The following is a 44474-nucleotide window of genomic DNA, read 5'->3' as shown; positions in this document are numbered from 1 at the left end:
CTCCTATTGGGGCTGCGCAGCAGCCCCAATAGGAGCGTCGCAGTATGCGAGGCAGCTCCGGGACTATGTTTTGGGGCTGCTTCGCAGCCCAACGCGGGGCAAGCCCGCTCGCCACAGGGTACTGGTTGCCCGTTCCGTCTCTTAACTGACCGGCATTGACCGGGTCAGGGTGGGTTTTGAAGCGACGAAGGCTAATTCTTCAAGTCAGACTCATGGATCGGCTGATCCCGATGGGTCGCGCGCTGATATTGCGCCGGCCAGGTCGCCTTGCGACCGCCCAGGTCGTCGTCGGCATGCAAGGGCCAATACGGATCGCGCAGCAGCTCACGGGCCAGGAAGATGATATCGGCCTGGCAGGTACGCAGGATGTGCTCGGCCTGCGCCGGCTCGGTGATCATGCCGACGGTGCCGGTGGCGATGCCCGCCTCCTTGCGCACGCGTTCGGCGAAACGCGTCTGATAGCCCGGCCCGGTGGGGATCTCGGCGTTGGCGGCGGTGCCGCCGGACGAGACGTCGATCAGATCCACCCCAAGGTCCTTCAGGCGGCGCGCCAATTCCACGGTTTCATCCGGGTTCCAGCCATCTTCGACCCAGTCGGTGGCCGATACCCGCACGAACAACGGCAGCTCCCGTGGCCACGCCTCGCGCACGGCCTCGGTCACTTGCAGCACCAGGCGAATGCGATTTTCGAACGAACCACCGTATGCGTCCTGGCGCTGATTGCTCAGCGGCGAGAGGAACTGATGCAACAGGTAGCCGTGCGCCGCGTGGATCTCCACTACCTTGAAGCCGGCCGTCAGGGCGCGTTTGGCCGCCGCGACGAAGTCGGCGATCACCTGCTGGATCTGGGCTTCATCCAACGGTTTGGGCTGGGTGTGCTGGGGGTCGAAAGCAATCGGCGACGGCGCGACCGGTGCCCAACCACCGTCTTCAGGCTTGACGCTGCCGTGCTTGCCGAGCCACGGGCGGTGAGTGCTGGCCTTGCGCCCGGCATGCGCCAGCTGGATTCCGGCCACCCCACCCTGGGCCGCAATAAAGCGCGTAATGCGTTGCAGCGGTTCGATCTGTTGGTCGTTCCACAGCCCCAGGTCCTGGGCAGTAATGCGACCAACGGCGCTCACCGCAGTGGCTTCGGTGAAGATCAGGCCAGCGCCGCCTACCGCACGGCTGCCGAGGTGCACTAAGTGCCAGTCATTGGCCAGGCCATCGGCGCTGGAGTACTGGCACATCGGCGATACGGCGATGCGGTTGGGCAAAGTCAATTGGCGCAGGGTGTAGGATTCGAGCAGTTGACTCATGGCGCACCTCTTCTGGGTTCTGTGGGCACTCTTCAAAGCGTGCTTAGAGCCTAGTCGACAACGCGCGATCGCACAGGGTTCAGCACAACACGGGCGCCGATGGCCGGCGCCCGTGCTGCGTGGGCTTACATCTCGACCTGGGTACCCAGCTCGATCACCCGGTTAACCGGCAGTTTGAAGAAGCGCAGGTTGCCGTTGGCGTTTTTCAACATAAACGCGAACAAGCCTTCGCGCCAGCGCGCCATGCCCTTGATGCGCGAGGCAATCACCGTTTCACGGCTGAGGAAATAGGTGGTACGCATCGGGCTGAAATCCAGTTCGTCCAGATGACACAGCTTCAGCGCCTGGGGTACGTCCGGCTCGTCGGTGAACCCGAAGTGCAGGATGACGCGGAAGAAGCCTTCGCCGTAGGCATCCACCTCGAAACGTCGGGTGGCCGGTACGCGTGGAATATCTTCGTAGACCACGGTCAACAGCACCACCTGCTCATGCAGCACCTGGTTGTGCAGCAGGTTGTGCAACAGCGCATGGGGCACCGCATCCGGGCGCGCCGTGAGGAACACCGCCGTACCCTGCACCCGATGGGGCGGTTGCACGCGGATGCTGCTGATAAAGATCGGCAGCGGCAGGCCGCCTTCGTCGAGGCGCTCCACCAGCAATTGCTTGCCGCGCTTCCAAGTGGTCATCAGCACGAACAGCACGATGCCCGCCAATACCGGGAACGCGCCGCCCTGGATGATCTTCGGCACGTTGGCGGCGAAGTACAGACCGTCGACCAACAGGCAGCAGACCAGCACCGGCACCGCCAGCACCGGCGGCCATTTCCACAGCAGCAGCATCACCGCCGACACCAGGATGGTGGTCATCAGCATGGTGCCGGTTACCGCCACGCCGTAGGCCGAGGCCAAGGCGTTGGACGATTCGAAACCCAGTACCAGCAGGATCACGCCGACCATCAACGACCAGTTCACCGCGCCGATATAGATCTGGCCCTGTTCGGCGCTGGAGGTGTGCTGGATATGCATGCGCGGGATGTAACCGAGTTGGATCGCCTGGCGCGTCAGGGAGAACGCACCGGAAATCACCGCCTGGGAGGCAATCACAGTGGCCAGGGTGGACAACACCACCAACGGGATCAGCGCCCAGCTCGGCGCCAGCAGATAAAACGGGTTGCGCGCGGCTTCGGGATCGCCCAGCAGCATCGCGCCCTGGCCGAAATAGTTGAGTACCAACGCCGGCAACACCAGCATGAACCACGCACGGGCAATCGGCTTGCGACCGAAGTGGCCCATGTCGGCATACAGCGCTTCGGCGCCGGTCAATGCCAGCACTACCGCGCCGAGGATCGCCACGCCGATGCCTGGATGGGCCTCGAAGAAACGCACGGCCCAGATCGGGTTCAGGGCATGGAGTACCTCAGGGTGCAGGGTGATGCCGTACACACCCAGGCCGCCCAGCACCAGAAACCAGGTCACCATCACCGGCCCGAACAGTTTGCCGATATGGTCGGTGCCGTGCTTCTGGATCAGGAACAGCGCCACCAACACCACCAGGGCAATCGGCACTACCCATTTTTCCAGGCCATCGAACGCCAGTTCCAGGCCTTCCACGGCCGACAATACGGAAATTGCCGGGGTGATCATGCTGTCACCGTAGAACAATGCCGCGCCGCACAGGCCACAGACCACCAGGAAACTGCGCAGCCGTCTGCGCTCCCCCGCCGCCCGCCGCGCCAGCGCGGTGAGGGCCATAATCCCGCCTTCGCCCTGGTTGTCGGCACGCAGTACAAACAGCATGTACTTGATCGACACCACCCAGATCAGCGACCAGAAGATCAGCGCCAGAATCCCCAGCACGCCATCGTGGTTGACCTGAACCCCATAACCGCCGTTGAACACCTCTTTAAGGGTATAGAGCGGGCTGGTTCCGATATCGCCATAAACCACCCCGACCGCTGCCACCAGCATGCCAATCGGTTTGGCGTTTGAATGCTCGGCACCTACTGCCTGACTACTTGCCTGACCCATCAACCACTCCTGCCCTTTGACCTGAGGTCTTATATGAACAACGCGTCTAAGCCGACGCTAGCATGCGCCGTTTTACTTCTCGTAACAGACGTTTTATTGACCCAAGGGTTTTACCCATGCGCAACGGCGCGAAGCATAGCGCAGCGCTCGTCGTATTTCCCTGCATAAAGCTGGTCAAGTGCGTTGCCCATCGCTAGAATTGCGCACTTTTTGATCAGAGGCGCGCCAAGCGCCCGTCCGCTGCCCTGCCCTTTGCGGCGGCGGCGTCATTCAATACCGAGGTTAGACATGTCCACCACTCCCGCAACGGCCAACCCCAAGGTCGGCTTTGTATCCCTGGGTTGCCCCAAGGCGCTGGTCGATTCCGAGCGCATCCTGACCCAACTGCGCATGGAAGGCTATGACGTGGTGTCCACTTATCAGGACGCGGATGTGGTGGTGGTCAACACCTGTGGCTTTATCGACTCGGCCAAGGCGGAGTCGCTGGAGGTGATCGGTGAAGCCATCAAGGAAAACGGCAAGGTCATCGTGACCGGCTGCATGGGCGTGGAAGAAGGCAATATCCGCAATGTGCACCCCAGCGTGCTCGCGGTGACCGGCCCGCAGCAGTACGAGCAAGTGGTCAACGCTGTGCACGACGTGGTGCCGCCACGCCAGGATCACAACCCGTTGATCGACCTGGTGCCGCCCCAAGGCATCAAGCTGACCCCGCGCCACTACGCGTACCTGAAGATCTCCGAAGGCTGTAACCATAGCTGCAGCTTCTGCATTATTCCGTCAATGCGCGGCAAGCTGGTGAGCCGTCCGGTGGGCGACGTGCTCGACGAGGCCCAGCGCCTGGTCAAGTCTGGCGTGAAGGAGCTGCTGGTGATCTCGCAGGACACCAGTGCCTACGGCGTCGATGTGAAATACCGCACCGGCTTCTGGAACGGCGCGCCGGTAAAAACCCGCATGACCGAACTCTGCGAGGCCCTCAGCAGCCTGGGCGTGTGGGTGCGCCTGCACTACGTCTACCCGTACCCGCATGTGGACGAGCTGATCCCACTGATGGCCGCCGGCAAGATCCTGCCGTACCTGGACATCCCGTTCCAGCACGCCAGCCCGAAAGTGCTCAAGGCCATGAAACGCCCGGCCTTTGAGGACAAAACCCTGGCGCGCATCAAGAACTGGCGCGAGATCTGCCCGGACTTGATCATCCGCTCCACCTTTATCGTCGGCTTTCCCGGCGAGACCGAAGAAGACTTCCAGTACCTGCTGGACTGGCTGACCGAGGCCCAACTGGACCGCGTCGGCTGCTTCCAGTACTCGCCGGTGGAAGGCGCCCCGGCCAACCTGCTGGACCTGGCCGTGGTGCCGGACGACGTCAAGCAGGACCGTTGGGAACGCTTCATGGCGCACCAACAGGCCATCAGCTCGGCGCGCCTGCAACTGCGTATCGGCAAGGAAATCGAAGTGCTCATCGACGAAGTCGACGAACAAGGCGCCGTGGGCCGTTGCTTCTTCGATGCGCCGGAGATCGACGGCAATGTGTTTATCGACGATGCCAGCGGTTTGAAGCCAGGCGACAAGGTCTGGTGCACCGTGACCGACGCCGACGAATACGACCTGTGGGCCGAAAAACGCGACTGATCGCTGGAAACTTGAAAAAGCCCTGCTTCTGGACAAGATGCGGGGCTTTTTTCGGTCTATTGTTTTGCCCATCGGCGCACACATCGGCAAGAGGCAACGGGCATGCGGCAGCATTCGGTCATTCATACACCTAACACCCGCGATTACCCGGAACTGGTCCGGGTGTGGGAAGCGTCGGTGCGCGCCACCCATGATTTCCTGCCCGACAGCTACATCGTATTACTCAAAGACCTGGTGCTGACCCGCTACCTGGATGCGGTGATGCTGGTCTGCACCAAGGACGCGCGCCAGCGCATCACTGGGTTTGCCGGGGTAGCGGCGGGAAAAGTCGAGATGCTGTTCATCGATCCGCAACACCGTGGCCAAGGCTTGGGCCGCCAGTTGCTGCGCTACGCGGTGGAGTGCATGAACGCCGACGAGCTGGAAGTCAACGAACAGAATCCCCAGGCCCTGGCCTTTTACCTCAAGCAAGGTTTCGAGGTGATCGGACGCACCGAGCATGACGGCCTTGGCCAGCCTTATCCGTTGCTGCGCATGCGCTTGCGCCAGCTGTCGCCGCAGGCGCGCCAGGGCTAAATGAAATGGGGCCGGGATTAACCGGCGCCAGGCAGGTACAATAGCCGCCCCCTTTTGTTACGGCCCTTGTCATGACTGACCCCATACGCCTCTCCAAACGCCTTATCGAACTGGTCGGTTGCTCCCGTCGGGAGGCTGAGCTGTTTATCGAAGGCGGCTGGGTCTCGGTGGACGGTGAAGTGATCGACGAACCGCAGTTCAAGGTCACCACCCAGAAAGTCGAACTCGACCCCGAGGCCAAGGCCACCGCGCCGGAACCGGTGACCATCCTGCTGCACGCCCCGGCCGGTGTGGATGCTGATACCGCGATGGCGATGATCAGCGCCGATACCCTGTCGGACGAACATCGTTTCGGCAAGCGTCCGCTCAAAGGCCACTTCCTGCGCCTGAGCGCCAGCGCCGACCTGCAGGCCAAGGCCAGCGGCCTGCTGGTGTTTACCCAGGACTGGAAGATTCTGCGCAAGTTGACCGCCGATGCCGCCAAGATCGAGCAGGAGTATGTCGTGGAGGTCGAAGGCGAGATGGTTGCCCACGGCCTTAACCGCCTGAACCACGGCCTGACCTACAAAGGCAAAGAGCTGCCAGCCGTAAAAGCCAGCTGGCAGAACGAAAATCGCCTGCGCTTTGCGCTGAAAAATCCGCAACCCGGCGTGATCGCGCTGTTCTGCGAGGCGGTCGGCCTGAAGGTCGTGGCTATTCGCCGCATCCGCATCGGCGGGGTGTCCATTGGCAAGGTTCCAGTGGGCCAATGGCGTTACCTGTCCGGCAAAGAGAAATTTTAAGCTGCTCCCCCTTTCGACAGCGCCCCGCCGGGCGTTGTCCACCGTTGAAAACCAGGATTGCCCACCATGATTCACAACGACGTACTGCGCAGCGTGCGCTACATGCTCGATATCAGCGACAACAAGATGGTCGAGATCACCAAGCTCGGCGGCATGGACATCACCAAGGATGACCTGCTGACTTACCTCAAGAAGGACGAAGAAGAAGGCTTCGTGTTCTGCCCGGACGAGGTCATGGCGCACTTTCTCGATGGCCTGGTGATCTTCAAGCGTGGCAAGGATGAAAGCCGTCCACCGCAGCCGATCGAGACGCCGGTCACCAACAACATCATTCTCAAGAAGCTGCGCGTGGCCTTCGAACTGAAGGAAGATGATATGCACGCCATTCTCAAGGCCGCCGAATTCCCGGTGTCCAAGCCGGAATTGAGCGCGCTGTTTCGCAAATTCGGCCACACCAACTATCGACCGTGCGGCGACCAGTTGCTGCGTAACTTCCTCAAGGGGCTGACGCTGCGGGTGCGTGCGTAAGCCATGAGTCACTTGGTCTCCCCCGTCGGTTTCGTGCGCTCCTGTTTCAAGGAGAAGTTCGCCATCCCGCGCCAACCGCAACTGGCGCCGGCCGCCCGCGGCGTGCTGGAGCTGGTGGCGCCGTTCGACCAGGGCGAGGCCGTTCAAGGCCTGGAGCAGGTCAGCCATGTGTGGCTGCTGTTTCTGTTCCATCAGGCGTTGGAAGACAAGCCGCGCCTGAAAGTGCGCCCGCCACGCCTGGGTGGCAATACGTCCATGGGGGTGTTCGCCACCCGTGCGACCCATCGGCCCAATGGCATCGGCCAGTCGGTGGTGAAACTGGACAGGGTCGAGCCGGGTCGGTTGTGGATCTCCGGGATCGATCTGCTCGACGGCACGCCGGTGCTGGACATCAAGCCTTACGTGCCTTACGCCGACATCATCGACACGGCCAGCAACCGCATCGCCAGCGGGGCGCCGGCGTTGATTCCCGTACAGTGGCTGAAGACTGCGCTGCAGCAAGCACAAGGCCATGCCCAGCGTCTCGGCGAGCCGTTGGTGGAATTGATTGATCAGTGTTTGGCGCAGGACCCCCGGCCCGCGTACCAGACGCCTGGTCCGGAGCGCGAGTACGGGGTGCGCTTCTGGGATGTGGATGTGCGCTGGCACTATCCCGAGGCTGGGGTGATTTGCGTATTAGAAGTGGTGACAGCAGGATAAACCGCAAACCAACTGTGGGTGGGGACAAGCCCCCTCCCACATTCAGGTCTTCTGTATTGTCCAGTCAGCACATGGTTTGGCTGTTTTATTTCTCGACGAATGCGCGTTCGATCAGGTAATCACCTGGCTCGCGCATGCGTGGCGAAACTTTCAGGCCGAAGCTGTTGAGCACTTCGCTGGTCTCGTCCAGCATGCTTGGGCTGCCGCACAGCATGGCGCGGTCGTCCTCGGGGTTGATCGGCGGCAAGCCGATGTCCCGAAACAGCTTGCCGCTGCGCATCAGGTCGGTCAGGCGGCCCTGGTTTTCAAAGGGCTCGCGGGTCACGGTGGGGTAGTAGATCAACTTCTCACGCACGGCCTCGCCGAAGAATTCGTTCTGCGGCAGGTGCTCGGTGATGAACTCGCGGTAGGCCACTTCGTTGACGTAGCGCACGCCGTGGCACAGGATCACTTTTTCAAAACGCTCGTAGGTTTCCGGATCCTGGATCACACTCATGAACGGCGCCAGGCCAGTGCCGGTGCTGAGCAGGTACAGGTGTTTTCCGGGCTTCAAGTCGTCCAGCACCAGGGTGCCTGTCGGTTTCTTGCTGATGAGGACCTCATCGCCTTCCTTCAGGTGCTGCAATTGGGAAGTCAGCGGGCCATCCGGCACCTTGATGCTGAAGAACTCCAAATGCTCTTCCCAGTTCGGACTGGCAATGGAGTAAGCACGCATGAGCGGGCGGCCGTTGGGTTGCTGCAGGCCGATCATCACGAACTGACCGTTCTCGAAGCGCAGGCCCGGATCGCGGGTGCACTTGAAGCTGAACAGAGTGTCGTTCCAGTGATGAACACTGAGGACACGCTCGTGGTTCATGTTGCTCATGTACGGGGGACTCCTGGAAATGGGTCTGCGCCAAATGTGAAATGCGCAATTGCAGCGCATTCTAATGGCGGCGACAATATCTGTTAACTGGATTATTAAGATAAGGGTTATCGGTTATATCGATATGCGATTTACTCTCCGTCAACTGCAAGTCTTCGTCGCCGTCGCCCAGCAGGAAAGCGTTTCGCGCGCTGCTGGCCTTCTGGCTTTATCCCAATCCGCCGCCAGCACGTCGATTACCGAACTGGAGCGTCAATCCAGCTGCCAATTGTTCGACCGCGCCGGTAAACGCTTGAGTCTCAATGCCCTGGGCCATCAGCTGTTGCCCCAGGCGGTCGCGCTGCTGGACCAGGCCAAGGAGATCGAAGACCTGCTCAACGGCAAGTCCGGCTTCGGCTCCCTGGCGGTCGGGGCCACCCTGACGATCGGCAATTACCTGGCGACGCTGCTGATCGGCAGCTTCATGCAGCAGCACCCCGAAAGCCAGGTGAAATTGCACGTGCAGAACACCGCACATATCGTGCATCAAGTGGCGCATTACGAAATTGATCTGGGTCTGATCGAAGGCGACTGCAGCCACCCGGATATCGAAGTACAGACCTGGGTAGAAGACGAGTTAGTGGTGTTTTGCGCCCCACAGCACCACCTGGCCAAACGTGGCGTGGCGAGCATGGACGAGTTGACCCATGAAGCGTGGATCCTGCGCGAACAAGGCTCAGGCACACGCCTGACGTTTGACCAAGCCATGCGCCATCACCGCAGCGCACTGAACATCCGCCTAGAACTGGAACACACCGAGGCGATCAAGCGTGCGGTGGAGTCGGGTCTGGGGATCGGCTGTATCTCAAGGCTGGCGCTGCGTGACGCGTTTCGTCGTGGCAGCCTGGTGCCGGTGGAAACCCCTGATCTGGATCTGGCACGGCAGTTTTATTTCATCTGGCACAAGCAGAAATACCAGACCTCGGCGATGCGCGAGTTCCTGGAACTCTGCCGCGCATTCACCGCCGGCGTGCAGCGCAGCGACGAAATCGTGCTGCCCAACATTGCCTGAGGCTTAGATCAGGATGACGGCCCACACCAGGGTAATCATGGTCAGGGCCACGAATTGCGCGGCGCTGCCCATGTCCTTGGCGTTTTTCGACAAAGGATGACGATCCAGGGAGATGCGATCGATGGCCGCTTCCACCGCCGAGTTGAGCAGCTCGACAATCAACGCCAGCAGGCATACGGCAATCAGCAACGCCCGCTCGACACGGCTGACATTGAGGAAAAAGCTCAGTGGGATGAGGATCACATTGAGCAACACCAACTGCCGGAATGCCGCCTCGCCGGTGAACGCTGCGCGCAGGCCATCCAGGGAATATCCCCCAGCATTGAAGATACGTTTGATACCGGTTTGACCCTTGAAAGGCGACATAGATGTAGGCAACTGAACCAAAGGAGTGGGGAAACTAGATCACGCAAAGTCAAAAAAGCGTGAATAGGTGAGATCTTAATGCTGCGAAATTGACTCAAGTTGTTGCAGGAGCAACGCCGCCTGGGTGCGGGTGCGCACGTTCAACTTGCGGAAAATGGCAGTGACGTGCGCCTTGATGGTTGCCTCCGAAACTTTCAACTCGTAGGCAATCTGCTTGTTCAACAAGCCCTCGCAGACCATGGTCAATACCCGGAACTGTTGGGGGGTCAAGCTGGCCAAGCCATCACGAGCGGCCTTGGCTTCGTCGGATACATTGATGTGTTCAAATGCTTGGGGCGGCCAGGACATATCGCCATCCAACACGGCACGCACCGCCTTCTGGATATCTTCCATGGCGCTGGACTTGGGAATGAACCCGCTGGCACCAAATTCCCTGGATCGCACCACCACATCGGCCTCTTCCTGCGCCGAGACCATCACCACCGGAATCTGCGGGTACTGGCCGCGTAGCAACACCAGCCCGGAGAAGCCATAGGCACCGGGCATGTTCAGGTCAAGCAACACCAGGTCCCAGTCGGTTTTATCGGTCAGGCAGCTTTCCAGCTCGGCAATGCTGGCCACTTCGACCAGCCGGACATCCGGCCCAAGGCCCAGCGTCACCGCTTGACGCAACGCACTGCGAAACAGCGGGTGGTCGTCGGCTATCAGGATTTCGTATGTGGCCATTGATTAAATGATCCTGTTTTTTATGGGAGCCCCAATGGGTTCAGGGTTCACCAATACACAAGGCGGCGACCAGGCAGCCATCGCCAGAGGGCGTGCTCGACGCAAAACGACGTCGAATCTCCATGCTGGCGCCTCAATCGGCGCACAGCATGCCCAGCGTAGCCTGGGGGGTCAAGCACTACGCCCGTGGGCATTTTAGCGGGGGAGCGGGTAAGGTGCCATCATGCAAACGTCGTCTGGCTAAAGCGCTGGGACATAGGGCGCAAGACGCGTGTGCACGACATCCGTCGGGTCCAGCGGCAGCTGGAACTTGGCGGCCAGGTAGTGGGCGCTGAATACGTCAAGGTAAGCGTCCAGCACCTCACTGGCGACCGCATCCTCGGCCAACTCCAGGCACAGCGCCGCCACTTCGGCGGTGCAGAAATGATCATCGCGCTTGGAGCGCCGCAGTTTGTAGCGCGACAGCTGCTCAGGCGCCAGGCTCAGCACCGGCAGATGTTCCAGATACGGGCTCTTGCGGAACATCTTGCGCGCTTCACTCCAGGTGCCGTCCAACAGGATGAACAACGGTCGTCTGCCCTCTTCCACCGTCACGGCACTGACGACCCGCTCCGGCGCCACGAACTCGCCGGGGAACACGACATAGGGCTGCCACTGTGGGTCGGCCAGCAGGAGCAGCAGCTCCGGATCCACTTCGATGCGCGACCAGGCGAACGCCGTGGTGTCCTTGATGACATCAGCGATCAGCCAGCCGGTGTTGCTGGGCTTCATCGGTTCGACATCGTGCATCAGCAGGCACATGGCGGACCTGGCGGCGACCTTGGGACGCCAGGCGCACAGGCAATATTGCGCAATCACGCGGCAGCCGGAACAGCGTTCAGCGCGCGAGCCACGATTAACGAAGGGTTTGATGGCGCGCGCCAGACGCTGAGCACGCAGGCGGGAGACGGCGTGGCTCATCGGATGCGCCGCATGAACGGGTAAATCGACACAGGGTCACTCAAAATGAGTTGAAGTGGCGGCAGTTTACCAGCGATACGCCTGGCTGTAGTGGCGACGCCTCACCTATAATCGCCCGCCACTGAACGCACAGCGCAGTGGCGGGTCTATGCACCTGTAACCGAATCAGGAGAATTTCATGCTGCGTTCCATGCTGCGTCTTGTCGCCCCATCCGTCGCGCTTGCGCTGGTCCTGCCCATCGGCGCCCAGGCGGCCTCGCTGCTGGAGGCTCAAATGAACAGGAAGCTGCAAAGTGTCGCTGTTGAAAGCAACAAAGGCCTGCCGCGGGAAATCGACGAAAAAACCCTCGAAGTGGCCTACACCGTTGAAGGTATGCAGTTAATTGACCACCTGAGCGTGATGCCTGACCGCGCCGAACAGATGCGCGCCAATCCCAAGGCTGTGTACTTTCAGTTGGGCCGCAGCGTTTGCACGAACGCGGGCTACCGCGAATTGATGGCCAAGGGCGCGGTGATGCGTTATGAAATCACCGAGAACAAGAGCAACCGTCCAGTGGCCTCGGTGAAGTTTGCGGAAGCGGACTGCCCGGCGCCATCCAAGAAGAAAAAGTAACCTGGCCTTATCCTCGCGCCGCGGTCCCGCGGCGCGCTCCCCCGCTTTGACATTGTTCCTCGCCCATCTGACCAACCAATAAGCGGTTGCCAGCCAAGGCTTTTTCGGCCCATGATCAAGCCATCCCAGCCCCCCTTGCACAACGGCGCTCACGCCGTCCTGTAACATTTCCCGGGCACAAGAGGGTTGCCCTCCCGCGGACTTGAAGTGCAAAGGTTTTTAAATCAAAAGGCCTATACAGAGCGCGCTTTGCCGACAGGCAAACAGGTGCAACGCCTATGGCATGCAGCGACACATGCAGTGTCGTGGCCTGCGGACGATCGATTGCCGTCGGTCCAACCTCTGTGAAGAAGGAGACGTTGAATGCCTTACCAACCGAATGACAGTTTGCTACGCCATTTTGAAGAACACGGGCCCCAGCTCGCACAGCAAGTCGACGCGCAGCTCGAGCAGATAGCCCCCAACAGCCCGAATACCCCTCTTTATCGCGACATGATTCTCACCGTGCTGCGCATGGCCCAGGACGACCGCGACCGCTGGAACGCCAAAATCACCCTGCAGGCCATCCGCGAATTGGATCATGCGTTCCGGGTTCTGGAACAGTTCAGGGGCCGACGCAAAGTCACGGTGTTCGGCTCAGCACGTACCCCCGTAGAAAGCCCGCTGTATGCCTTGGCTCGCGAGGTGGGCGCAGCTTTGGCGCGCTCTGACCTGATGGTGATCACCGGCGGTGGCGGCGGCATCATGGCGGCAGCACATGAGGGTGCCGGCCTGGAGCATAGCCTGGGGTTCAACATCACCCTGCCGTTTGAACAGCACGCCAACCCCACCATTGATGGCACGGAAAACCTGCTGTCATTCCACTTCTTCTTCACCCGCAAGCTGTTCTTCGTCAAGGAAGCCGATGCGCTGGTCTTGTGCCCTGGCGGCTTTGGCACCCTGGATGAAGCGCTGGAGGTGCTGACGCTGATCCAGACCGGCAAGAGCCCTCTGGTGCCGGTGGTGTTGCTGGACGCACCAGGTGGCGGGTTCTGGCAAGGCGCCTTGGACTTTATCCGCAATCAACTGGAGGCCAATCGCTACATTTTGCCGACCGACCTTAAGCTGGTCAGGCTGGTGTACAGCGCCGAAGAGGCTGTAGAGGAGATCAATCAGTTCTACGCCAACTTCCACTCCACGCGCTGGCTGAAACGCGAGTTCGTGATGCGCATGAACCATCCGCTCAGCGAGCGCGCCCTCACCCACTTGCAGACGGAATTTGCCAGCCTGCGTTTGAGCGGGGAGTTCCAGCAACTGGCATATACCGGGGAGGAACATGATGAGGCGAAGTTCAGCCACCTGACGCGATTGGTGTTCAACTTCAATGGACGGGATCAAGGTCGGTTGCGGGAGCTGGTGGACTACATCAACCTGCCGGAGAACTGGGCGCACGCCCAAGGCACGGCGCAGCAGCGGGTGGCACCGGAGCCGGCGTGAATCCATAAACGCTAAACGCAAAAAAGGCCCGCTATTTTCATAGCGGGCCTTTTTGGGTGTATCAGGGGATCGTATTGAGTGGCTATGGGTTACGTCACAGTTTGTCGGAACAAATCTCCGGCTCTCAGTCGTCCATCTCTCGACCGCTGAGCAAGCGGCTGATCATGTCCATCGGAAACCCGCGATAACTCAAAAAGCGTCCTTGTTTCGCACGTTCCCTGGCATCGATTGGCAAATGACCAGAGAACTTGCGGCGCCAGGTATCCTCCAGTTGCGACTGCCAATTGATACCGCACTCGCGCAACGCGAGGTCGATATCGCCACGCTGCAAACCGCGCTGGCTCAACTCCTCGCGAATTCGCGCGGGGCCGTAGCCGGAACGGGCTCTATAGGACACAAAGCTTTCAAGGTAACGGGATTCGGAAAGCAGACCCTCTTCCGTCAACCGGTCGAGGGCGGTTTCGATCATTTCGGGCTCCGCGCCGCGCTGACGCAGCTTACGCGTCAGCTCGACTCGACCATGCTCGCGGCGAGCGAGCAGGTCCATTGCAGTGCGCCGAACGGCGACGAGTGTATCCAGTACAACAGTCATCGCTGGCTTCAGATGTCGGTATCGGCTTCTTCCATCTCGTCAACCGGCTCACGGTTGGCGGCAGCTTTCACATCTGGTGCTGCGGTCAGCAGCTTGTCGCGAATCTGCTTCTCAAGCGTAGCGGCGATGTCCGGGTTATCCGCCAGGAACTTGGCCGAGTTGGCCTTGCCTTGACCAATCTTGCTGCCGTTGTAGGCGTACCAGGCACCGGATTTTTCAACGAAACCGTGCAACACGCCCAGGTCAATCATCTCGCCGTTCAGGTAAATGCCCTTGCCGTAGAGAATCTGGAATTCAGCCTGACGGAATGGTGGAGCCACCTTGTTCTTCACAACCTTGACGCGAGTTTCGCTCCCGACAACCTCGTCACCTTCCTTCACCGCGCCAGTACGACGGATATCCAGGCGGACCGATGCGTAGAACTTCAACGCGTTACCACCCGTGGTGGTTTCCGGGCTGCCGAACATTACGCCGATCTTCATACGGATCTGGTTGATGAAGATCACCAGGCAGTTCGCGTTCTTGATGTTACCGGTGATTTTACGCAGTGCCTGGGACATCAGTCGGGCTTGCAGACCCACGTGCATGTCGCCCATTTCGCCTTCGATTTCAGCCTTGGGCACCAGTGCCGCCACGGAGTCGACCACGATCACGTCGATGGCATTGGAGCGCACCAGCATGTCGGTGATTTCCAGGGCCTGCTCACCGGTGTCCGGCTGGGAAACCAGCAGGTCATCGACGTTGACGCCCAGCTTGCCGGCGTACTCAGGGTCCAGGGCGTGCTCGGCGTCGACGAATGCGCAGGTGGCGCCCATCTTCTGCGCCTGGGCGATCACCGACAGGGTCAGGGTGGTTTTACCGGAAGATTCAGGACCGTAGATCTCAACGATACGGCCTTTTGGCAGGCCGCCAATGCCGAGTGCGATATCCAGACCCAGAGAGCCAGTGGAAATAGCCGGGATCGCCTGACGGTCGTGATCGCCCATACGCATTACGGCACCCTTGCCGAATTGACGTTCGATCTGACCCAGGGCCGCAGCCAAGGCTTTCTTCTTGTTGTCGTCCATTAAAGTCCTCACGTAATCAATAAGGCCTGACGGCCAACACCTGTATAAGTAGACAGTATTGTTCCACAAAGATCGGAGATCGCCTACCCCTGATTTTCTATTTCTAGTGCAGCTCGTCGCAACAAGCCCTCCAGCGCAGCTTTTACCGTTTGTCGACGGACTTCGTCGCGGTTGCCGGAGAAGTGTTCGCGCTGTGCCGTGACCGCCTCCCCCACGCCGAACGCCAGCCACACCGTACCCACCGGTTTTTCCGGCGAACCACCATCCGGCCCTGCCACGCCGCTGACCGCCACGGCGAACCGCGCCAGACTTTTCTCCTGCGCGCCACGCACCATCGCCTCCACCACCTCCTGGCTGACAGCGCCCACCTTGTTGAACAAGCCCTCCGGTACATTCAACTGTCGAGTCTTCTGCCGGTTGGAATAGGTGACGTAACCTGCTTCGAACCACGCCGAACTGCCGGGAATCCGCGTGATAGCCTCGGCAATACCGCCACCGGTACAGGACTCGGCAGTGGTGACATGAGCATTGAGCACCTGGAGTCGGCGCCCCAGTTCAGCGGCAAGTTGAGTGATTTCGTTCACGGTCGTCTCCGGGAATGAGCGGGCGTTCGCCTACCCTACAGGAGCAATTCGCACACGCAAGCGACAGGCTGCATCAGGATGCTAACGCGCGACGGCGTGCACATACGCCTGACACGCACGCAAGGCAATCACGGCGTTATCGCCGTCATCGGTGATGGCGATAATTCGTTGAGCATGCGCCGGGTCAAGTCGGGCTCGAGGGGCTGCATGAACCACGCCGCCGGCGGGGGCGGGGGCTGGCACCGAGCTGCCGTTGGCGGGTTCGGTGGCGTCGAGAAGGACTGACAACCGCACATCAGCAGTGGCCAGGCGATCACGCAAAACCGCTTGATGACGTTGGGCATCGCTTAACTCCTGAGCATGCTGTCGGTCGCTGGCATTGAGCTGTTGCTCAAGAGCCAGGCGCCTGTCTTGTTCGGCCTGCTGCTGATGCAACGCCTGCCGGGTTTGTTGATCGAGCGCCTGCGCGTGCACGGCCGACAACCGCTCAAGCTGTGCGTCATATCGCCAGGCCTGAACCTGCCAGGTCAATCCCGCCGCCATCACCAGCAGCAGGAAATAACCGAGCAAGCGGTAGGACGCTAGGAAGCGCATAACACCGCCTTCGCCCTCGCCCATAGCTGCATACGATGATCCAGGCCATTGAGGCCGCCATTGATACGTCGAGTAATGGTGGTGAACTGGTCCTTGTCGGCCAACTCGTTCAGGCCGTTGCTCTGCCAGAACCAGGCGGCGGATTCACATGCCCATTGGGGTTGTTCCAGCAGTTGAGGCTGGGCCAATAACCGTTCGTCACCGAACAGCGCCCGACTGCACGCCAGGTAATTGCGACGCCCGGTGATCTGTATCAGCCCCCTGCCTCGGTACTGCTGGCCGTCGCCATCCGCTTCAGGGGTATTGCCCAGTCTGGCGGCAAGGGGTCCGATGTCATATTTGCTCAGGTAGCGATCACTACCCAGTTCGCGCAGGTACTGCAGTTCGCCGGATTCGTGACCGATCTGGGCGAGGAACGCAGCGATGCGCTGGGGGCTGGTAATCGAGTGCCGGGCCATCGCCGCATTTATGGCAGGCAAAAAAAGACCCGCTGTGAGGCGGGCCGTTGGCATGACGTGGACAAGCTGGGGAAGCGAAATCAGCATGGTTTCTACTCTGCAAAAAGGTCTAGATTGACAACCCACCCGCCACAATCGAACTGCGATACCCCGTCACCGGGTCGCCCACATGGGTAACCTGGATAATCGACCAGCGCCCTTGCATATACGAGGGCCAGCTTTCATCCAGGCGCAGCAACCCTTCAGCGGCGAGCAGCGGGTTGCCAGGGCACTCGATCTGCAGTTTCAAATTTTCCCGGCCCACGCGTCGCAGTTCGGCTTCGGCCACGGCACGGGCTTCGGCTTCGTTCTGGCAGCGTTGGCGCAGGTTTTTGAACGGCGCGATGCCCACCTCCACGACATGCTGCTTAGCCCCCACGGCATCCCACCAGGTCACGCGGCAGCCCATATATTTGGAGCGCGACTGCTCGTCGAGCTTGGCGGTGATGAATGCCCGGTCGCCGGGGCGGTTGTCTTGGGTCACGGATAGCGTCACCTCCGGCAGCAGCTGGCCCGAGAGCGAATGGACCTTGCCGGCTTCCGCCAGCACGTACAGTTCGTTGATCGGTTTGGTGACGGCGCTGTAGCGACTGGCCAGGCGCGTGATAAATGCCATGTCGCTTTCGTTGGATTGATCGATATGGGGGATCGGAATGCTTTCCAGTGCCGGCGCGACGCGGGGTGAATAGCCATGTCGACCGATGACCTGGCGAAACAGCGCGCCCAGGGTGGTGGGGCCGTAACTGGCGGAGCGGCGCTGTCGGTAATGGCTGGGGTCCACCGCGCTGAAAGGTGCGGCGGTAGCGACGATCAGCAGGCGCATCGGAAACAGCACTGGAGTGCGCTGCATGATGACAAACTGACCTTTTTCCACCAACCCTGACTCCTGATAGCCGACCCGCAGGCCGATCTTGCCGCTCAGGCTCGGCAACCCTTCCAGGCCCTCGATGTTAAGTGTCAGTTCGAGCCTGTCGGCTTTGATACCGGCGGCGTCGGTGTGGCTCCAGTGCATCAAGCGTTGATTGAGCAGCGCCGCATTGGCGCCGTAGAACTCGACGATCGGGGTGAATCCCTGTGCCATGCAGCCTCCTCAATCCCACGCTGAAACAGGTTGCGACACCGTCGGCCGCGCGGGCATCTCCGGCACCACCACCCACACGCCGGCCGGCAACACCGGGCCATGCTCGGCCAACTCGGGGTTCAAGCGCCAGAGGGTTTCTTCGGCTGCGTCGTCGCAGCGCCCCAACTCGCGGTAAAGCAACAGGTTGACCGAATCGCCGGCAATACTTCGCACTCTACGCATTGACGAATTCCTCCAATTCAAGGGTCCAGGCCAAGACCATGGCGGTGCCGTCATCGATCACGTTGCTTTGGGTTTCCACCAACGAATTGATACGCCACAAGCCCCAGTTACGGCCAATGCCATCGACCAGGGGCAATGGCGCCCGCGCATCCTGCAACGCGCGCAATTCGTCCAGGCGCTGCATGCCCACGGCGTACATCGCCATGCCGCTGAACGAGAGCTTTTCCAGTTGCTGGCCGTTCTGCCTTGACTGCGGCTTGCTGGCAATGATTTCCAGGTTGCTCCAGCCGCCGTAACTGCTATGGATGAGCGAGGCGTAGGCGAAGCCACGGGACAGGCCAAAAATAAAATCGCCCAGTACCATCTGTTGTCGCATCAATCACCTCCTGTATCGGTCAGTGCCGCGTTGCGTCGAATGCCCAGGGAATCGGTGACCATGGGCATGCATTGAAACTGCAGGGCTTGCATCACCTGGTTGACGACCTGCTGGGCCTCGGCGGGGTTGACGCCAGTGATCTGGATACTCGGTGAGATCGTGACCTGGACGTTATCGGTGCGAGCACTGTTGAGTTCCTTGCTCAGCGTATTCGGCGCGGGCAGGCGATCACTCGAGCCGAACAGTTTGTCACCGATCCAACTGCCCGCTTCGCTGCCCAGCAAGCCGCCAATGGCGCCGCCGACCGCGGTGCCGACTCCGGGAAAAATCAAGGTGCCGATCGCCGCGCCAGCGGAAGCCCCGGCCCAGGCGCCACCGGCGGTGCTGAGACCGGCGCCGACAGCCTTCGCGTCGCCATTGCGCACGCCCTGGACCACGTCAATGGCGGTGTCGACGTACTTCAGCGGCCCGAGACGGCGGGCGCCGGCGGACTCCAGCTTACTCATCACTCCGGTCAGCCCGGAGGCCGGTATTTTGGGCGCGTGAGTCACCCCAGGCACGGCTGAACGCTCGTGACTGGAGTTCTGCGTGTGCGGCTGGGCAGTTACGCGCGCGTCGGCAGGCAGAGACACGCCGCCGCGTTCCAGGGTTTCAATCAGCCCAGGGGCTCTGGCTGGGAGCGGTTGGCGCAGGTCGGCGTGGCTCGTTCGGCTATTGACCTGCGCGTCGCGCGGCTGCAGGCCCTGCACCGGGGCAACGGCATGGAAACCCGTGGACTGAGCCGGGAAAAACGGTTGCATCAGGCGCTCAGGCAAACCACGCAGCATCGACATCGCGCCGCGACCTTTCAGGGGTGCAAGCCTTGCGGCAGGCGACCGCGCCCCAGATGCCGGTTTCTTCTGAGGGCCCTGTTTCTTCGACGTGCTCTGCGCTTTGCGGTTTTTCTGGGACTTAGGCTTGGAGGTAGGCTTTTTCCCGGCGGACGGGGCTCTGCGACCAGGACGGCGGCTACTCACCGGGGCTTGGGTTGCGGTGGCGCAGCAGCATGGTTGGCTCTTTTTGAAGCCATCGCTTTTGAACAGTTTGCCAAGCCCGCCAGGCAGTTTGCCCAGCGTCAGATCGAGCACGTTGCCTGTCACCCGGCTTTTGATCGTGTCTCCCATGCCCGAGAAAAAGCCGGTAACCACCGGTGAAAACATCGGCAGAACCACGGCCTCCGCGGTTTTGACAGTGGTGGCGGCGGCTGGCGACTCGCCGGCCCAGGCGTTGGCTTTGTCGGTCACAGCGGTCTTGGTTCGCAGCCACACGTCTTCCCAGAGTACCGGTGCGGGTTTAAGCGTCGTGGAGAGGCGCTCCTCACTCTTTGCCGACGACTCCCGCAGTTGCGCTATTGTTTTTTCCTTGACGGCCGGCGCAGCGAACGATTGTTGAAAAGCGGCAACGGGATCGAGGGCCTTTACGTCGAGCAGCGTCATGGACTCACGGACCAGATGCTGGTCTTTCGATGTACTCGACTTAACTTCAGTCGTTGCCTTTTGTTCGGTCCCCTTGCCGATTTTAGACGCCTCACTGTCCACCGCCTTAAGCTGCGACAAGGAGGTTTGCAGCGCGTCCACACTGTCACGCAGTAACCCCAGGGCCAGCGAAAGACCGTTGAGTTGCACGCCGGCGTTGGTCAGCGCCAGACTCATCGAAAACAACGGCGCCGCCTCTGTGTGACTTCCAGACGCCAGAAGGCCTGGGTTAACACTGTCGGCACCCTGCGCGCCGTCTGCGTGGCGAAATACACCCTGGCCATCCTTGACCACGGCATACGCGAGCGAATACTTGTCCTGCATCCCGCTTACTCCTGTTTAACGCCAAGGCGAGTGATCGCAATGTCGTAGCGGCGCAATGCTTTTCCGGCGTCCCAGTCGAGGATCTCCGCCTCGTTGACCGAGTAGATCAGCGGCACCACGTCGAGGATTACCTCGATGTCGCGTTCCGAAAGAAGTCCGCCGGTTGATTTAAAAAATCGTCGATCCGCTCCTGCAGCTCGGTCCAGTCGGGCACGGTCAACCCCGCCAGGTCAGGGATCATCAACCCTGTGCAATGGGCGGTAATAAACTCGGCGCGCTCTTTATTGGTGGCGAGCTTTTTCATCACCTTGGTGGCGCGCAGAGCCGGCATCTCCAGAGGCAGTTCAGTCAGGGTTCGGCCGGCTGCCTCCAGGGGCAATAGCAGTTGCACGGGCTGGTCGTAAGGCGGCGCCTCGTGGGCATTCAGGAAAAACGACGCCGGGCGTGTCGACATATCGTGCACGTATTGAGCGATGCTTACGTAGTCCGGGCGTTTCAGCTGATCCAGCTCTTTTTCCGACAGGCCGGTGGCGAGTTTCGCCAGTTCAAAGAACTGGTCGTCCTCGTCGTCACCGGCCCGGGCCAGCGCATCTTTTTGCGCGGCGTAGTACAGCGGTTTGAGTTGCACCTGCTCGATCGTTGCACCGGTGTCGGCGGTGATCGGAGACAGCAGGTGATGCAGCGGTGGCATCCAGGCCATGAGGCAATTCCTTGTTCAAACAAGGGGCGAGCGTGCTCGCCCCAAGGGGTTTAAGGCATCAGCACGGCGCGGCGGGCATCGCCCAGAATATCGACACCGTTGAGCACGAATTTCTGGGTGCGCACGTCGATATCAATCACCGGGATGCCATTCTCCAGTCGGGTGTAGGTGCGGCAGGACAACTCCAGCGTGGTCAGGGCTTTGTCGCCCATTTTCAGCTTCGCTTCATCGAGTGATTTGAGCTTGCCGCCGACGGTGTGGTAAGTGAAATACGTTTTGCCGTCCTGGTCCTGGCCGGCCTCACGCACGTTCAGCAGGATGTCGTCGCCCATGCGCACGCCCAGGGCCAGCATGATTTCCGGGCCGGCGCCTTGCAGCACCAGCGTGGCGCCGAGCACCTTGCCGCTCTTGGCCATTTCCTCGGCAATAAAGCGGCCGCCGGACATGGATTCCATCTCGAACTCGATCTTCGGCGGGGTGAACTCTTCCACGGTCGCGGACAACGGCAGGCCTTGGAGGGTGGCCGCAATGGCCTGTCTGACTCGGTTGGTAAACATTAGAGAACGTCCTCCAGGAACTGCTCGATGATTTCATCGCGGGCGTTGAGTTGATAAATCATGTGTTCGTTTGGCGCGTAGCGGCCGTAGTCGATGACGATGAACCAGGTGCCGTTCTTGTACTTCTCGACGCTGTTCAACTCCGGGTGCAGGTACACGCTGCCGCCGGGAATGGTTTCGTCGACGACCAGGGTTTGCAGCCAATCGTTGATGCGCTTGACCTCCTGGTCCATGAAGGACTTGGTGAGGTTCTTGGCCATGGCTTTCTGGCCGGCCTTGACCAGCTTGCGGCTGATGGCATCTTCCAGGCCCACATAGCTGATGAACTTACCGGTGATGGAACGGTTACCCAGCAACGAAAAACCGCCAAGGATGGTGCGGGCGTAGTAGCTGATGCCATAGCGATTGAGCAGGTCGCCTTCGGTGGAGGTATCGAGGATGTTGTACTCGACGACGCGGGAAACGTCCTCGGCGAACGTCACCTGATTACCAGGGCTCTCCCACTGTTTGACCTTGGCCAACGCGGCGATAGCCAGGGACGACGGCGACAGGAACACGTTTTTCTTCGCCGCCTTGGAGTACACCGACGGCATGTTGTGCACCAGCAGGCAACGGTCGAAACCCAGGTCGGCACCGCCCAGTTCGCCGCTGTAGGTGACCTGGTCGGCAACACTGGCATCTTTGCCATCGAGCACGACACGTGCCTTGACGCGCTTGCCGAACGCGGCGAACTCGCCGGCCACGGCCTTGGTGCCGGTGAAGCCTGGAGCGCCGATGATGGTCAAGTCTTCGGGGACGCTGCTCAGGGCGGCCAGGCCCAGTTTGCGGCCGGTCACCGGCTCGTTGCCGCCGATCACGTTGTTGAGGGTGTCAGCGGGCGTCGCGCCCTCCTCCACAATCACCACGTAGACCGGCACCTTTACGACTTTGAGAATCTGGTAGACGGCGTGGAACAGCGTGCCCGACTCGGCCCCGGTGGGGTCCAGCAGCGCCTGGGTGGTGAAGCTATTGATACGAAACGGTGCGTTTTTCGGAATCGACGCATGGGCGTTCGGCGCGGTGCCGACCAGACCGATCACGTTGTCACCCAGGCCACCCATGGCCTCGGGGGATTCGGTGGCATTCACGGTGATGCCGTTGTGCTCGAAGTTAAGAACCTCAGCCATGGTTATTCAGCCTTCTTGGGGGTGGAGTTGAGGACGCTGGTCAGTTCCAGACGGCCGGCGGTGCGCAGGGCGGATGCTTCGACGTCCAACAGTTCGAGCTCCTCGCCGACGGTGGACCAATGGCCCTTGCCGGTGGGGAATGGGATGAGGACGGTGTAGGTTTGGCGGTCAGACATGAGTGGAATTCTCCGGGTGTAGAACGCCAAAGCCCCTGCGGGGAGGGGCTTTGGGGAGGCGAAAAAAAACCGCTTTCGCGGTTGTCGGCTATTTCAGGAAATCGGGTTTGGTTGGCCAGAGTACTGTGTCTGGATCTTCTCCCTGATCTGGAATATCACGCAAACTTTGGCGATATTCAGCAAATATTGCTTTATGACTGTCGAGCATCGGGTAGTCAGGCATTGCTGCATAATCGCTAGCTGCCAAGTCTTGATCCCTTGCTTTACGAATCATTTCCCATTTGATAATTGGATGGAGTTCCGAAGGTATAAATAGTGGTTTCATTTGCTCTCCTCAGCCTAACGCCAACATCGTGCCCCAGTCACCTGGATTAGTTACAACGCCCGTGCATGCTCCTGCCAGCATTACTTCAATAACCCCAGTCGGGGAGTTCCGCATCGGGTGCAGATGATAATAAGTTCCAAACAACTCCGTAGGTGAAATAATACTGGAACACCAACGCCACTTGCCTTTTTCAACTCCAGCACTCCACGCTCCAGATACATTACCTTCCAAAAGACGCACGAAGGCACCTATAGTCAGATAAGAGTTCTGTGGTACTGCACCAGAGCCATTCGCAAGCGCCATATCGACGGTATAAGGGAACGCAAGCCAAGGACTAACCCCAGACACCGACCACTTCATTTGCCAAAGATGTACAAGCGTGCGCCAATAGTCGCTAGCCCTGATATCAAAGTGTGGATATTGTTCACGCACATCTGCCTGCACTTGAAGCAGAAAATCCACATCAGTTTGCGGGCGTCCAGCCGCTTGAGACGCCGTGGTGATCGTTCGTAGCTTAGTGGGCGTCACTTCAGCATGAATACCCCAGTTTTCAATCAGTGTTCCGTCGGCATTGGGAGACAAATTGAAATTTTTGGTAGCCGCTAACCTAGGCAGTCTATTTTTTAGATCCGCCAATTGAACCTCATAAACTAGGCGGGCATCAGCTATCGCCTTGTCAATATCTCCGACTTTACCGGTAATTACGTTAGTTAAATTGTTTGCCGCGCTCACGACGGCAGCGAGTTGCTGCTCAGTACTCAATTGAATGCTCCTTAACGCTTTAAAAGCGCCATCTAGATAGTAGTTTAAAACGCTCTATTTTTTTTCGACGGCCATCAATCGCAATAGAACCCCTACACCTCGTGCCATGTTGTCTATGCTCGCGGCCGATAAGGCCGCAATCTCATCAGTCAATAGCACGTTCAAATTGTCACTCCCCACCACAATCGTCACGCTATCCCCCGGCAACGGCGAAACATCCAGCGTAAACTTCTGCAGTACCCGAGCCGCCGCCGCTTTGTACGTCAGCAACTTCCCGGCGACGGAATACACCGCCAACAACGTCCCACTGGCGAGATAAAAACCAAACTCGCCAATTTCATATTCACCGTCGCCGTCAAACAGCGCGGCCATCCTGAGTTGGTGGTTGCCCAGGTCTTCATAATCCACGATGGCGACCCGCTGGCGTTCGTCGCGCAAGGCCAGTTCGCTGCCGTCCGGGTTGTAGCGCCCGGTGCCGGCGCCAATGTGGGTTATTTCACCTTTCAAACCCTGGTTCTTTGCCTGCAGCACTTCATCCAATCCCTTGGAGGTGAAGCGCACCAGGCGCGTAATGTCATCTGTCATGGCTGCGCCCTGAGGTCGTAGTCGTTAATGGTGTAGTGCCGGGCGACGCCTGCACTGTTTAGCCCAGCAACCAGCGCCAATTCAGGCAATGCGCCGCTGAGCGAGAACTCCCCGTCGCTTAAGGGGGCCTCGAGGACTTGCGCAAACGCAAGCTGACCTGCGGTTTCATGCACGATGGTGATCGTCGCCTGGTCCCGCTCGCTCTTGGCAGCGTTGATACGCCGGATCAACCGGTTATGGTCGCCACTGGACCAGCTGCGCCCAATAATGGCCTGCACGTCGAACGTATAGGGCACACCCAAAGGCCGCTGCTGGTACCAAGCGCTGATGTTGGGAGTAAAACCCAGTGACTCCACCGCATGGCTCAACGCCTTGGGTGTGCCCGCCTGACGCTGAATCTGCCAGGACAGGCCCACGGTCAGGCGCTTCTCTGTTTCGGTAGCGTGTGCATCCCATTCGCTGACACCGCGGTCGGCCGCCAGGTAGGGAAGAAACTCGACGGGCGTCAGCAGCGGGTTCATTAAGGCGGGAAACGGCGGTATAACGCGGTCGAGCAATGTGCCGAAGCCTACGTCCAACGCCTTCTCCAACGGTGAGCTATTGGCCGGCAACAGGCTCGCGGTGATGTCACTCATAGCGTGCGTACCTCCACCTCGACACCGGTGCAGTAAGGGGCCTGGAAGGCCGTGGTGACGATAGGCTCCAGGGGTTCGAGAATCTGCAATTGCGCCGCGCCGGCGCTGTGAATGGCGTAGTCGATCCAGCTGGGGTCGACGCGTCCTTCAAGGCGATGGCAGGATTCCGCATAGGTTTGCAGCAGACGTTGCGCCGCGACCTGGGTCAAGCCGGAGTCCGGACCGGCGTTGATCCTGGCCACTACGCGGATCTTGTAGGGAAGGATCTGCGCACTCTGCACGCTGACCAGGTCGGTTTCCGGCCGCACATCCGGCCGTGCGAAATGTCGTCGTACACCGTCAAGCAAATCGGCGGAAGCAGTGCCATCACCCTCTCGGGACAGCACGGTGACCATCACTTCGCCTGGGGCGGTGCGTCGTCCATTGCCGTCCTTGACCTGGGCTGCATAGCCGTCCGGATCAAAGGTGTAGCTGACCGTGACCAGCCCTGGTGTAGCGCTTTGCACCTTCACCGACGGCCGCTCGCCCAGGGTGAAGACCTCGCGGCGGTACTGCATCCGCGAACCCGCCGCCGGCGCATGGGGCGCCAGGTAATAGCGCAGGCGGGCATCGTCGTCACTTTCCAGGGTCGGCGGCACGGGCGGGAATGCCGCCGGGTCGCCGGGGTCTAGCACCTGGCGCTCCAGCCCCATGTCGGCCAGGCGTGCATCCAGGTTGCTGCCGTTGGCCCACCAGGCCAGCATCTGCTTGATGCGGGCGTTGTATTTGCGTTCATGGGTTTGCAGGCGCACGCAGAACGCTTCCAGGGCCAGGGTCAGCAGTTCGCTTTCATTGTCCAGGCTCACCTTGAGCTTGGCCGCGCTCCGCGGCGCGCGGCTGGCAACGTAGTCGATGACGAACGCTTTGAACTCCGCCAGCAAGGGTTCGAACGCATCCACGGCGATAAGGGCCGGCTCCGCCAGTTGGTTCTGGCCTGGGATCAACATACTCATGTCACGACCTCGAAGGTTTGTTGACGGTTTTTCCAGGTGCCGGCAAAGCGCAGCAACAGGCCGGCGCCTTGCCGCGTGGCGACGATGACGTCGGGTTGAAAGTCGGCGATGCCGTTCTGGGTGTTGTAGAACGCCTGTGCCGCGTGGCTCTGGGCGAGGATCAGCAGGTCGTCGCCCAAGTTCCGGCCGAGCAACTGCGGGATCAGCGAGCCGTACAACGGACGTTTCTGGCGACTGCCCACGGGGGTAGTCAGCGCTCGGGTGGCACGCTGCACAAACTGCAGCCAGTCATCGACGGCTGCCCCGGTATTCCTATCGATTCCGATCATGGCAAATCCTTATGCGCTGCTGATCACACGGCCCTGGTGATCCACCACCGGGCCGCTTAAATGCACGCCGCCGGCATCCACTCGCAGGCCGGCAGCGCCGAGTTGCAGAGTGATGCTGTCGGCCATCATCACCAGGTTGGCGGCGCCGACGTTTACGATCACTTGTTCACGAGAGCCTGTGACGGTGGTGGGACCATTACGCCAATTGAATACGTGACTGGCGTCGTCGTATTCGCTTTGAGTACCGTCCTGATGCTGGCGACGGGTCAAGGTTGCAAGGCTGGAGACCGGTGGAAACAGACTACTGTTCAGGCCGAACAGGGCTACGGACTGTGCGCCGCCTTCCCCGCTGCCGTAGTTGAGCAGCAGGCACTGTTCGCCCACTGAAGGGATGCGGGTTTCCGTCTGCGCACCGGCACTGGGATTGAAAAAGCGAATGGCCGGGGTGAGCAGATCGCCGTGGCTGACCTTGCAGGTATGACTGGCGGCGTCGACTTGCTGGCATGTGCCGATGCGGCAGAAGCTGTCGGCGCGGCGGTACAGGTCCTCGAGCTGGGTTTCCATTTCCGCCAGCCGTTCGATGATCGGCCCCAGCTGCATGCGTAGCAATGCTTCGAACATGGACTACTCCTGCAGTGGGCGGTATTGATCGGGGTCGTCGATATTCGAGACTTCCCAGGTGCGGGCAACCAGCGGTATGCCCGTGGGATCGTCGAGCAACGACGGGCCGAGGTAGAGGTTTTGGGTAAAGGAAACCGTCCAGGTGTCGTAGTCCGTTTCGCTACTGACGGATATCGAGGGCGCTGCAACGATGGACATGGGCAGGTCGCAATGCTCGGGCGGCAAGCCCCAGCGGTTGTCCAGGGCCAGGTCCATCAGTTGACTGGCCAGGTCACAGGTATCGAAAGGCGCCGAAGCGTTGGTGATGGTGGCCGTGAGCGAGACCAGCAAGGCATGTGCCTTGCGACCTTCAAGGGTGCGAGTGCCGGAGCCGTTGCGCTCCACGTTGATCAGGATGCCGCTTGTATCCGCAGCGCCCGCAAAGTCCCGGTGATTGCCCACCCTCAAGTGCGGGAACACCGGCTTCAATACCGCTGCGATCGCGGCAGGCAACTGGGAAGGTTTTTCGATAAGTGTCATGTCGTTGCTTCCTTGCAGCGATTACTGCTGATCCGGGCGTGAAGTCGGCGTCTCGTTGACCCCAATTCGTTTGGCCGCCCAACGCTCGTAAAGACCAATGGCCACGTCGGCCCCCGCCATAGCGGTGAGGCATCCGATGGCGCCGGCGGTCCAGATCGACATACCGGCGGCATAACACAGCATCAGGGCTGAAACCCCACAGACCATGCACGCTCCGGACCTCAAGGCCAGACGTCGAATCAACGACCAGCCGCGGGCACCCTCTTTGTCGGCGCGCCACATTTCGCCGGACACTCCGCCGATCAGGGCCAGTGCGATCACCAGCCAGATAGGCATTTCCGCTAACGCTTGCTGCTCGTTTGTCATGTCACGCCTCCTGGCTGAGCAATGCCGGCTGAACGCCGGTTTTCCGGGTAAATCCATTTATAGGTAGGCATTCCAAAAAGCCCGGTCGCCCGGGCTTTTCAGTAATGCTGTCCTCGAACGTTCGGCGCTACTGGCGCGGTACGGTTCTTTCCTCAATGTTTTTCCGACCACGATCCCTGTCTGCCGGATAACTGCTTCTGGTGCTTTACGCTGCACACCCGGGTCAGTTGCCAACCCTCTGAACCGTTAAGGCCGGTTCATCGCTGCCTGTTCTTGTAAAGTGGTGCCACTAAAGAGCGTCGGCATCCTTGCCGGTGTTGCCTGGCCTCCCTGCCATCGCTCGGATGGCGTCCTTGCCAGTGTTGCGTGCCTTCCTTGTCTTCCTTGGCAGCATCCTTGCCGCCTCCACCAGGCCTTGTCGGCTGGCTTGAGACACAGAATATGCATGTATGCATATACAGTCAATGCGTAAATGCATTTATTTTTGCCCAAAATATGCTCAAATGCATTTTTGCGTGGGTGTTCAAGGGGTTGCCAGCTTTTTGCAGGCGAAAAAAAACCCGCAGCTTGGCGGGTTTTGTCCTATTGAACTGGGTTAACGAGCGTACATGCCCCACCAGAACACATGGCCGAGGATACTGATCTGCTCGTCCTGGATGTCCTGGAAGCTATAGTCCTCGTCCGGATGTTCGTCACGATTGAAACTGCGCAGACGAATGCCGGAAGGCAGGCGGTAGAGCTGCTTCACACGCAACTGACCATTGTGATTGATGGCATACAAGTCACCATCAACGATGTCGCCAATGCCGCTCTTACCGGCATTCACCCCGACAGTCGCGCCATCGCGCAGCACCGGCAACATACTGTTGCCCCGCACCGTCACGCACTTGGCCTGGTCGAACTGCACGCCATTGTGCCGCAGGCTGCGCTTTCCAAAGCGCAGGCTGGCCTTCTCGCTTTCCTCGATGACGAATCTTCCTGATCCAGCAGCCAATTCAACCTCGCGCAGAAAGGGGATCGACACCTCATCGTCATTGATAGGGGTGTCGTCGTCCCACAGGCTTATATCCTTGAGTTCCGAATGCATCGGGTCGCGCCCTTCGTCCCGCGCCGCGCCCACCGACATGCGCCCGCGCAGTTGGTCGGTGCTCACGCCGAAGTATTCGGCAATGCGGGAGATATGCTTGTCCGACGGATCGACGATCTTGCCGCTGAGGATCCGGGACAGCGTGGATTGAGGCACGCCGGTGCGCCGGTGAAGCTCCGTGGGGGAGATCCGGTCGCGGTCCAGCAGCTCTCTTAGTACGATAGAAACGTTGCGTTTTTGCATAACCGGGATAGTGAACGGAGTTTTTAACGTTGGCAAATGCTATTTTGCATATTTTATGCATAAGGGGCAGATAACCTGTAGCGCCGAGTTTGTGTTTTACCCGGCTGTTTGCGACCTGCGAAGGGCCGACCTCGCGTGTTAACCTTGCGCCCATCGCAAAAAATGCTGGGCCAAGCGCCCCCTTTGCCCCATCACTTTCAACGAATTTGCCTACTACCCAATGAGTAAAAACACGTCCGACCTGTCCTCCCACACCCCGATGATGCAGCAGTACTGGCGCCTGAAAAACCAGCACCCTGATCAACTGATGTTCTACCGCATGGGCGACTTCTACGAGATCTTCTACGAAGACGCGAAGAAGGCCGCCAAGCTGCTGGACATCACCTTGACCGCGCGCGGGCAGTCGGCGGGGCAGTCGATTCCGATGTGTGGGATTCCTTACCATTCGTTGGAAGGCTACCTGGCCAAGCTGGTGAAGCTGGGCGAGTCGGTGGTGATCTGCGAGCAGATCGGCGATCCGGCCACCAGCAAAGGCCCGGTGGAACGCCAGGTGGTGCGCATTATTACGCCGGGCACGGTGAGTGACGAGGCGCTGCTGGATGAGCGTCGCGATAACCTGATCGCGGCGGTGCTGGGTGACGAGCGTCTGTTCGGCCTGGCGGTGCTGGATATCACCAGTGGCAATTTCACGGTGCTGGAGATCAAGGGCTGGGAGAACCTGCTGGCGGAGTTGGAACGCATCAACCCGGTTGAGCTGATGATCCCGGACGACTGGCCCAAGGACTTGCCTGCGGAAAAACGTCGTGGGACAAAGCGTCGCGCGCCGTGGGATTTCGAGCGTGACTCGGCATTGAAAAGTCTGTGCCAGCAGTTCTCGGTGCAAGACCTTAAAGGCTTCGGCTGCGAAACCCTGACACTGGCCATCGGCGCCGCCGGTTGCCTGCTCAGCTACGCCAAGGAAACCCAGCGCACCGCCCTGCCGCACTTGCGCAGCCTGCGCCACGAGCGCCTGGACGATACCGTAGTGCTCGACGGCGCCAGCCGGCGCAACCTGGAGTTGGACACCAACCTGTCCGGCGGACGCGACAATACCCTGCAATCGGTGGTCGACCGCTGCCAGACCGCCATGGGCAGCCGTCTGCTGACCCGCTGGCTGAACCGCCCGCTGCGGGATTTGAAGGTGCTGCAAGCGCGCCAGTCCTCCATTACTTGCCTGCTGGACGGTTACCGTTTTGAAAAGCTGCAACCGCAGCTCAAGGAAATCGGCGATATCGAGCGCATCCTGGCGCGGATCGGCCTGCGTAACGCACGCCCGCGCGATCTGGCACGACTGCGCGACGCCCTTGGCGCCCTGCCGCAACTGCAAGCCGCCATGGCTGAACTGGACGCGCCGCACCTGCAGCAGTTGGCCGTCACCACCAGCACATACCCTGAACTGGCGGCGCTGCTGGAAAAAGCCATCATCGACAATCCTCCGGCAATCATCCGCGACGGTGGCGTGCTGAAGACCGGCTACGACAGCGAACTGGACGAACTGCAGTCGCTGAGTGAAAACGCCGGGCAGTTCCTGATCGACCTGGAGGCCCGCGAAAAAGCCCGCACCGGCCTGGCTAACCTGAAGGTCGGCTACAACCGGGTGCACGGCTACTTTATCGAGTTGCCGAGCAAACAGGCCGAGCAGGCACCGATCGACTATCAGCGGCGCCAGACGCTCAAGGGCGCCGAGCGCTTCATCACCCCGGAACTCAAAGAGTTCGAGGACAAGGCACTGTCGGCCAAGAGCCGAGCCCTGGCGCGGGAAAAAATGCTTTATGAGGCGTTGCTCGAAGACCTGATCGGCCAATTGGCACCGCTGCAGGACACTGCCGCCGCGCTTTCCGAGCTGGATGTACTGAGCAACCTCGCCGAGCGTGCGCTGAACCTTGACCTCAATTGCCCGCGGTTTGTCAGCGAGCCGTGCATGCGCATCGTGCAAGGGCGTCACCCGGTGGTGGAGCAGGTGCTGACCACGCCGTTCGTCGCCAACGACCTGTCGCTGGATGACGATACTCGCATGCTGGTAATCACCGGTCCGAACATGGGCGGTAAATCCACCTACATGCGTCAGACCGCGTTGATCGTGCTGCTGGCGCACATCGGCAGTTTCGTGCCGGCGGCCAGTTGCGAGCTGTCCCTGGTAGACCGGATCTTCACCCGGATCGGCTCCAGCGACGACCTGGCCGGTGGCCGCTCGACCTTTATGGTGGAAATGAGCGAAACCGCCAATATCCTGCACAACGCTACCGACCGCAGCCTGGTGTTGATGGACGAAGTGGGTCGAGGCACCAGTACCTTCGACGGCCTGTCCCTGGCCTGGGCAGCGGCCGAACGCCTGGCGCATCTGCGCGCATACACGCTGTTCGCCACCCACTATTTCGAACTGACGGTATTGCCGGAAAGCGAACCTCTGGTCGCCAACGTGCACCTGAATGCGACCGAGCACAACGAGCGCATCGTGTTCCTGCACCACGTACTGCCTGGGCCCGCTAGCCAGAGTTACGGTCTGGCCGTAGCGCAACTGGCCGGCGTACCAAACGATGTGATCACCCGCGCGCGCGAACACCTCCGTCGCCTGGAAACCACGGCCCTGCCTCATGAAACCGTGGTCGCGCGCCCATCCAAGGCCGCCAGCAAGCCCAGCGCACCGCATCAGAGCGATCTGTTCGCCAGCCTGCCCCATCCAGTGCTGGATGAGTTGGCCAAGCTTGACCTGGATGACTTGACGCCGCGTAAAGCGCTCGAAATGTTATATGCACTGAAGACTCGGATATAACGCATACGCGTGCAAGCTGGTAGACTCTCGCGCGGTTTGGGATGCTGCAGACTCTTAGCCTGGCCTGCAGACTATCGCTCCCGAACCTCGCGAGCCCTGCCATAAAGGGTTTCGCTGCCGCCGCCTGAGGAGAAAATTAGAAATGACCTTCGTCGTCACCGACAACTGCATCAAGTGCAAGTACACCGACTGCGTAGAAGTCTGTCCGGTGGACTGCTTTTACGAAGGCCCGAACTTCCTGGTCATCCACCCGGACGAGTGCATCGATTGCGCCCTGTGTGAGCCAGAATGCCCGGCCAACGCGATCTTCTCTGAGGATGAGGTGCCTGCCGGCATGGAGAACTTCATTGCGTTGAACGCTGAGCTGGCTGATATCTGGCCCAACATCACCGAGAAGAAAGACGCGCTGCCTGACGCCGAAGAGTGGGATGGCAAGCCAGGCAAACTCGCCGACCTCGAACGCTGACAGCGTCACCGTTCGTCAAAAGGCCCCTCGCGGGCCTTTTTGCATTTATTGGCATCTGTTTTTACTTTTCTACAGGCAAAAAAAGGGGCGGTATGACCCGCCCACATTTTTTCCCTAGTCCCTGTATTCCTTTTCATCATCCTGATGAATCGCGTCCTGCGATATTCCTTGAACCATCGTTCCGTGATGGCCGTGCCAATCCGTGGACACAGGGCTGATGTTAGAGAGTTCCAAGGGAAGTTCAACGGGATGCTACATCCGCACCAGCACCCGACACCATTCAAGCGCACCTAAATAATTGTTATTTTTCAATTAGATAGAAAAAGACTGCATGTTTTTTAGCGTCTTGGTTCGGCTAAAAAACCCATTCGCTTACGAAAAAGTAAGCGAATGCTTACACGTGCAATTGGGCAAAAGCGTAACGACTCCCTACACGCTTCAATCTTCGCTGACGGTAATTGTCGGCATGGCCGGCATTGCGGCTTCCTGCAAGACAATCCGCGCGCCCACGTGACGGGCCAGTTCCTGATAAATCATTGCGATCTGGCTGTCGGGCTCTGCCACCACCGTCGGCTTGCCGCCGTCGGCCTGTTCGCGAATCAGCATCGACAGCGGCAGCGACGCCAGCAACTCGACACCGTACTGAGTCGCCAGCTTCTCGCCACCACCCTCGCCAAACAAATGCTCGGCATGGCCGCAGTTGGAGCAAATGTGCACCGCCATGTTTTCCACGACCCCCAACACTGGGATGTTGACCTTGCGGAACATCTCCACGCCTTTTTTCGCGTCGAGCAGCGCCAGGTCCTGGGGCGTGGTAACGATCACAGAGCCGGCCACCGGTACCTTTTGCGCCAGGGTCAGCTGGATATCGCCGGTGCCGGGCGGCATGTCGATAACCAGGTAATCCAGGTCGCCCCAGGCGGTCTGGGTGACCAATTGCAGCAATGCACCGGAAACCATCGGCCCACGCCACACCATGGGTGTGTTGTCATCGGTAAGGAACGCCATGGACATCACTTCCACGCCCAGGGACTCGATGGGCACGAACCACTTCTGATCCTTGACCTGCGGCCGCGTGCCTTCGGCTATGCCGAACATGACGCCCTGGCTCGGACCATAGATATCGGCATCGAGGATGCCCACCCGCGCACCTTCGCGAGCCAGGGCCAGGGCCAGGTTCGCCGCCGTGGTGGATTTGCCCACGCCACCCTTGCCCGACGCTACCGCTACCACGTTCTTGACGTTGGCGAGGCCAGGGATCTGCGCCTGGGCCTTGTGAGCGGCGATCACGCAGTGGATGTCGACGCTGGCCGAACGCACGCCGTCCAGGCCTTCGATGGCCATCTGCAGCATCTGCGCCCAACCGTTCTTGAACAGGCCGGCGGCGTAGCCCAGCTCCAACCGGACCGAGACCTGATCGCCCAGGACCTCGATGGAACGCACACATCCGGCACTGACCGGGTCCTGGTTCAAATAGGGGTCGGTGTACTGGCGAAGAACGGCTTCCACCGCTGCGCGATTCACGGCGCTCATGGGCTACTCCCGAAAAAGACTGACTGAAACAGGCGGCTATCCTAACCGTTCCAGGCGCTTAACGGCATGCTTTCGACAGTTTGCAGGAGGCTGAAACAGCACCACGGGGTGAAATAAATTTGCCGGCGCTTTATAGTGGCCGACCTCCGTTTCATCAAGTAGCCGAGCCCCATGTCCGAGCCACGCAAGATCCTCGTCACCAGCGCCCTGCCCTATGCCAATGGTTCCATCCATCTTGGCCATATGCTTGAGTACATCCAGACCGATATGTGGGTGCGCTTTCAGAAGCATCGCGGCAACCAATGCATCTATGTCTGCGCGGACGACGCCCACGGTTCGGCCATCATGCTGCGCGCCGAAAAGGAAGGCATCACCCCGGAACAACTGATCGCCAACGTGCAGGCTGAACACAGCGCCGACTTTGCCGAGTTCCTGGTGGACTTCGACAACTTCCACTCGACCCACGCCGATGAAAACCGTGAGTTGTCGAGCCAGATCTACCTGCGGTTGAAGGACGCCGGGCACATCGCCACGCGCTCGATCACCCAGTATTTCGACCCGGAAAAGAAAATGTTCCTGGCCGACCGCTTCATCAAGGGCACCTGCCCCAAGTGCGGCACCGAAGACCAGTACGGCGACAACTGCGAGAAATGCGGGGCCACCTACGCCCCCACCGACCTGAAGGACCCGAAGTCGGCAATCTCCGGCGCCACCCCGGTACTCAAGGATTCTCAGCACTTCTTCTTCAAGCTCCCGGACTTCCAGCAGATGCTGCAGACCTGGACCCGCAGCGGCACCTTGCAGGACGCCGTGGCCAACAAGATTGCCGAATGGCTGGATGCCGGCCTGCAGCAGTGGGACATCTCCCGCGACGCGCCGTACTTTGGTTTTGAGATCCCGGGCGAGCCGGGCAAGTATTTCTATGTATGGCTGGACGCGCCGATCGGCTACATGGCCAGCTTCAAGAACCTTTGCGACCGCACGCCGGAGTTGGACTTCGACGCGTTCTGGGGCAAAGACTCCACCGCCGAGCTTTACCATTTCATCGGCAAGGACATCGTCAACTTCCACGCGCTGTTCTGGCCGGCGATGCTTGAAGGCTCGGGCTATCGCAAGCCGACCGGCATCAACGTACACGGCTACCTGACCGTCAACGGGCAAAAAATGTCCAAGTCCCGTGGCACCTTTATCAAGGCGCGCACCTACCTGGACCACCTGTCGCCGGAATACCTTCGCTACTACTACGCCTCCAAACTGGGCCGTGGCGTCGACGATCTGGACTTGAACCTGGAAGACTTCGTACAAAAGGTCAACTCGGACCTCGTAGGCAAAGTCGTAAATATCGCCAGCCGTTGCGCCGGGTTTATCCACAAGGGCAATGCGGGCGTGCTGGTGGCCGAGAATGCCGCGCCGGAACTGACCGACGCCTTCCTGGCCGCCGCGCCAAGCATTGCTGATGCTTACGAAGCCCGTGACTTCGCCCGCGCCATGCGCGAGATCATGGGCCTGGCCGACCGCGCCAACGCCTGGATCGCCGACAAGGCGCCGTGGTCGCTGAACAAGCAGGAAGGTAAAGAAGCTGAGGTGCAGGCGATCTGCGCCACCGGCGTCAACCTGTTCCGCCAACTGGTGATCTTCCTCAAGCCAGTACTGCCCCTGCTGGCCGCCGATGCCGAAGCGTTCCTCAACGTTGCGCCATTAACCTGGAACGACCACGCCACCTTGCTCGGCAACCATCAGTTGAATGCGTTCAAGCCCCTGATGACCCGAATCGACCCCGTGAAGGTGCAGGCGATGACCGACGCGTCGAAAGAAGATCTGGCCGCCAGCCAGACCGATACCGGCGAAGCGACTCCGGCCGGCAATGGCGAACTGACCAAGGACCCACTTGCCCCGCAAATCGATTTCGACGCCTTCGCCGCCATCGACTTGCGCGTTGCCCTGATCGTCAAGGCCGAAGCCGTTGAGGGCGCCGACAAGCTGCTACGCCTGACGCTGGATATCGGTGACGAGCGGCGCAACGTGTTCTCGGGCATCAAGAGTGCTTACCCGGACCCGTCCAAGCTCGATGGACGCCTGACCATGATGATCGCCAACCTCAAGCCGCGGAAAATGAAGTTCGGTATTTCCGAAGGCATGGTGATGGCGGCAGGGCCTGGCGGGGAAGAAATCTACCTGCTGAGCCCCGACAGTGGCGCCAAGCCGGGTCAGCGCATCAAGTAGGTCCGCACAACAGCCCTGTCGTTTCGGCGACGGGGCTATAGAGCAGGTCCCCCTTCTTGCCTGCCGGATAATCAGGCTCTGTTTGGTTCAATCAACCGGCATGCAAACGATCTCAGCATGAACCTCATTCAACGTATCGACGCGCTGCTGCCTCAGACCCAATGCGGCAAATGCGGCCACCCAGGTTGCAAGCCTTACGCAGAAGGCATTGCTAAGGGCGAAGCAATTAACAAGTGTCCGCCTGGTGGTCAGGAAACCATTGCTGGGCTTGCGCAATTGCTGAGCGTGCCGGTGCTGGAACTGGACACCAGCCGAGGGAACGCTCCAGCCCAGATCGCCTACATCCGCGAGGCCGAATGCATCGGCTGCACCAAGTGCATCCAGGCCTGCCCGGTGGATGCCATCGTCGGCGCCGCCAAGCTGATGCACACGGTGATCATCGACGAGTGCACCGGCTGTGACCTTTGCGTGGCGCCCTGTCCGGTTGATTGCATCGAGATGCGTCCGCCGCTCGGCACCGTTGCGCTTGTGGGTGGTGTGGCGAGCAATGATAAAGAACGCTTTGAGCGCGACGCCAAACGCAGTCGCGCCCGTCGCCGCTTCGAGCAGCGCAATGCGCGTCTGCAGCGCGAAGAAACACACAAACTCGCCGAACGCCTGGCCCGCTCCAAGCGTTCGGCGCCGGTAGAAGCAATGCCGACAGACGCGGCAAACGCTGCACGCGATGCGGCGGTGAAAAAGGCCAGGATCAATGTAACCATGAGCCGCGCCCAACTGCACAAATCCTTGAAAGCCTTTGGGCATCCGCCGACGTTTGAGCAACAATCGCAGCTGGTTGTCCTGCAACAGCAGTTCGAGGCAGCGGAACAGGCCCTGGCAGCACTGGAGATCAATTGCGCTCCGGCAGCCGAACAACCCAACAGCAAAACCGCTGACCTTAAACGCGCCAAGATTCAGCTGGCGATGCGCCGCGCCGAGTTTAAGAAGGCCCAGGACCAACAGGCCGACGCGCAGCGACTGGCGGATGCACAACACAGACTCGATGAAGCCCAACGCCAGGTGGATAGCCATGGCGACTGAGCTGTAACAGGCACTGAACCTGGCGCTATTGGTCTTTCGACGCGCAGCCTCCGACATCACATTGATGCCCGTCGGGTTTATTCTGCTTGAACTGTCGCCCATAGGCCCCCCACATAGGGTGCCCCACTCGACATCCCGCTGACCGCCTGCAAGGAACACTTCGCCCCATGAATGCCGCAAAACGCCTGGAAATTTTTCGCAGGCTCCACGAAGACAATCCGGAACCCAAGACGGAGCTGGCTTACTCGTCACCGTTCGAGTTGCTGATTGCGGTGATTCTGTCAGCCCAATCCACAGATGTGGGGGTCAATAAGGCCACGGCCAAGTTATTTCCCGTGGCCAATACCCCCGAAGCCATCTATGCCCTGGGGGTTGAAGGGCTGTCGGAATACATCAAGACCATCGGCCTTTACAACAGCAAGGCCAAGAATGTGATTGAAACCTGTCGTTTGCTCGTTGAACAGCATGGCAGCGAAGTACCGCAGACTCGTGAAGCGCTGGAAGCTCTGCCAGGCGTAGGCCGCAAGACCGCCAACGTGGTGCTCAACACCGCCTTTCGACAACTGACCATGGCCGTGGATACACATATATTCCGGGTCAGTAACCGCACCGGTATCGCTCGCGGGAAAAACGTAGTCGAGGTGGAGAAGCAGCTGATGAAGTTCGTGCCCAAGCCTTACCTGCTCGATTCCCACCACTGGCTGATCCTGCACGGGCGTTACGTGTGCCAGGCCAGAAAGCCGCGCTGCGGCAGCTGTAAGATCGAAGATTTGTGTGAATACAAAGACAAGACTTCTGACGATTGAGGAATTATTGATTTTCCATATCCTTCGATTGAAAAAATCTTTTTTACCCATTCGCAGATTATCGCTATAAGGAGCGCCAACGGCAGTCTTAGCCTGGAGTTAACCTTATGAGCACTGGCAAAGAAGAATTGGACATCGAAGACGACCTTGTGGAGTCGGAGGAAGATGGAACTGATGCACCTGTTGCGGAAGTGGCCAAGACCAATCTGAGCAAACGCCGCACCATCGACAATCTTCTGGAAGAGCGACGCTTGCAGAAACAATTGGCCGATTACGACTTCGACCTTTGATCAAGCGGTCGACGACCGGAAGCCTCCCTGACGGAGGCTTTTTTCTGCCGGACACCCTGAGCACGCAGGGTGTTGCGCCCTCCTCTAGACCAGACCGTTGCGTTGAGCCAGCTCGATCAGATCCACCAGGGAACGGGCATTGAGCTTGAGCAGCAGGCGAGTCTTGTAGGTGCTGACAGTTTTGTTACTGAGGAACATGCCGTCGGCGATCTCTTTGTTGGTCTTGCCGCGGGCCAATTGCTGCAACACCATCATCTCGCGCCCGGACAGGCGTTCGACCATGTCGGCTTCACTGGCGTTGCCTATGGTGGAGCGCACCGAGTTGAGTGCCTGGTTCGGAAAATAGCTGTAGCCCGACAGGACAGCCTTGATCGCACTGAGCAACTCGGTCAGGTCCTGTTGCTTGCATACATACCCGGCGGCCCCCGCCTGCATGCAGCGCATTGAAAAATGGCCAGGGGCCTGAGAGGTGAGTACCAGCACCTTGAACGGTGAAGGTTGCTTGGTGGAAGACAAGCGGCATATAACTTCCAGCCCATCCAGTTTGGGAATTCCAATATCCAGTATGACGATATCCGGCATATGTTCCCGTGCAAGTTGCAACGCATCGACACCGTTATCAGTCTCGGCAACGACTTCATAACCATGACGCTCCATTAGCATACGCACAGCAAGACGAATGACAGGATGATCATCCACGATCAGCACTTTATTCATGAGAAAGTCCAATTTCGCTGTTCGAATTATTCAGAGCAAGCACAATAGCCTAGTCGTTTCCTAGTTGGCATAGCGCTCCCCCCCGAGCAACAGCAAGCAGAGACCCAACCTACAACGATAAAGGAATTGCCCTACAAAAAAACACCAACTCGGATGTATCCAGTTTTATGGAGCCTTTCAGACCTTTCCGGGGTTTTACATATTTCGAGTGAAATCTCCTTTGAGAGAGGGGCTTGAGGTAAACGCGGCGCACAGGACTTTCAGCAAATGCCCCTTGCCCGCAGGCACGGGAAGCTGCGGCACGCAGCAAATATCTGATTGTTTCAGTTCCATTCAACATATTTATTTACATCCATTTTTCCTACAGAACTTTCTATGACTTACAGGTCATTACGTTTACATGAGTGAATTTCCTGTAAGACCAGTTCCTACATGGACATAAAAAAATAATTAATTCCTACAAAAAGCTTATGGAGCTCATACACGCCCTCTAGTCTGATAGGCGTTATTTGAACCAAGGACTTGTTTTTTAAACAGGAATAAACATCGAACAATGGCTAAAAAAGCTCAAAAAAAATGGCCCCTTGAAAAGGGGCCATTTTCACAACGGGTTCACTCAGAACAACGAGCGGCCCTTATTGGCAGCGATACGCATACGCAGCGCATTCAACTTGATAAAGCCCGCCGCATCCGCCTGGTTATAAGCGCCGCCATCTTCTTCGAAGGTGGCGATGTTGGCGTCGAACAACGACTCGTCGGACTTACGCCCGGTGACGATCACGTTGCCCTTGTAGAGCTTCAAACGTACTACGCCGTTTACGTGAGCCTGGGACGCATCGATCATCTGTTGCAGCATCAGGCGCTCAGGGCTCCACCAGTAGCCGGTGTAGATCAGGCTGGCGTACTTGGGCATCAGCTCGTCTTTGAGGTGAGCCACTTCGCGGTCCAGGGTGATGGATTCGATGGCACGGTGAGCGCGCAGCATGATGGTGCCGCCGGGGGTTTCGTAACAGCCGCGGGACTTCATGCCCACGTAACGGTTTTCCACGATGTCGAGACGACCGATACCGTGTTCGCCGCCGATGCGGTTCAAGGTGGCCAGTACGGTGGCAGGCGTCATTTCCACGCCGTCCAGCGCCACGATGTCGCCGTTACGGTAGGTCAACTCCAGGTACTGCGGGGTATCCGGCGCCTTTTCAGGGGAGACGGTCCAGCGCCACATGTCTTCCTCGTGCTCGGTCCACGTGTCTTCCAGCACGCCACCTTCATAGGAGATGTGCAGCAGGTTGGCATCCATCGAATACGGGGATTTTTTCTTGCCGTGACGCTCGATCGGGATCGCGTGCTTTTCGGCGTAGTCCATCAGCTTTTCACGGGACAGCAGGTCCCATTCACGCCACGGCGCGATTACCTTGACGCCAGGCTTGAGCGCATAGGCGCCCAGTTCGAAACGCACCTGGTCGTTGCCCTTGCCGGTAGCACCATGGGAAATGGCGTCGGCGCCGGTTTCGTTGGCGATCTCGATCAGGCGCTTGGCGATCAGCGGACGTGCGATGGAGGTACCCAGCAGGTACTCGCCTTCGTAGACGGTGTTGGCGCGAAACATCGGGAAAACGAAATCGCGGACGAACTCTTCGCGCAGGTCGTCAATGTAGATCTCTTTCACGCCCATGGCTTGCGCCTTGGCACGTGCAGGTTCGACCTCTTCGCCCTGACCCAGGTCAGCGGTGAAGGTCACCACTTCACAGTTATAAGTATCCTGCAGCCACTTGAGGATCACCGAAGTGTCCAGGCCGCCGGAATACGCGAGAACGACCTTGTTTACGTCGGCCATGCCATCACTCCACGGGGTTGTACGGAAAGGCGTCGATTCTACCGATCAAAACCGTGAATTTACAGGGGCGCGACAGCAAATGAAGATAAAGCGACAGATTATGTCGAAGGGGCGACCGATGGTCGCACCTCAGGAAGTATGCGCCGGGTTGCTCGGAGCGGTCGCTTGGGGCGCCGGTTTCTCCGGCGCGGCCACCCTTTCCAGCTGAATATTCACGCGGCGGTTACGAGCACGGTTGGCCGCATTGGTGTTGGGGGCCAAGGGATAGCTTTCGCCATGGAAGCGTAAGGTAATCTGAGATTCCGCGATGCCATTGGCCTTGAAGTAGTCCATGACCGCCAACGCGCGTCGGCGCGAGACATCGCGGTTGGTCAGGCGATTGCCGCTGTTGTCCGAGTGGCCGTTCAACTCGATATGGTTGACCGTGGGGTCCGCCTTCATGAACGCCAGAATCACCGACAACTTTTGCTTGGCCGCCGCATCCAGCTCGATGCCACCGCCGGGGAAGCCGACCTCGGTCTGCTTGACCTGATCGTAATTCATCGGCAGCAATTTGGCTGTGCACAGCTGGTAGTCACTATAGGCCTTGTTGAATTTCACCGGCAGCAAACGGATTTCCGAATAACCGCCTTCGCGCCCGTAATGCCGTACGGTGGGTGAGCGGCCCTCAAGCAAGCCCGTAAAAAGACGCCCCGCCTGGGCCTGGGAGCTGTTGAACAGGACATCGCCGCTGCCGGCGCGCACCGCTCCCAGGTTAATATCGCCGCGCCCCGGCTGCCACGGAGCCGCAGCGGCCAGCAAAGTGGCCGATCCTGCGCCCAGGGAACCGTTATAGGCTTTGAGTCGAAATGTTGCCTGCTCGCCGGCCCGGCGCACGAACTCACCCGATCCGAAATCCGTGATCGGCTGGGTCAGGCGGCACTCGAACTGATCGCCTTCCACCTTCCACTCAATGTTCTCCAGACGGGTCTGGAACGTGAGTGCCATCGCAGGCAGGCTGGCGAACACACTGAGCAGGGCTAGATAATGCTGGCGCACGGGAGGCTCCACTGGTTTCTACAACACTTCAAAGCGTCATACATCGTTAAGGCATACCCAGAGCTATCGGTCGCATCCTGCAAAACTTGATAGCGAGTGCCTGCACGAGTCTTTTCCGGTAGCATTCCCACCAGATTGACCCGCCTGGAATCCCCAATGTCCGACCGCCTGACCCTGCTGCGTCCCGATGACTGGCACATTCATCTTCGCGATGGTGCCGCGTTGCCCCATACCGTGGCCGATGTTGCGCGCACGTTTGGCCGCGCCATCATCATGCCTAACCTGGTTCCTCCGGTGCGTAATGCCGCCGAAGCCGACGCCTATCGCCAGCGTATCCTCGCGGCACGCCCGGCCGGCAGCCGCTTCGAACCGCTGATGGTGCTCTACCTGACCGACCGCACCCAGCCCGAAGAAATTCGCCAGGCCAAGGCCAGCGGTTTCGTACACGCCGCCAAGCTGTACCCGGCCGGGGCCACTACCAACTCCGATTCCGGCGTGACTAGCATCGACAAGATCCTGCCGGCCATCGAAACCATGGCTGAAGTCGGCATGCCGTTGCTGATCCACGGTGAAGTCACCCGTGGCGATGTGGACGTGTTCGATCGCGAGAAGATCTTTATCGACGAGCATATGCGCCGCGTGGTCGAGTTGTTCCCGACGCTCAAGGTGGTGTTCGAGCACATCACCACGGCCGATGCCGTGCAGTTCGTCACCGAGGCCCCGGCCAACGTCGGCGCGACCATCACTGCGCATCACCTGCTGTACAACCGCAACCACATGCTGGTGGGCGGGATTCGGCCGCACTTCTATTGCCTGCCGATCCTCAAGCGCAACACTCATCAGGTCGCCCTGCTGGATGCCGCCACCAGCGGTAATCCGAAGTTCTTCCTCGGCACCGACTCGGCACCTCACGCCCAGCACGCCAAGGAAGCCGCGTGCGGCTGTGCCGGTTGCTACACCGCCTATGCCGCGATCGAGTTGTATGCCGAAGCGTTCGACCAGCGTAATGCGCTGGACAAGCTCGAAGGCTTTGCCAGCCTCAACGGTCCGCGTTTTTACGGCCTGCCGGCCAACACCGACCGCATCACCCTGGTCCGTGAAGACTGGACCGCCCCTGCCAGCCTGCCGTTCGGCGAGCTGACTGTCATCCCGCTGCGCGCCGGTGAAACACTGCGCTGGCGCCTGCTGGAGGAAAGCAAGTGAGTGAAGACCATTACGACGACGAACACGAGCACAATGGCGGCGGTTCCCGTCACCCGATGGCCGAGCGTTTTCGTGGCTATCTGCCGGTTGTCATCGACGTAGAAACCGGTGGCTTCAATTGCGCCACCGATGCCTTGCTGGAAATCGCTGCCACGACAATCGGCATGGACGAGCAGGGTTTCGTGTTCCCGGAACATACCCACTTCTTCCGTGTCGAGCCGTTCGAAGGCGCCAACATTGAAGCCGCCGCGCTGGAATTCACCGGGATCAAGCTTGATCACCCGCTGCGCATGGCTGTGAGTGAGGAAGCGGCGCTGACCGATATCTTCCGCGGTGTGCGCAAAGCGTTGAAGGCCAATGGCTGCAAACGCGCGATCCTGGTTGGCCACAACAGCAGCTTCGACCTGGGTTTCCTGAATGCCGCCGTGGCGCGACTGGACATGAAGCGCAACCCGTTTCACCCGTTCTCCAGCTTCGATACCGCCACCCTTGCCGGCCTCGCGTACGGGCAGACGGTACTGGCGAAAGCCTGCCAGGCCGCCGGTATCGACTTTGACGGTCGCGAAGCCCACTCGGCACGCTATGACACCGAGAAGACCGCCGAGCTGTTCTGTGGCATTGTCAATCGCTGGAAGCAGATGGGCGGCTGGGAAGACTTCAGCGACTGAAGCCAGACCCTGCGCATAAAAAAACCGGCCTTCACAGACCGGTTTTTTTGTACCTCAACCCTGGCTTACAGCTTGCCAGCGTTCTCGGTCAGGTAAGCCGCAACACCTTCGGTGGAAGCGGTCATGCCTTTGTCGCCTTTTTTCCAGTTGGCAGGGCACACTTCGCCGTGCTCTTCGTGGAATTGCAGCGCGTCAACCAGGCGGATCAGCTCTTCCATGTTACGGCCCAGCGGCAGGTCGTTGATGATCTGCGAACGCACGACGCCCTTGTCATCGATCAGGAACGCGCCACGG

Annotated in this window: 50 protein-coding genes (1 of these 50 only partly in view); 16 read left to right on the top strand and 34 right to left on the bottom strand. The window is 59.7% G+C overall.

The annotated features are described in order from the left end of the window. Window positions 1–191 precede the first annotated feature (191 nt). The gene (locus G7025_RS18585; RefSeq protein WP_181080578.1) at window positions 192–1298 is read right to left on the bottom strand and encodes an NADH:flavin oxidoreductase/NADH oxidase; all 1107 of its coding nucleotides are present in this window, start codon (window positions 1296–1298) and stop codon (window positions 192–194) included. 125 nt (window positions 1299–1423) lie between these two features. Next, window positions 1424–3325, bottom strand: a complete 1902-nt coding sequence (locus tag G7025_RS18580) for a potassium transporter Kup (RefSeq protein ID WP_181080577.1) — start codon at window positions 3323–3325, stop codon at window positions 1424–1426. Window positions 3326–3613: 288 nt separating this feature from the next. Here G7025_RS18580 and rimO point away from each other — a divergent pair, with 288 nt between their 5' ends. The 5 genes from rimO (at window position 3614) to tsaA (ending at window position 7539) form a co-directional block, all read left to right on the top strand. Beyond that, complete coding sequence (gene rimO / locus G7025_RS18575; protein ID WP_181080576.1) at window positions 3614–4954, top strand: 30S ribosomal protein S12 methylthiotransferase RimO; 1341 nt, start codon at window positions 3614–3616, stop codon at window positions 4952–4954. 102 nt (window positions 4955–5056) lie between these two features. Then, a complete protein-coding gene (locus G7025_RS18570) occupies window positions 5057–5530 on the top strand; it encodes a GNAT family N-acetyltransferase (RefSeq protein ID WP_181080575.1) in 474 nt (157 codons plus the stop codon). A gap of 71 nt (window positions 5531–5601) precedes the next feature. Next, window positions 5602–6312 (top strand): rRNA pseudouridine synthase, encoded by a 711-nt coding sequence (locus G7025_RS18565; RefSeq protein ID WP_181080574.1) that lies wholly within the window; start codon window positions 5602–5604, stop codon window positions 6310–6312. 66 nt (window positions 6313–6378) lie between these two features. After that, on the top strand, window positions 6379–6840 hold the full coding sequence (locus G7025_RS18560) for a YehS family protein (RefSeq protein ID WP_181080573.1): 462 nt from the start codon (window positions 6379–6381) through the stop codon (window positions 6838–6840). Between the two features lie 3 nt (window positions 6841–6843). Next, entirely contained in the window at window positions 6844–7539 is a 696-nt protein-coding gene (gene tsaA, locus G7025_RS18555) for a tRNA (N6-threonylcarbamoyladenosine(37)-N6)-methyltransferase TrmO (RefSeq protein ID WP_181080572.1), read from the top strand. 85 nt (window positions 7540–7624) lie between these two features. Here the strand turns inward: tsaA and fpr are convergent, their stop codons facing one another. Beyond that, window positions 7625–8404, bottom strand: coding sequence for a ferredoxin-NADP reductase (gene fpr, locus G7025_RS18550; protein ID WP_181080571.1), 780 nt, complete (start codon window positions 8402–8404; stop codon window positions 7625–7627). 124 nt (window positions 8405–8528) lie between these two features. Between fpr and G7025_RS18545 the strand changes: the two genes are divergently transcribed. Next, entirely contained in the window at window positions 8529–9455 is a 927-nt protein-coding gene (locus G7025_RS18545) for a LysR family transcriptional regulator (RefSeq protein ID WP_071492650.1), read from the top strand. Between the two features lie 3 nt (window positions 9456–9458). Here the strand turns inward: G7025_RS18545 and G7025_RS18540 are convergent, their stop codons facing one another. The 3 genes from G7025_RS18540 to G7025_RS18530 all read right to left on the bottom strand — a co-directional run bounded on the left by G7025_RS18540 (window position 9459) and on the right by G7025_RS18530 (window position 11507). Next, a complete protein-coding gene (locus G7025_RS18540) occupies window positions 9459–9821 on the bottom strand; it encodes a diacylglycerol kinase (protein ID WP_003172176.1) in 363 nt (120 codons plus the stop codon). Window positions 9822–9896: 75 nt separating this feature from the next. Beyond that, entirely contained in the window at window positions 9897–10547 is a 651-nt protein-coding gene (gene erdR, locus G7025_RS18535) for a response regulator transcription factor ErdR (protein WP_181080570.1), read from the bottom strand. Window positions 10548–10787: 240 nt separating this feature from the next. Beyond that, window positions 10788–11507, bottom strand: a complete 720-nt coding sequence (locus tag G7025_RS18530) for a tRNA-uridine aminocarboxypropyltransferase (RefSeq protein WP_181080569.1) — start codon at window positions 11505–11507, stop codon at window positions 10788–10790. A gap of 178 nt (window positions 11508–11685) precedes the next feature. On the opposite strand from G7025_RS18530, the gene G7025_RS18525 reads away from it, so the two are divergent. Next, on the top strand, window positions 11686–12120 hold the full coding sequence (locus G7025_RS18525) for a PA3611 family quorum-sensing-regulated virulence factor (RefSeq protein WP_181080568.1): 435 nt from the start codon (window positions 11686–11688) through the stop codon (window positions 12118–12120). A 363-nt stretch (window positions 12121–12483) separates the two neighbouring features. Then, entirely contained in the window at window positions 12484–13596 is a 1113-nt protein-coding gene (locus G7025_RS18520) for an LOG family protein (protein WP_181080567.1), read from the top strand. 124 nt (window positions 13597–13720) lie between these two features. Here the strand turns inward: G7025_RS18520 and recX are convergent, their stop codons facing one another. The 23 genes from recX to G7025_RS18405 all read right to left on the bottom strand — a co-directional run bounded on the left by recX (window position 13721) and on the right by G7025_RS18405 (window position 29510). After that, window positions 13721–14188 (bottom strand): recombination regulator RecX, encoded by a 468-nt coding sequence (gene recX, locus G7025_RS18515; protein ID WP_181080566.1) that lies wholly within the window; start codon window positions 14186–14188, stop codon window positions 13721–13723. Between the two features lie 8 nt (window positions 14189–14196). After that, window positions 14197–15255, bottom strand: coding sequence for a recombinase RecA (gene recA, locus G7025_RS18510; RefSeq protein WP_123714828.1), 1059 nt, complete (start codon window positions 15253–15255; stop codon window positions 14197–14199). Between the two features lie 83 nt (window positions 15256–15338). Further along, on the bottom strand, window positions 15339–15839 hold the full coding sequence (locus G7025_RS18505) for a CinA family protein (RefSeq protein WP_181080565.1): 501 nt from the start codon (window positions 15837–15839) through the stop codon (window positions 15339–15341). Window positions 15840–15920: 81 nt separating this feature from the next. Beyond that, window positions 15921–16433 (bottom strand): lysis system i-spanin subunit Rz, encoded by a 513-nt coding sequence (locus G7025_RS18500; RefSeq protein WP_181080564.1) that lies wholly within the window; start codon window positions 16431–16433, stop codon window positions 15921–15923. After that, a complete protein-coding gene (locus G7025_RS18495) occupies window positions 16421–16978 on the bottom strand; it encodes a glycoside hydrolase family 19 protein (protein WP_181080563.1) in 558 nt (185 codons plus the stop codon). The genes G7025_RS18500 and G7025_RS18495 overlap by 13 nt, the downstream gene beginning before the upstream one ends. Window positions 16979–17000: 22 nt before the next feature. Then, complete coding sequence (locus G7025_RS18490; protein ID WP_181080562.1) at window positions 17001–18011, bottom strand: contractile injection system protein, VgrG/Pvc8 family; 1011 nt, start codon at window positions 18009–18011, stop codon at window positions 17001–17003. A 9-nt stretch (window positions 18012–18020) separates the two neighbouring features. Continuing rightward, complete coding sequence (locus tag G7025_RS18485) at window positions 18021–18233, bottom strand: tail protein X (protein ID WP_181080561.1); 213 nt, start codon at window positions 18231–18233, stop codon at window positions 18021–18023. After that, window positions 18226–18609 (bottom strand): phage tail protein, encoded by a 384-nt coding sequence (locus G7025_RS18480; protein WP_181080560.1) that lies wholly within the window; start codon window positions 18607–18609, stop codon window positions 18226–18228. The genes G7025_RS18485 and G7025_RS18480 overlap by 8 nt, the downstream gene beginning before the upstream one ends. After that, on the bottom strand, window positions 18609–20447 hold the full coding sequence (locus tag G7025_RS18475) for a phage tail tape measure protein (protein ID WP_181080559.1): 1839 nt from the start codon (window positions 20445–20447) through the stop codon (window positions 18609–18611). Before G7025_RS18475 ends, G7025_RS18480 begins: the two co-directional genes overlap by 1 nt. Window positions 20448–20574: 127 nt before the next feature. Continuing rightward, window positions 20575–21147 (bottom strand): phage tail assembly protein, encoded by a 573-nt coding sequence (locus G7025_RS18470; RefSeq protein ID WP_181080558.1) that lies wholly within the window; start codon window positions 21145–21147, stop codon window positions 20575–20577. Window positions 21148–21197: 50 nt separating this feature from the next. Then, window positions 21198–21704 (bottom strand): phage major tail tube protein, encoded by a 507-nt coding sequence (locus tag G7025_RS18465; protein WP_181080557.1) that lies wholly within the window; start codon window positions 21702–21704, stop codon window positions 21198–21200. Beyond that, window positions 21704–22870: a phage tail protein gene (locus tag G7025_RS18460; protein ID WP_181080556.1), complete on the bottom strand. Its 1167-nt coding sequence runs from the start codon at window positions 22868–22870 to the stop codon at window positions 21704–21706. Before G7025_RS18460 ends, G7025_RS18465 begins: the two co-directional genes overlap by 1 nt. Before the next feature lie 2 nt (window positions 22871–22872). Beyond that, window positions 22873–23046, bottom strand: coding sequence for a hypothetical protein (locus G7025_RS18455; RefSeq protein ID WP_181080555.1), 174 nt, complete (start codon window positions 23044–23046; stop codon window positions 22873–22875). 88 nt (window positions 23047–23134) lie between these two features. Beyond that, on the bottom strand, window positions 23135–23371 hold the full coding sequence (locus G7025_RS18450) for a tail fiber assembly protein (RefSeq protein ID WP_181080554.1): 237 nt from the start codon (window positions 23369–23371) through the stop codon (window positions 23135–23137). Window positions 23372–23380: 9 nt separating this feature from the next. Beyond that, window positions 23381–24133, bottom strand: coding sequence for a hypothetical protein (locus tag G7025_RS18445; protein ID WP_181080553.1), 753 nt, complete (start codon window positions 24131–24133; stop codon window positions 23381–23383). A 54-nt stretch (window positions 24134–24187) separates the two neighbouring features. Then, on the bottom strand, window positions 24188–24718 hold the full coding sequence (locus G7025_RS18440; protein ID WP_181080552.1) for a hypothetical protein: 531 nt from the start codon (window positions 24716–24718) through the stop codon (window positions 24188–24190). Beyond that, a complete protein-coding gene (locus G7025_RS18435) occupies window positions 24715–25353 on the bottom strand; it encodes a phage tail protein I (RefSeq protein ID WP_181080551.1) in 639 nt (212 codons plus the stop codon). Before G7025_RS18435 ends, G7025_RS18440 begins: the two co-directional genes overlap by 4 nt. Next, on the bottom strand, window positions 25350–26345 hold the full coding sequence (locus tag G7025_RS18430) for a baseplate J/gp47 family protein (protein ID WP_181080550.1): 996 nt from the start codon (window positions 26343–26345) through the stop codon (window positions 25350–25352). Before G7025_RS18430 ends, G7025_RS18435 begins: the two co-directional genes overlap by 4 nt. Beyond that, a complete protein-coding gene (locus G7025_RS18425) occupies window positions 26342–26674 on the bottom strand; it encodes a phage baseplate protein (protein WP_181080549.1) in 333 nt (110 codons plus the stop codon). Before G7025_RS18425 ends, G7025_RS18430 begins: the two co-directional genes overlap by 4 nt. A 9-nt stretch (window positions 26675–26683) precedes the next feature. Next, window positions 26684–27295 (bottom strand): phage baseplate assembly protein V, encoded by a 612-nt coding sequence (locus tag G7025_RS18420; protein WP_181080548.1) that lies wholly within the window; start codon window positions 27293–27295, stop codon window positions 26684–26686. 3 nt (window positions 27296–27298) lie between these two features. Beyond that, window positions 27299–27814 carry a hypothetical protein gene (locus G7025_RS18415; RefSeq protein ID WP_181080547.1) on the bottom strand — a complete coding sequence of 172 codons (516 nt, stop codon included), beginning with the start codon at window positions 27812–27814 and terminating at the stop codon, window positions 27299–27301. A 21-nt stretch (window positions 27815–27835) separates the two neighbouring features. Next, window positions 27836–28180, bottom strand: coding sequence for a phage holin family protein (locus G7025_RS18410; RefSeq protein ID WP_181080546.1), 345 nt, complete (start codon window positions 28178–28180; stop codon window positions 27836–27838). 595 nt (window positions 28181–28775) lie between these two features. Further along, window positions 28776–29510: a LexA family transcriptional regulator gene (locus G7025_RS18405; RefSeq protein ID WP_181080545.1), complete on the bottom strand. Its 735-nt coding sequence runs from the start codon at window positions 29508–29510 to the stop codon at window positions 28776–28778. 220 nt (window positions 29511–29730) lie between these two features. Here G7025_RS18405 and mutS point away from each other — a divergent pair, with 220 nt between their 5' ends. Beyond that, complete coding sequence (gene mutS / locus G7025_RS18400; protein WP_181080544.1) at window positions 29731–32322, top strand: DNA mismatch repair protein MutS; 2592 nt, start codon at window positions 29731–29733, stop codon at window positions 32320–32322. 142 nt (window positions 32323–32464) lie between these two features. Further along, complete coding sequence (gene fdxA, locus G7025_RS18395; RefSeq protein ID WP_181080543.1) at window positions 32465–32788, top strand: ferredoxin FdxA; 324 nt, start codon at window positions 32465–32467, stop codon at window positions 32786–32788. Between the two features lie 438 nt (window positions 32789–33226). Here fdxA and apbC read toward each other — a convergent pair whose 3' ends face one another. Next, a complete protein-coding gene (gene apbC, locus G7025_RS18390) occupies window positions 33227–34321 on the bottom strand; it encodes an iron-sulfur cluster carrier protein ApbC (protein WP_181080542.1) in 1095 nt (364 codons plus the stop codon). A gap of 171 nt (window positions 34322–34492) precedes the next feature. Between apbC and metG the strand changes: the two genes are divergently transcribed. The 4 genes from metG (at window position 34493) to G7025_RS18370 (ending at window position 38720) form a co-directional block, all read left to right on the top strand. Further along, entirely contained in the window at window positions 34493–36544 is a 2052-nt protein-coding gene (metG, locus tag G7025_RS18385; protein WP_181080541.1) for a methionine--tRNA ligase, read from the top strand. A 117-nt stretch (window positions 36545–36661) separates the two neighbouring features. Beyond that, window positions 36662–37624, top strand: a complete 963-nt coding sequence (gene rsxB / locus G7025_RS18380) for an electron transport complex subunit RsxB (protein WP_181080540.1) — start codon at window positions 36662–36664, stop codon at window positions 37622–37624. A 167-nt stretch (window positions 37625–37791) separates the two neighbouring features. Next, window positions 37792–38430, top strand: coding sequence for an endonuclease III (gene nth / locus G7025_RS18375; RefSeq protein WP_181080539.1), 639 nt, complete (start codon window positions 37792–37794; stop codon window positions 38428–38430). Between the two features lie 107 nt (window positions 38431–38537). Beyond that, window positions 38538–38720, top strand: a complete 183-nt coding sequence (locus G7025_RS18370) for a PA3496 family putative envelope integrity protein (protein WP_181080538.1) — start codon at window positions 38538–38540, stop codon at window positions 38718–38720. 84 nt (window positions 38721–38804) lie between these two features. Here the strand turns inward: G7025_RS18370 and G7025_RS18365 are convergent, their stop codons facing one another. From G7025_RS18365 to G7025_RS18355, 3 genes are all read right to left on the bottom strand, one after another. Next, on the bottom strand, window positions 38805–39437 hold the full coding sequence (locus tag G7025_RS18365) for a response regulator transcription factor (protein WP_181080537.1): 633 nt from the start codon (window positions 39435–39437) through the stop codon (window positions 38805–38807). A gap of 616 nt (window positions 39438–40053) precedes the next feature. Continuing rightward, entirely contained in the window at window positions 40054–41271 is a 1218-nt protein-coding gene (locus G7025_RS18360) for an argininosuccinate synthase (protein ID WP_034096138.1), read from the bottom strand. Between the two features lie 129 nt (window positions 41272–41400). Beyond that, a complete protein-coding gene (locus G7025_RS18355; protein ID WP_181080536.1) occupies window positions 41401–42309 on the bottom strand; it encodes a flagellar protein MotY in 909 nt (302 codons plus the stop codon). Window positions 42310–42465: 156 nt separating this feature from the next. Between G7025_RS18355 and pyrC the strand changes: the two genes are divergently transcribed. Further along, the gene (pyrC, locus tag G7025_RS18350; protein ID WP_181080535.1) at window positions 42466–43512 is read left to right on the top strand and encodes a dihydroorotase; all 1047 of its coding nucleotides are present in this window, start codon (window positions 42466–42468) and stop codon (window positions 43510–43512) included. After that, complete coding sequence (gene rnt / locus G7025_RS18345) at window positions 43509–44180, top strand: ribonuclease T (RefSeq protein ID WP_181080534.1); 672 nt, start codon at window positions 43509–43511, stop codon at window positions 44178–44180. Before pyrC ends, rnt begins: the two co-directional genes overlap by 4 nt. A 65-nt stretch (window positions 44181–44245) precedes the next feature. Here the strand turns inward: rnt and G7025_RS18340 are convergent, their stop codons facing one another. Beyond that, window positions 44246–44474, bottom strand: the final stretch of a protein-coding gene (locus tag G7025_RS18340) for a peroxiredoxin (RefSeq protein ID WP_003231418.1). Its footprint extends 374 nt past the window's final position; the window shows 229 of its 603 coding nt (coding positions 375–603); its start codon lies off the right edge, out of view; its stop codon occupies window positions 44246–44248.

Origin of the sequence: Pseudomonas lurida, from assembly GCF_013522705.1 — a bacterium.
GTDB classification, from domain to species: domain Bacteria; phylum Pseudomonadota; class Gammaproteobacteria; order Pseudomonadales; family Pseudomonadaceae; genus Aquipseudomonas; species Aquipseudomonas quebecensis.
Note: the sequence above shows the minus strand (reverse complement) of the source record. Positions and strands in the feature narration are given on the sequence as shown.

What these genes read in the sequence shown, in the direction of transcription:
- G7025_RS18485 (WP_181080561.1), bottom strand. Translation starts at nt 18,233, where the DNA reads ATGCGTAGAGTGCGAAGTATTGCCGGCGATTCGGTCAACCTGTTGCTT.
- G7025_RS18490 (WP_181080562.1), bottom strand. Translation starts at nt 18,011, where the DNA reads ATGGCACAGGGATTCACCCCGATCGTCGAGTTCTACGGCGCCAATGCG.
- G7025_RS18450 (WP_181080554.1), bottom strand. Translation starts at nt 23,371, where the DNA reads ATGAAACCACTATTTATACCTTCGGAACTCCATCCAATTATCAAATGG.
- G7025_RS18580 (WP_181080577.1), bottom strand. Translation starts at nt 3,325, where the DNA reads ATGGGTCAGGCAAGTAGTCAGGCAGTAGGTGCCGAGCATTCAAACGCC.
- G7025_RS18525 (WP_181080568.1), top strand. Translation starts at nt 11,686, where the DNA reads ATGCTGCGTTCCATGCTGCGTCTTGTCGCCCCATCCGTCGCGCTTGCG.
- G7025_RS18465 (WP_181080557.1), bottom strand. Translation starts at nt 21,704, where the DNA reads ATGTTTACCAACCGAGTCAGACAGGCCATTGCGGCCACCCTCCAAGGC.
- G7025_RS18405 (WP_181080545.1), bottom strand. Translation starts at nt 29,510, where the DNA reads ATGCAAAAACGCAACGTTTCTATCGTACTAAGAGAGCTGCTGGACCGC.
- fdxA (WP_181080543.1), top strand. Translation starts at nt 32,465, where the DNA reads ATGACCTTCGTCGTCACCGACAACTGCATCAAGTGCAAGTACACCGAC.
- G7025_RS18470 (WP_181080558.1), bottom strand. Translation starts at nt 21,147, where the DNA reads ATGGCCTGGATGCCACCGCTGCATCACCTGCTGTCTCCGATCACCGCC.
- G7025_RS18420 (WP_181080548.1), bottom strand. Translation starts at nt 27,295, where the DNA reads ATGTTCGAAGCATTGCTACGCATGCAGCTGGGGCCGATCATCGAACGG.
- G7025_RS18365 (WP_181080537.1), bottom strand. Translation starts at nt 39,437, where the DNA reads ATGAATAAAGTGCTGATCGTGGATGATCATCCTGTCATTCGTCTTGCT.
- erdR (WP_181080570.1), bottom strand. Translation starts at nt 10,547, where the DNA reads ATGGCCACATACGAAATCCTGATAGCCGACGACCACCCGCTGTTTCGC.
- G7025_RS18480 (WP_181080560.1), bottom strand. Translation starts at nt 18,609, where the DNA reads ATGCGACAACAGATGGTACTGGGCGATTTTATTTTTGGCCTGTCCCGT.
- rimO (WP_181080576.1), top strand. Translation starts at nt 3,614, where the DNA reads ATGTCCACCACTCCCGCAACGGCCAACCCCAAGGTCGGCTTTGTATCC.
- G7025_RS18565 (WP_181080574.1), top strand. Translation starts at nt 5,602, where the DNA reads ATGACTGACCCCATACGCCTCTCCAAACGCCTTATCGAACTGGTCGGT.
- G7025_RS18440 (WP_181080552.1), bottom strand. Translation starts at nt 24,718, where the DNA reads ATGACAGATGACATTACGCGCCTGGTGCGCTTCACCTCCAAGGGATTG.
- pyrC (WP_181080535.1), top strand. Translation starts at nt 42,466, where the DNA reads ATGTCCGACCGCCTGACCCTGCTGCGTCCCGATGACTGGCACATTCAT.
- G7025_RS18435 (WP_181080551.1), bottom strand. Translation starts at nt 25,353, where the DNA reads ATGAGTGACATCACCGCGAGCCTGTTGCCGGCCAATAGCTCACCGTTG.
- tsaA (WP_181080572.1), top strand. Translation starts at nt 6,844, where the DNA reads ATGAGTCACTTGGTCTCCCCCGTCGGTTTCGTGCGCTCCTGTTTCAAG.
- mutS (WP_181080544.1), top strand. Translation starts at nt 29,731, where the DNA reads ATGAGTAAAAACACGTCCGACCTGTCCTCCCACACCCCGATGATGCAG.
- G7025_RS18570 (WP_181080575.1), top strand. Translation starts at nt 5,057, where the DNA reads ATGCGGCAGCATTCGGTCATTCATACACCTAACACCCGCGATTACCCG.
- G7025_RS18415 (WP_181080547.1), bottom strand. Translation starts at nt 27,814, where the DNA reads ATGACACTTATCGAAAAACCTTCCCAGTTGCCTGCCGCGATCGCAGCG.
- nth (WP_181080539.1), top strand. Translation starts at nt 37,792, where the DNA reads ATGAATGCCGCAAAACGCCTGGAAATTTTTCGCAGGCTCCACGAAGAC.
- G7025_RS18475 (WP_181080559.1), bottom strand. Translation starts at nt 20,447, where the DNA reads ATGCAGGACAAGTATTCGCTCGCGTATGCCGTGGTCAAGGATGGCCAG.
- G7025_RS18530 (WP_181080569.1), bottom strand. Translation starts at nt 11,507, where the DNA reads ATGAGCCACGCCGTCTCCCGCCTGCGTGCTCAGCGTCTGGCGCGCGCC.
- G7025_RS18360 (WP_034096138.1), bottom strand. Translation starts at nt 41,271, where the DNA reads ATGGCCGACGTAAACAAGGTCGTTCTCGCGTATTCCGGCGGCCTGGAC.
- G7025_RS18370 (WP_181080538.1), top strand. Translation starts at nt 38,538, where the DNA reads ATGAGCACTGGCAAAGAAGAATTGGACATCGAAGACGACCTTGTGGAG.
- G7025_RS18460 (WP_181080556.1), bottom strand. Translation starts at nt 22,870, where the DNA reads ATGGCTGAGGTTCTTAACTTCGAGCACAACGGCATCACCGTGAATGCC.
- G7025_RS18430 (WP_181080550.1), bottom strand. Translation starts at nt 26,345, where the DNA reads ATGAGTATGTTGATCCCAGGCCAGAACCAACTGGCGGAGCCGGCCCTT.
- G7025_RS18425 (WP_181080549.1), bottom strand. Translation starts at nt 26,674, where the DNA reads ATGATCGGAATCGATAGGAATACCGGGGCAGCCGTCGATGACTGGCTG.
- recX (WP_181080566.1), bottom strand. Translation starts at nt 14,188, where the DNA reads ATGACTGTTGTACTGGATACACTCGTCGCCGTTCGGCGCACTGCAATG.
- G7025_RS18540 (WP_003172176.1), bottom strand. Translation starts at nt 9,821, where the DNA reads ATGTCGCCTTTCAAGGGTCAAACCGGTATCAAACGTATCTTCAATGCT.
- G7025_RS18545 (WP_071492650.1), top strand. Translation starts at nt 8,529, where the DNA reads ATGCGATTTACTCTCCGTCAACTGCAAGTCTTCGTCGCCGTCGCCCAG.
- G7025_RS18410 (WP_181080546.1), bottom strand. Translation starts at nt 28,180, where the DNA reads ATGACAAACGAGCAGCAAGCGTTAGCGGAAATGCCTATCTGGCTGGTG.
- G7025_RS18585 (WP_181080578.1), bottom strand. Translation starts at nt 1,298, where the DNA reads ATGAGTCAACTGCTCGAATCCTACACCCTGCGCCAATTGACTTTGCCC.
- rsxB (WP_181080540.1), top strand. Translation starts at nt 36,662, where the DNA reads ATGAACCTCATTCAACGTATCGACGCGCTGCTGCCTCAGACCCAATGC.
- G7025_RS18455 (WP_181080555.1), bottom strand. Translation starts at nt 23,046, where the DNA reads ATGTCTGACCGCCAAACCTACACCGTCCTCATCCCATTCCCCACCGGC.
- G7025_RS18520 (WP_181080567.1), top strand. Translation starts at nt 12,484, where the DNA reads ATGCCTTACCAACCGAATGACAGTTTGCTACGCCATTTTGAAGAACAC.
- G7025_RS18560 (WP_181080573.1), top strand. Translation starts at nt 6,379, where the DNA reads ATGATTCACAACGACGTACTGCGCAGCGTGCGCTACATGCTCGATATC.
- fpr (WP_181080571.1), bottom strand. Translation starts at nt 8,404, where the DNA reads ATGAGCAACATGAACCACGAGCGTGTCCTCAGTGTTCATCACTGGAAC.
- G7025_RS18495 (WP_181080563.1), bottom strand. Translation starts at nt 16,978, where the DNA reads ATGCTGATTTCGCTTCCCCAGCTTGTCCACGTCATGCCAACGGCCCGC.
- recA (WP_123714828.1), bottom strand. Translation starts at nt 15,255, where the DNA reads ATGGACGACAACAAGAAGAAAGCCTTGGCTGCGGCCCTGGGTCAGATC.
- metG (WP_181080541.1), top strand. Translation starts at nt 34,493, where the DNA reads ATGTCCGAGCCACGCAAGATCCTCGTCACCAGCGCCCTGCCCTATGCC.
- G7025_RS18500 (WP_181080564.1), bottom strand. Translation starts at nt 16,433, where the DNA reads ATGCGCTTCCTAGCGTCCTACCGCTTGCTCGGTTATTTCCTGCTGCTG.
- apbC (WP_181080542.1), bottom strand. Translation starts at nt 34,321, where the DNA reads ATGAGCGCCGTGAATCGCGCAGCGGTGGAAGCCGTTCTTCGCCAGTAC.